Consider the following 54,640-nt stretch of genomic DNA (forward strand, 5'->3'; position numbering starts at 1 on the left):
CGACTGTAAACATATCAAAGTGTTGGGCAATTGACATCAAGGCGCGTGTTAGAACCTGATTATCGGCTTCCTTGCTGATGCCACGGACGAACTGCCCGTCGATTTTGATGACATCGAAATAGAAATCTTTGAGGTAGCGAAATGCAGTATACCCTGCGCCAAAATCATCAAGCGCAAATGCGATCCCCTTTTTTTGAAGGTCCGCCATAAAGCTTGTTACAAGTTCGGGCATCAACATCGCGGAAGATTCGGTGATCTCGAGAATCAGCCGTTCGCCAATTGTTGGTTCGAGCGCGAGACCATGGTTCAGGGTCTGCATCCACCGTTGATACCCTATGGAGCGCGCTGACATGTTGATCGACAATCGCAAGCCAGCGTCATTTGCAAGGGTATTTAAACCCAGCTCAAGCGCCAGGCAGTCTATAATCCGACCCATTTCATTGTTTTCAATAACGTCGATAAAATCGCGCGCTGGTATGATGCGCCCATTCCCATCCATTATTCTGATAAGCCCTTCATAGAAGGCGATCTGATTGGGATTTCGGGCCTGAACGATAGGCTGAAAGGCCAGCATCACCTGTTTTCTGTTCAAAGCATCGCGCACCATTTTAAGGGTGTCACGATCGCGGCTTTCAATGGCGACAGACAGTGGGCTGGAAATGCTGTCGGCAATTTCGACGCCGAGCGTCGAGAGGTCAGATAGCATTGGTTTTCTCCATCATTGGGCGAAAATACTTTGCTTTCTCCAACCCTAACAACAGATGAACAATCGTATTTTATTCGAAATTGAGCTAACCATGATTCAATTTGTTAAACTGCTGTGGTGACTGCAAAAAATGAATGAAGCTTGTAGCTGGGTCGGTGACTCTGAAATTTATAGGACCTACCACGACACAGAATGGGGTGTGCCAGAGTATGACAGCCGCGCCCTTTGGGAAAAACTGATTCTTGATGGTTTCCAGGCAGGATTGAGCTGGATCACCATTCTGAAAAAGCGTGAAAATTTTAGGGCAGCTTTTAAAGGTTTCGACCCCAATGTGATCGCAAAATGGGGAGAGGATGATGTGCTCCGCTTGTTAGCGGATTCTGGGATTGTGCGTCACCGTGGAAAAATAGAAGCGACTATCGGCAATGCGCGTGCCTGGCAGGTTATTGAGGCGCGGGAAGGGTTTGATCAGTTTCTTTGGCGCTATGTCGGCGGTGCACCATTGCAAAACCAATTTAAAACCCAAGCGGAAGTGCCAACCGAAACAGCGCTTTCCAGGCAAGTTTCCAAAGATCTGAAGGCAGCGGGTTTTCGGTTTTGTGGACCCACAATTGTCTATGCCTTCATGGAGGCTGTCGGCATGGTGAATGATCACCTTATTGGATGCCCTTGCCACGAAAAGATTGCAGATTTCCACCGCCAGACTGTCGAATGGCGTACCAGTGCGCGTTACTTTGTGCCGTAGAGGGCCCGAGCATCGGCGTAAGACAAGAGCTTGCGGTTGTTTTCATCCCACAACTGAAGTTTTACGCAAGCAAGGCTTTGAACCAATGTCATGCGCTGTGTTTCTGCCAGAATGGGATAGTCACGCAGAACCTCGGTCAGCCGATAAAAGGGGATGCGGCTGTACAGGTGATGCACATGGTGGACACCAATATTCGCGGTCAGCCAGCGCAGTACAACGGGAAGATCATAGTGTGAACTTCCATGAAGCGCGGCATCGTGTAGCTGCCAGTCTTCGTCGTCATCCCATTGGGTCTCTTCAAACTGGTGCTGCACATAAAACAGCCAGACCCCCATCGTTGCGGCGATGACAACTGTTGGTAAGTAGACCAGAAGCAAAGGCATGAAACCGCCAAAATAAATTGCCAGCCCCAACATAACTGCAATTGCAGCGTTGGTGCACATGGCGCTCGTCCAGTATTTTTGTCCCGCTTTCATCAGGCCAAAAGGCAAGCGATTCTGAAGGAAAAACAGATAAATCGGCCCAAGTCCGAACAGCACGATCGGATGACGATAAATGCGGTAGTGCAACTGACCCAGTTTTGACATGCTCTGGAATTCACGCACTGTCATCGTATGCACATCGCCGATGCCACGCTTATCAAGATTGCCAGAACTTGAATGATGAACCGAATGGGTGCGTCGCCACACATCATAAGGGGTTAAGGTAAGCACCCCAAGAACGCGGCCAACCCAGTCATTTGCATACCGGTTTTTGAAGAATGCGCTATGCCCGCAGTCATGCTGGATCGCAAAAAGCCGCACCAAAAACGCGCCATTCAATGCCGCGATTCCAAGGGCGAGCCAGTAACTGACCGAGAGAGCCCACCAAGCAACTGCCCAGAGTAGCACAAATGGTACAACGCTGACGGCAAGCTCAAAGATGCTGCGCACTTTACTTGGGTTGCGGTATTTCGCGAGAATTTGAATCCAGTCGCGTGCATTTTCCACGGTGCTGGGGGTTTGGTCGTCAATTGAAACGTTGTTCATACTGCTTTGGATCTCACTGGCCTTTTGTAATGTCGGATAAACTACCGGGGCGAATTAGCAAGTAAATTAGACCGATTTCGCTAAATTGGCGTGTTTCTAGGCGCAGAAGCCTGGCGAATGGTTGCTTTCAAAGTGTCAGCATGGCGAATGTATGCGTGCATTAAACGGCCATTATTCTTCCACAAGAAGAGCAGCGAATATCGCTTTGGCACTGTCACTGTCCCATTCAGCGTCACCAATCAAACGGGCAATCTCCTGACCTTCGGGGTTTAGAATCATTGTCACAGGCAGGCTGAGCACTGCCAGATCAGCGGCCAGTTCACGGCTTGGGTCTAGCAAGATTGGCAGTTCTGCGATGTTTTCTTGCTCAAAGAAACGCTTAATTGCCGGCATTGGGTTGCGGGAGGTTGCGACCGGCACAACCTCAAACTTGTCACTGCCCATTTCGGCCTGAAGCCGGTCTAGCGATGGCATTTCTTTGCGGCAGGGGGTGCACCATGTCGCCCAGAAGTTAAGCACGACGTATTTGCCCTGATAGTCGGCAAGCGTATGTTTGCCTCCGTCCGGGTCGAAAAATGCTACATTTGATCCGTCACGCGGCACTTCGTGAAAGTTCAGTTTCTGCATCAACCCTTCGCGCAACGCTTCCAGTTCTGCTATGTCAGTGGCCGCTGCAGTCGTTGCAGTAAGCGCAAGCCCGGCGTATAGGACCATTGAACGTAAATACCGCATTTTCCCTCCAGGGGTTCTGACATGACCAACACAAGTTCTAACGCGATGTGGGGCGGCCGTTTTGCTGCCGGACCCGACGCGATCATGGAAGCGATAAACGCCTCTATCGGGTTTGACAAACGAATGGCTGCCCAGGATATCGCAGGCTCGTGCGCCCACGCTGCCATGTTGGCTGCACAGGGTATCATTACAGATAGTGATGAACAGGCGATACGGGAAGGCCTGCTCACAGTCTTGTCAGAAATTGAGCGTGGCGATTTTACGTTTTCGACGGCGCTTGAAGATATCCACATGAATGTGGAATCCCGTCTGAAAGACCTGATCGGAGAGCCGGCTGGGCGATTGCACACCGGGCGCAGCCGGAATGATCAGGTCGCCGTCGATTTCAGGCTTTGGGTGCGTGATCAGGTTGATGCAGTGATCGAGGGCTTAACCGCGCTTTGCAAGGCGCTGCTTGATCAGGCTGAAGCAGGGGCGGATTGGGTGATGCCCGGCTTTACCCATCTGCAAGTTGCGCAGCCGGTGACCTGGGGCCACCATATGATGGCTTACGTCGAAATGTTTGGCCGCGATATGTCGCGGTTCCGGGATGCGCGGGTTCGTATGAATGAAAGCCCATTGGGTGCGGCCGCGCTGGCCGGCACATCCTTTCCGATTGACCGGCACATGACGGCAGAGGCGCTGGGCTTTGACCGCCCGGCTGCGAACTCGCTTGATGCAGTGGCTGATCGGGATTTTGCGCTCGAATTCCTTTCATCATCAACAATCTGCGCTATGCACCTGAGCCGCTTTGCAGAGGAACTTGTTATCTGGTCGTCTTCCCAGTTCAGATTTGTTGCGCTGAGCGACCGGTTCTCGACCGGCTCATCAATCATGCCGCAGAAAAAGAACCCCGACGCGGCAGAGCTGATCCGCGCCAAGATTGGCCGGATCATGGGGGCTATGGTTGGTCTGTTCACTGTTATGAAGGGGCTGCCGCTGACCTATTCAAAGGACATGCAAGAAGACAAAGAACAAGTATTCGATGCGGCTGACAATCTGATGCTGGCCCTTGCGGCAATGACGGGAATGGTCAGCGATATGACCGCCAACCGCGAGGCGCTGGAAATTGCCGCTGCCAGCGGGTTCTCGACTGCGACGGATCTTGCTGATTGGTTGGTGCGCGCACTGAACATGCCGTTCCGAGATGCGCATCATGTAACTGGAACGCTCGTCGCTTTGGCAGAAAGCAGAGGATGTGACCTGCCGAACCTGACACTTGACGATATGCGATCCGTTCATGACGCGATTACAAAGGACGTGTTCGAAGTGCTTGGTGTGCAGAATTCCGTGGCGAGCCGAGTTAGCTATGGGGGTACGGCACCTGATCAGGTTCGTGTGCAGGTCAAACGCTGGAAGGAGATTTTGGGATGATCCGGGGTATTCTTGTTGCTGCGCTATTGGCCCTTGCTGCCTGCGGCGTTGATGGCCCACCTGTGCCACCAACACAAAATGCGGTTGCCTACTGATGTGTAGACAACGGCCGATCAATCTGACCCGCACTGTCAATGGCGCAATTGTTCCGATGTGTTTCTTTGTCATCTGCCGCTTGCCGTTTTACCTGTTTTTACGCACAAGGCCGATCGTCTGATGGATCACTTTCTTTACCGTGACGGCGTACTTTACGCAGAAGATGTTCGTGTAGCTGACATAGCTACGCAGGTTGGAACCCCTTTTTATTGCTATTCGACGGCGACACTGGCTCGTCACTACAAGCTGTTTGATGACGCGCTTGAGGGGACGGATCATCTTGTTTGCTTCGCGATGAAATCGAACTCCAATCAGGCGGTGATAAAGGTGCTTGGAGATCTCGGCGCCGGGATGGATGTAGTGTCGGGGGGTGAATATCTGCGCGCACGCGCTGCGGGAATCCCTGGCTCGCGGATCGTGTTTTCCGGTGTTGGAAAAACGCGTGAAGAAATGAAAATGGCGCTGGAAGGCGGCATTCGACAATTTAATGTCGAGAGCGAACCAGAAATGTTCGCGCTGAACGAGGTTGCCCTCTCTTTGGGTGTCATTGCGCCTATTGCGGTTCGGGTGAATCCGGACGTCGATGCAAAAACACATGCAAAAATTGCGACTGGTAAATCGGAGAACAAGTTCGGCATTCCAATTTCGCGCGCTGTGCAGGTCTATGCAATGGCCGCCGGAATGCAGGGACTCGATGCCATTGGCATCGACGTTCATATCGGCAGTCAGTTGACCGAGCTTGAGCCTTTTGAGACAGCATATCAAAAGGTTGCGGAACTGACCAAAACCTTGCGCGCCGAAGGCCATGATATCCGGCGTCTTGATCTGGGTGGCGGGCTTGGGATTCCCTACGAGCGTTCCAATTCGGCCCCCCCGTTGCCGGTTGAGTATGGTGCCTTGATCAAACGGACACTGGGTGATTTGGGATGTGAGATCGAAATTGAACCCGGCAGGTTGATTTCCGGTAATGCGGGTATTTTGGTCAGCAAAGTGATTTATCTGAAAGAGGGTGAAGACCGGAAGTTTCTAATACTTGACGCCGCAATGAATGATTTGATCCGCCCGTCCATGTATGATGCATACCACGATATCATCCCGGTGGCTGAACCGGTTCCGGGTTTGGAAACAACACGTTATGACATTGTTGGCCCGGTTTGTGAATCTGGGGATACCTTTGCAAAAGGGCGTCACCTTCCTCCGATAACAGAGGGTGACCTTGTCGCATTCCGGTCTGCTGGCGCATATGGCGCTGTCATGTCTTCTGAGTACAACAGCCGTCCCTTGATTCCTGAGGTTCTGGTGAAAGGTGATCAATTCGCGGTTATACGCGCACGTCCGAGCTTTGAAGAAATGATAAATCGCGATAACATCCCCGCATGGCTTTGACGCGCATATCGCGCATCTGCCGCTGAAAGGGATGATGAGCCAGTTTAAAATCTCGCCGACGAAGGCAACACTGAACAAATTGCGCTGGCCATTGCGGCTCACGCGTTTGGGTATGGTCGCGGAGCGTGTTACGCGCGCTTTCTGGCCTGTCTGGACGGTGTGTCTGGCTGTCTTGGCCGCCTTGATGCTTGGCCTGCACGACAGATTGTCGAGCGAAGTTTTCTGGGGCATAGCTGTGGTTTCCGGTCTTGCTATGATTTGGTTTGTTTGGAGCGGCATACGCCAGTTTTACTGGCCTTCGGCAATCGAAGCATCAGCAAGGTTAGATGCGACATTACCCGGGCAACCTTTGGCGGCTTTGGCAGACCATCAGGCAATCGGCGCAAACGATGAAGCGTCGCGTGCAGTATGGAAGGCCCATCTGTCGCGAATGCGCGAGGCAACACGGGCGGCGCACGCCGTTCAGCCAGACCTGCGCGTTTCCCGCAATGACCCGTTCGGCCTGCGATACATGGCGGTTCTCGCTTTTATCGTTGCCGTCAGCTTCGGGTCTATCTGGCGTATTGCGAGCGTTACAGAACTCGCGGTCGGGGGTCAGGCATTGGCAACTGGCCCAAGTTGGGAAGGCTGGGTCGAGCCACCGACATATACCGGCAAACCAAGCCTCTATTTGAATGACATCGCAGAGGGGCCGCTTTTGCTGCCAAAGGGCAGCTTGATAACTGTGCACCTTTATGGCGAAGTGGGGTCGCTCGCCGTGTCGGAAACGGTTTCCGGTCGTAACGAAGTACAATCCGACAACACTGAACTGGCAGAGGTTTTCACAGTTGAAACTGGTGGTACGTTATCAGTTGAAGGGTCGGGCGGGCGCAGTTGGCAAGTAAGCGTGATCGCGGATAAGCCACCTTCCATTGAGTTTGATGGTGACATGGATGTCGCCGCCAGTGGCGAAATGCGGCAGCCCTTTGCTGTAACTGACGACTATGGTGTTGTTGGGGGGCAGGCAGAAATAACGCTCGATCTCGGGGCTGTTGATCGTCGCTATGGTTTGGCTATTGATCCGGACCCGCGCGAGGCGATCGTTCTTGATCTGCCGATGACCATATCAGGTGATCGTGGTGAATTTAGTGAAACACTGGTCGAAAACCTGTCTTTGCATCCGTGGTCAGGTCTACCGGTCAGGATTGTGCTGCGCGCAGAAGATGCACTGGGACAAAACGGAAAGTCCGAGCCACTGGAAATTGCCCTTCCGGGGCGGCGGTTTTTTGACCCGCTCGCGCGTTCGGTGATTGAAGGACGGCGCGATCTTCTTTGGGCAACTGAAAACGCCCCGCGTGTTGCGCAGGTTTTGCGCGCGGTGACCCACCGACCAGAAGATTTCGTCCGCTCCACGTCAGCCTATCTGATGCTTCGGGTTGCGATCAGACGTCTTGAGGCTGGGGTTGATGCAGGCTTGTCAGATGAATCGAAAGAGGAAATCGCGACTGCGCTTTGGGATATTGCTGTTCTTCTGGAAGATGGAAATCTTTCAGACGCATTGGAAAGAATGCATCGCGCGCAGGACCGGCTAAGCCAGGCAATGCGTGAAGGTGCAAGCGACGCGGAGATTGCCGGACTCATGCAGGAACTGCGCGAGGCGACACAGGATTACCTGCGCCAGTTGGCGCAAAACCCACGTGAAGGTGGTGATCAGCAACAGGCCGACAGCCGGAACATGCAGCAACTGACCGAGCAGGACCTTCAGGATATGATGGACCGCATTCAGGAATTGATGGAACAGGGCCGCATGGAGGAGGCGCAGGAACTGCTCGATCAACTGGCCGAAATGATGGAGAACATGCAAGTGACCGAAGGTGCGCCAAACGGCGAACCTGGCGGTGAAGGCGAGCAGGCCATGCAAGGGCTGGAAGAAACTCTGCGCGGTCAGCAGGGCCTTTCGGATGATGCTTTCCGTGATCTTCAGGAACAGTTTAATCCCGGCGCACAGGCAGGGCAAAGCGACGAGAACGAAGGTCGCAATGGCGGAGAAGGCCGTGGCCAAAGCCATGAGGGTCAAGGGGGGCAGGGCTCTGGTGACGGCGAGTTGCAGGGAGATGGCCAAAGCGGTGGGCAAGAACGAAGCCTTGCGGAACGCCAGCGCGAATTGCGCGAGTCGCTGCGCCAGCAACAAAACGGGCTGCCCGGTGCTGGTACGCCTGAAGGAGACGCCGCAAGAGGTGCACTTGATCAAGCAGGACGCGCGATGGATGGAGCAGAAGAAGCACTGCGTAACAATGATCTTGCCGAAGCACTCGACAATCAGGCCGAAGCGATGGAAGCCCTGCGTGAAGGCATGCGACAGCTAGGCGAGGCTTTGGCACAGCAGAACAGTGAAAATCAGGGTCAGCAGGGGCAAGTCTCTGGTGAAGGTCAAGCGCGCGATCCACTGGGGCGTAATGCTGGCGCGCGCGGCAATCCCGGAACGAACGAAGGTATGTTGCAAGGCGCGGATGTTTATAGGCGCGCAAGAGAATTGTTGAACGAGTTGCGCGACCGGGCGGCAGATCAGACGCGCCCGAAACCAGAGATAGAATATCTCAAACGTTTGCTGGACAGATTTTGAGTTTCTATTGAATGCGCCCGGAGATTCAGGCGGGACACATTTCTTGAACCGGTATCAAACTTACCAACAAAACGATGTTTTTATTCTGTCGCGCCGGAAATGAGCGTTACAGCGCGGCCAAGCGCATTGTCCATCCAAAGACGCAGACCGTTCACCCAGTCAACATAGGCGATCAAAGCAGGTTTTGCCTGAGGAACAGCTTCTGCAATTTGCGGCGCGACGGCATAAAGACCAATTCCAAGAGCAAACAAAGCCAGGATGAGTCCGAAACCAAGCCTGAAACCTTTGCTGCGCTGGTGAACTTCTATTTCTTCTTCAGTTTCACCGTCTTCATCACGTTCAGATGCCGATCGCAGAGTCGAATTTATTTCTTCGATATCTGGAAGTAAATCGCTACGGTTGCCCGGTTCCTCTGGTTCGGGTTCTTCACCCCGCAGGCGCGCAGTGCGTTCTTTTATCGCTGCGGCTTGCAACTCAGTCGTGTCATTGCTTTCTTGCAGCCCCAGATCGGGCTGAGTTTCTATCGTTGCGCTACCTTCGGCCCGCCGATTGCGTGTTTCCAGGTCGGCTTCTTCGCGCAGAACATCCAAAACCGCTTCGTCTAAAGTCCGCCGGTGAATCTCCTCGGGTGTTTCTTCGCCTTCCGCTGTCTCGTCGTCGTCACTGGTTTTATCCGGGGTTTCTTCGGTTTCCAGCGACTCTTCCAGTTTGTCATCTTCCGCTGCGTGAACATCCTCACTCTCAACGTCAGAGTGTGCCTCTTCCGTCTCCGACGTTTCCACGTGATCCTGATCTGTCAGTTCATCGTCTGCGTCTAGATCGACATTTGAGTTGTTCTGAAACCACGTTTGGCCGCAGTTGGAACATTGTACGTCACGCCCTTCTTCGGGGATAACGCTATCGTCCACCTCGTATTGCGCATCGCAATTCGGACAAATTAGCCGCATATTTCTCGGTCCCTACTACGGTTTTATCGCTTCAATTTGTCTAATGATAAACGTATTAACAGGGCGACGGCAAAGATCAAAGCGTTTGAGCCACCATGATATTGCATCATTTCGTAAACTTGGCAAAAACTGTGTCAAAGATATAACGGATTGGGCCGAGGAGCACAGAGTGATTGAGCTACACAATGTCGCCTACAGCTATGGCGGGGGCGAACTTTTTAACGATATCTCGCTCAAATTGGCACCCGGATCGTTTCATTTTCTTACGGGGCCATCCGGTGTCGGCAAGTCTACGTTCCTGAAACTTTGCTATATGGAGCTTGCGGCGACATCCGGTCAGGTCCGGGTTTTCGGGGCAGACGCAAGCCAAATGACCCGTGATGATATTGCGCGGAACCGGCGCCGTATCGGTGTCGTCCATCAGGATTGTAAGTTTCTTGACCACTTACCGCTTGCTGCCAACGTCGCACTGCCCCTGACGGTTGCAGGGCGTGACGCGTCGGCGGAAGCAGCGAACCTGACAGAATTGTTGAACTGGGTTGGGCTTAGCCAACACACAGATGCACTGCCACCGCAGCTATCGGGTGGAGAACGCCAGCGCGCCGCACTGGCACGCGCCGTGATCATGTCGCCAGATGTTATTCTGGCGGACGAACCAACCGGTAATGTTGACTGGGAAATGTCGCAACGCTTGCTTTCGCTTCTCGTGGAACTGAATCGCATGGGCAAAACGATCATGGTTGCAACGCATGACCTCGCGCTTATCCGCGCTGCCAAGGCGCAGGTTGGCGCCCGCGTACTGCGCATCCAGAACCAGAGCGTTCAGTTGGCGGGGGCAGATCTGTGAACCAAGCAATTGTTGCCCTAAGAGCGTTGTTTGTTGGTGATGTACACGCTGATCGCGTGGTGCCGCCGACCGGGTACACTGCCTGGCTGACCTTGTTTGTTTCAGGTGCGATGGCCTTCCTCGCCGTGTTTTCGCTTGCGCTTTCGCTTGCAACAGGACGATTGGCGGATCGGTGGTCATCAGAACTGGCTCGCAGTTCAACCTTGCGAATTTCCGCACCTTCTGGGCAGATGGCAGCGCAGACGCAAGCCGCGCTTGAAGTTCTGCGCACGACACCCGGTGTTGCCAGCGCCCGGGCTTTGGATGAAGCGGAGCAACGCGCGCTGCTGGAACCCTGGTTTGGGCCCGACTTGCCTGTCGATAGCCTGCCGATTCCGCAGTTGATTGAGGTAATTGAAGACAGTGATGGTTTTGATGCAGAGGGGCTACGTCAACGATTGGCAGGCGAAGCGCCGGGTGCAGTATTGGACGACCACACGCGTTGGCGCACGCCTCTTGTCAAAGCGGCAGACAGGTTGCGGCTTCTTGGTGTGATTTCGATCATTCTAATTGCTGCAACCACAGCTGCTATGATTACACTTGCCGCGAATGCAGCGCTTGCGGCGAATCTTCAGGTTATTCGTGTGCTTCGTCTGGTCGGGGCAAGAGATGTCTATATTGCGCGTGCTTTTGTTCGCCGCTTTACCCTCAGGGCGCTTGTTGGCGCGGGTGTTGGCACTGTTTTGGCGATGATTGCCGTGGCGATCTTACCTGATGCACAAGCTGCTGGCGGTTTTTTAACCGGGCTTGGCTTTCAGGGCGTGCATTGGCTATTGCCGCTCTTGATCCCGCCACTTGCTGCAATTGTCTCGTTCTGGGCGACAAGAACGGCTGCACTTAGAACGTTGGGGGGAATGACCTGATGCGTCACGCTATTCAATGGGTTCGTTCACTTATTTTCATTATTCAGATGTACATCGCGCTTGGGATTGTTGGCTTTGGTTTCATGCCACTTGCTGCGGTGAACCGGAAATGGGCGTTTCGTGCAATTCATATCTATTGCAACTACGTGCGCTGGAGCGCGTCCTGGATTGTCGGTCTCAAATCTGAAATCCGCGGTGAGGTGCCAACAGACGGCGTCATTGTCGCATCCAAGCACCAGTCCTTTTTCGACATTCTGCTGATCTCCAGTGTGGTGCCGCGGTTGCGTTTTATCATGAAAAAAGAACTGCGCTGGGCACCGGTGATTGGCCAATACGCATATTGGACCGATACGATTCCGGTTGACAGGGGCAAACGCGGAAAGGCCATCAAGCAGATGGTTGCTGACGTGAACAAGGGCACAAAAGAACCAAGCCAGTTGGTGATTTTCCCACAAGGAACCCGTGTCGCGGCTGGGGTCAAGAAGCCGTACAAGGTTGGAACGGCGGTTCTTTATGATCAAACGGGTCAAGAGGTCGTGCCAGCGGCTACAAATGTAGGGATGTTCTGGAAGCGACACGGTATTATGCGTTACCCGGGCGTCGCAGTGCTTGAATTCTTACCGCGCATTCCGCCGGGCAAACCTGAAAGAGAGTTTCTTGCCGAACTGGAAGTAGCGATTGAAACGGCAACCGAGGCATTGGAGGCCGAAGCCGGTTTCGTGAAAAAGGACTAGCCGATGGAAATGATAGACAGTATCGCCGCACTTGAAGCGATCTATGGAACCCCCGGCGAAGCGTCCATTCTTAAAGTCGCGCGTCAAATGACCCCGACATATCGAAAATGGATCATGGCCAGCCGGTTCTGTGTATTTTCAACCGTCGGGCCAGACGGTACCGACGGTTCACCACGCGGTGATGCTGGTCCAGTCGTTCAGGAACTTGATGTTCATACGCTTGCCATGCCGGACTGGCGCGGAAACAACCGGATGGATTCCCTGCGCAATATTGTAAGGGACGGACGTGTTTCACTGATGTTTATGGTTGCGGGGTCTGAAAATGTCGTGCGTGTGAATGGCACAGCGCAACTTACAGCCGATCCCGACATGCTCGGTCGGTTTGAAAAGGTTGGTAAGCAGCCACGATCGGTCATTTTGATTGATATTGCAGAGATTTACTCGCAATGCGCCCGGGCGGTAATACGTGCGGGGATCTGGCGTGATGGCGACCAGTCCGAAGGTTTGCCAACAGTGGGTGATATGCTTCGCGAAATGACCTCGGATGAATTTGACGGCGCGCGCTATGATGCCGATTGGGCAGGGCGCGCCGTCAAAACTATGTGGTAACGGTTACGGTAACACACTTTGTATAGTATTCCGAACTGGCAACAGTGTATTTGCGGCCAGTCATCTCTGATATCAGTTTAACCTTCTAAGCGGCCACTTTCCGCGCGACGCTTGGCAATGCGCCCATCAGATCCTCCAGAATGTCATCGACATTTTCAAGACCGACAGACAAGCGGATCAGCCCCTCTCCAATATCATGCTCGGCGCGTTCCTCCGGTGTATAGGTTGAATGGGTCATGCTGGCAGGATGCTGAATTAATGTTTCCGCGTCGCCAAGACTAACAGCGCGCTGGATCATCTGAAGCCGGTTCATTGTTTCAATGCCGGTACGCATTCCACCATGAACTTCAAAGGCGATCATTCCACCAAAATCTGCCATTTGCTTTTTCGCCAGGCCGTGTTGTTCAAAGCTTTCAAGTCCAGGGAAATAGACCTTTTCAACTGCACTATGCGCTTCCAGCTCCCGCGCAACGATCATTGCGCTTTCGCAATGGCGCGCCATCCGCAGTTCCAGCGTTTTCAGGCCCCGGGTAATGAGCATAGCGTTGAAAGGTGACATGATAGAGCCCGTCATATCCTTCATGCCTTCCATGCGAACACGCGTTACGTCTTCTGCATTGCCGACAACCATGCCAGCGATCAGGTCACCATGTCCGCCCAGATACTTTGTTGCCGAATGCACAACCAGATCAGTGCCCAGTTCAATCGGACGGGTCAACAAAGGCGTGGCATAGGTGTTGTCGACGACTACCTTTGCGCCACCCGCTTTAGCAATTTCCGAGATCGCGGCAATATCAACGAGCCGCATATTCGGGTTAGCGGGTGTTTCAAAGTAGACAATCTTGGTTTTCGCATTCATTGCGCGGGTCAGGTTTTCAGGAATTGTCATATCGACATGCGTGATCGTAATGCCGAATTTCCGAAGGCCGTGGTTCATAAATGAGAAAGTGCAGCCATAAAGCGTTTTATCAACAATCACCTCGTCGCCCGGCTCTAGAAAAGTCCAGAGAACTGAAGTGATTGATCCCATACCGGATGAGTTCGCGAGCGCCGCTTCACCGCCTTCAAGATTCGCGATGCGTTGCTCTAACAAGTCAAGTGTTGGGTTTGAGATGCGAGAGTAGATATGGCCGGGCCGCTCTCCGGCGAACATTTCGCCCCCTTGTTCAGCCGTGGCAAACGAAAAAGTAGATGTCAGGTGCAGAGGCGGGGTCAATGCACCGTGTTCATCCTGAGGATCATACCCGTGATGGATTGCACGGGTAGCAAAGCCAGTGCTGGACGATTTTGAAGCTTGGGTCATTTCTGCGTCTCCGGTACTTTGAGTTACCTCTATGATATGCTAAGTAAGAGCGCATTTAGTTGCTAATATTGCCAAGTAATGAAATATAAATGGCAGTTATTGCTAAGAAGGTCGAAGATATGGATGCTAAAGACCAACAAATTATTCGCGAGCTTCAACTTGATGGGCGGCTTACAAATAATGAACTTGCTGAACGGGTGAATCTATCGCCATCACCGTGTTTGCGCCGCTTGCGAAACCTTGAGAAATCCGGAGTTATCCAGGGATATACGGCGTTGGTTGATCAGGCGGCCTATGGTTTGCCTATTACTGTCTTCATTCGTATTCGGCTGGAGCACCACAATAAAGAGGCCGTTCAGGTGTTTGAGCAGCACATAAACCGGATCGACGAAGTCCTTGATTGCTATCTGATGACTGGAGACAGCGACTATCTGCTGCGCGTGATCGTTGAAAGCCTAGCGTCTTACGAAGACTTTATTCGTGAGAAAATTCACCGAATCCCTTCGATTGCGTCGATCGATACGAGCTTTGCGTACGGGACCGTAAAACAGAACCGCGCCTTTGCTTCTGTCATTTGAGAACAACAGATCAGTAGCTAAACAAAGGCTGCATGGTGAGGTATGGGTCAGACTAAGTTTTTTTGAACATTAAAATTTTTCTATTGAGCAAGGAAAAGTATGGGTTTCCTTGTGTTTGCACGAAAAACCGCTGCATCTGAACGTCGTTTGCTCTAGAGTTTCTAAAGATAGGGTCGGATGTTTTTCCACTTTCGCACTCCCCTAGAGCGGGTGTTTAGAAACAATACAACATAATATGGCCTTAAAATTTCCATAAAAAATACAATCCCCATCAACTAGTCTGATCTCTCAAGTCAGTAAGACAGCTGCGGAGAAATTTGATGAAAATACTTGCCGTTGATGATGATGTATTCATCCTCGAACTACTTCCAGTTGTTTTGGCAAACTCTGGGTATCACGACGTGTCAGTTCGCGCGTCCCCTATCCGCGCTCTTTCGCTTTTAGAGCGGGAAGAACCCAAGTTCGACTGTCTTTTCCTTGATATCGCAATGCCGGGTATGGACGGTATCGAGCTATGCCGCAGAATTCGCGCTTTGCCGGGTTATAAAGAAACACCAATCATTATGTTGACCGTGATGTCTGACATCTCGCATATCGACCGGGCGTTCGAGGCAGGTGCAACTGACTATGTTACAAAACCGTTCGACGTGACAGAGATTGGTGCCCGGGTGCATATCGCGGAAAAACTGATCGCTTCTCAGTATGGCGTCAAAGAGCGTCAGGCGGCCAAAACCTCCCCTGTGAGCAAAAGCGAACCCGTTGTCGCAACAGCATTCCTTGATCCGCAGCGCATCGAAGATGTTGAAGGTGCGGTCGAATATGAAGCGCTTTCAAACTATCTGGGTCAGCTTTCAAGAGCTGGGTTGGACAGTTCAAATATCTTCGCGATCAAGATTGATCAGGCGGAAGAGATCCACTCAAAGACAAGCCCGCTGGAGTATTCTTTTGCCTTGTCAGAGGTCGCTGACGTGATCGCTGAAATCCTTCGGGAAAAAGGGTTTTTCCTGATGACTTACGCGGGAAGCGGACATTTTCTATGCGTTTCTCATAGCAACTACTTTGACTCCGATCCGGATGCGGTATTGACGCTTCAATACGCGATTGATGAGCGTGAGTTAGCTTACGACAATGGTTCACCTATGGACATCAACGTTTCGGTTGGGAAATCGCTGAAGCCTCGTGTGAGCGCCTCCAAGGGAACGCACCGGATTTTCCGCGTGGCAATTGCGCGGTCGGAAGACACCTACAATGCAAAACAAGGGCTACTCAGCCGACCGAACATTCGGCGTGTCCCATAATAAACTGCCAAAGGGATGGTTGGTGTCAGCAGCCAACCATCCCAACCTAACAAACGAAAACCGCGGCCCCGTTCAGGAATGGCTGCGGTTTTTTTTATGAGCTCGCTTGAATTTCAGAATAACACGTCGCAATCCGACCCTGGATCAGACGGTCTGTCAGCGGCTCACAGCGCGTTGCTTAGCGCTGGCGCGAGGTTTGCAGAGGCGATAAGCGCAGCAAGGTGTGAATCGCGATTTTTTAGGAATTCAAGCAGTTGATTATTGTAATCCGACGATACAGCTTCGACAATTGAAGGTCTTTTTGTCAGCATTGCACGCCAGTGGGCCACTTTGGGTTTGCCCTCAAAAATTGAGTGGTCAAGGATTTGGTCAAAGACATCGAAGTACCGAAAGACTGGGCCGAAAACTGCGTCAACGAGACTAAAATCAGCACCGTTAAAGTAGGGCCCCTCGCCAATCTCCGTCTCTAAGCGGGTGAATTTTTCAGAGAGCGCAATCGATTTCTTGCTGAGGTTCTCAGAGTTATCCGCGTTATAGAACCCCGCAATATCGTTCAGAACAGCAGATCCAAACTCAACCCAAGCCCGGTCACGCGCACGTGTCAGAGGATTATTGGGATGAAGTGGGTTTGGTTGCGTATCTTCAAGATATTCCAGAATAACTGCGGATTCGAAGATTGGAGTATTCTCTGCCACCAATACAGGTGTTTTTCCAAGCGGCGAAATTTTTAGGAACCAGTCAGGTTTGTTCGAGAGGTCGATATACGTACGGTCAAACAAAACGCCTTTTTCTGCAAGTGAAATGGCTGCGCGTTGAACATAAGGGCACAGGTGGTGGCTGATCAGGTGAAGTGTCATTTGGTGATCCTTTAATATAGATGCAATCGCATCTATATGGGTGGATATATTTTAGAGTCAACCTTGATGCATTTGCATCTATATGTCATGAACCCGATATGGCTAAACAAATCAAAGATGAAACTATCGATCTGTGGAAAAGCCTTATGCGCGCAAGCGAACGTGCGCTCGCGTTTATCGAGGCCGAGTTGGCAACGCAGAGTTTGCCACCACTAAACTGGTATGACGCCCTGCTCGAAATCGAAAAGGCAGGAAAAGAAGGCATACGGCCATACGCGCTGAAGGATCAGTTATTGTTGCCGCAATACGGGACCTCGCGTTTATTGAACAAAATTGAAAACGCGGGGTTAATTTCCAGGATTGCCTGTGACTCAGACGGCAGGGGGCACGCTGTAAGAATTACGAAAGACGGAAGGGAAACCCGCCGAAAGATGTGGCCCGTTTATGAAGAGTGTTTGAAAAAACTGCTGGAAGACAGGTTTAGCGCGTCGGAAATAGAAAGTGTTGCTTCACGCCTTGATCAGATCAGCCCACCCGACAGGAAATGAAACCTTTTTCCAGGTTATGCAGCGAGCCCCTTTGATCCGAGATCCAGATATTTCTTTCGTCTGTCCTTGACCAGCGCATCAGGCTTTTTCTTTAAAAGTTCTGCCAGCGTTGTTTCCAGTGCACGACCTACTGCTTCTATTGCAGCGGTACGGTCGCGTTGTGCGCCACCAACAGGTTCTTTGATGACTGTATCTGCTACGCCCAGTTTAAGCAGATCTTGCGCAGTCAGACGCAATGCTTCGGCCGCTTCGCGCATTTTCTCCGCGTCCTTCCAAAGGATAGAGGCACATCCTTCAGGGCTGATCACCGAATAGATTGAATGTTCGAGCATCAAAATTTTGTTGCCCGTCGCGAATGCTACTGCACCGCCAGACCCGCCCTCGCCGATGATAACCGAAATTAACGGCACTTTGACCTGCAAACATTTTTCGGTTGAGCGTGCGATCGCCTCTGACTGGCCGCGCTCTTCTGCGCCTTTGCCGGGGTATGCACCCGGGGTGTCTACAAGTGTGATGATCGGAAGGCCAAATTTATCGGCCATTTCCATAAGCCGGATCGCTTTACGATACCCCTCTGGCCGTGCCATCCCGAAATTGCGCTCGATACGAGTTTTCGTATCGTTGCCCTTTTCGTGGCCAATGACCATCACCGCGGTATCGCCAAGCCGTGCAAGCCCACCCATGACTGCGTGGTCATCCGCAAAATTACGGTCTCCGGCGAGTGGCGTGTATTCTTTAAACAGCGCATTTATGTAATCTTTGCAATGCGGACGGTCAGGGTGGCGCGCGACCTGACATTTGCGCCATGGTGAAAGGTTTTTGTAGAGGTCGACCAGCATGGTCGCCGCCTTTTTATCCAACCCGGCGGCTTCTTGTTCGACGTCCATCTCTTCATTCGCACGCGCAAGGGCGCGCAGTTCTTCGGCTTTGCCTTCAATTTCGGCAAGCGGCTTTTCGAATTCGAGATAGTGGGTCATAATCTACTCCGGAAACCTGATCTGTCCGTATATGGCAATACCCGCTGCGCAATGCAACTCAGCAAGATTATGACGCGCAGATAAGCCTATGGCGAGTGGGATTTTCCTGCGTTTCCAAGTTCGATCAATCAAAAAAATTAATTAATGCGAATTGCGTATCAGTTTTAAGCAAAGGCTTGAAGGGCAATTTCAGGCGAAGTCAGAACCGGCATCTTTAGCTGGCTCAATAAAGAAGACGCGCCAGCCATCGATGCTTGCGCAAGCACGACGGTGTTTGTGTCAGGATGGTCAACAACATATGCGTTCACGGCCCCGGCAATGCAGGCCAGAAACGCCTCGTTTTCACCAGCTTCAAACAAGGGCCAAAACTGCTCAAGGAACATTGGTATGATCGTTGCGTCTGAATCAGTCGCTTCAATTTCCTGTTCCAAAAGCTCAGTGCTGGGGGTCCGCGTGCTTTCCAGACAAAATACCATCAGAATTTTTCCACCACGCCGCGCCGCTGCACTCATCATGGGCCGGTCTATTCGGATAGCACCAAGCTCTTCTGCGACCGGGCCCAAAGTTGTGCAGGTGCAAACAACAGGGCCGTCTGCAGTTTGCACCAACTCAGAAATCTCTGCATGCAAAGCAGAATCCATGCCATTTTCACGCGCGCGCGTCAGCCAGTCTTCGTGGATGTGCTGTACAAGTTCCAAATTTGGCGCAATTTGCTCTGCCAGTTTTGAAAAGGTTGCGTGATGCACCGTTGCTGTGTGCAAAAGCGTCAGTGGTTTTTCCATCGCGCCTATCCCGAATTCCTATGTGTCTTAATCGTTAATCATTTCTGACTGCCGGACAATCACTTCGGCCTGTTTAATGCTCGCGATATCAACCAAACGACCTTTGTAGACAGTTGCGCCTTCGCCGTTCGCCTTTGCGGTTTCCATTGCAGCAAGGATTTCACGTGCCTCGGTAACCTGTTCCTCTGAGGGTGTGAAGACCTCGTTCGCGATTGCAATCTGCTTTGGGTGGATCGCCCATTTGCCAACCATACCCAAAGTGGCCGAGCGTCGGGCTTGTGCGCGAAAGCCTTCATCATCGCTGAAATCGCCAAAGGGGCCGTCGACAGGCAAAACTCCTTGTGTGCGACATGCCGCAACAATTGCAGCCTGCGCCCAGTGCCACGGGTCGGACCAGTGTTTTTCGCCTTCACGGTACATGTAATAGTTTTCTTGCGTGCCGCCGATTCCGGTTGTCTGCATGCCCATCGACGCAGCAAAATCCGCAGCACCCAATGACATCGCCTGAAGTCGCGGGCTTGATGCAGCGATTTCTTCCACATGCGCGATACCAGCAGCACTTTCGATAATCACTTCAAAACTGATCGGCTTTGCGCGCCCCTTTGCGGCCTCGATGGCGCTGACCAGGGCATCAACCGCATAGATATCTGCTGTACACCCCACCTTCGGAATCATGATTTGATCCAACCGGTCGCCCGCCTGTTCCATCAGATCAACGACATCTTTGTACCAGTAGGGTGTATCGAGACCATTGATCCGGACGCTCAGGGTTTTGGTTCCCCAATCAACACCACTGATAGCTTCGATAACATTCTCACGCGCACTATCTTTGTCGGAAGGGGCGACAGAGTCTTCCAGATCAAGGTTGATAACATCTGCGGCGCTAGCGGCCATCTTTTCAAAGATCGCGGGGCGCGAGCCCGGGCCAAACAATTGGCAACGGTTCGGACGGGCTGGAGCAGCGGGTTGAATGCGAAAGCTCATAGAATTGGCCTCTCGGTAATGATGTTACGTTATGGGTTGCTGGAGGGATAGAATATTGCGTCATGCTGCGCAAGCAGCATTGCTTGCAACTGCAGCAATTCAAGCTAAGCGACTATAAAGAGCTACTCGCGATAGTTTGTTTAGAATCAAATTTGGTGAGAGGAGAAAAATGAAGTATTGTGAATAAAAGAGTATATATTATTCTAAGAAATTCTAATTCTCACGAATAAACGTGCATCAATAAGTAATATTGCCACGTATCTTGCGAAATATTCCCTGCCAAAATTGTGAATAATAGAGACTGATTTTTCTGGGGGCTGACATGATCGAAACACCATACCTTCTTTTTCTCGGCGATGCGCCGGACCAACTCGCAGCAAAAGTTGCGCAGGGTATCAAGGATTGGCGCCCTGAAAACGCCGTTGGTCAGTTTCGGTTACCCGGATGTGGCGCCGACGTTGGGCTTAAGGATCTCAGCCTTGCAGAAGCGCAAGCCGCTGGCGCCAAAACACTGGTCATTGGTGTCGCCAACCGCGGCGGCTATATCTCAGCAGCATGGAAAGCTGTGCTGATTGAGGCGCTCGAGATGGGGTTTGACCTTGCTTCTGGTTTGCACAACCTGTTGCGCGACGAAGGTGATCTTGTCGCCGCTGCGCAAACTCACGGCGGCACCGTGCACGACGTGCGGGTTCCGACGGTCTGGTACCCAATCGCGAATGGTGAAAAGCGTACGGGAAAGCGCTGCCTGGCGGTTGGGACGGACTGTTCCGTTGGCAAAATGTACACTGCTCTGGCGATGGATGCCGAGATGCAGAAACGGGGAATGAATACCTCGTTTCGCGCGACGGGTCAGACTGGTATCCTGATCACAGGCCAAGGTGTGCCACTTGATGCAGTGATCGCCGATTTTATGGCGGGTGCTGTTGAATATCTTACGCCCAACAATGACGACGATCATTGGGATCACATTGAAGGGCAGGGGTCACTTTTTCACGTTTCCTATTCTGGTGTCACGATGGCGTTGCTCCACGGTGGGCAGCCAGACGCGTTGATCCTTGCGCATGAGCCGACACGCAACCACATGCGTGGTCTGCCGGGATATGATTTGCCCTCGCTGGAAGAGCTGCGTGATACTGCTTTGCCTTTGGCACGGGTTTCAAACCCGGCCTGTCAGGTTGTCGGTGTTTCTGTGAACACGCAACACCTGAGCGATGATGAAGCACTTAGCTATCTGGCAGAGGTTGAGGCACGCATGGGCATTCCTGCGGTTGACCCGTTCCGTCAGGGGGCGGCGCGTCTGGTGGATGCACTCGCCACGCTCTGAAACCTCTCTACGTTTCCTTGCAAAAACATTCCACTCGGGTGAAGAGTGCCTACAAGGAAACGCCAGATGCCGGGAGGCAACATATGGAACTCTTAATCACCCCGGATGTGTTCAAGCTGGCGCAGGTTTTCACGATTTCGCGGGGGTCACGGACCGAAGCGAAAGTGCTGACCGTACGCGCGACAGAAGGCGAAAAAACTGGCTGGGGGGAATGTGTTCCTTATGCGCGGTACGGCGAAATGCTCGAGTCTGTGGCGGATCAGATCGCAAGTTTGCCATCAGATTTGGATCGGGTGTCGCTTGCTGGTCTTCTTCCCGCAGGTGCCGCGCGCAATGCTGTTGACTGCGCACTTTGGGATCTGGAGGCAAAACATGCAGGCAAGCGTGTATGGCAGTTGGCGGGTCTTGCGAAACCTGGGCCGGAGATTACGGCCTATACCTTGTCGCTCGACACCCCGGAAAAAATGCGTGCGCAGGCAGCCAAGAATGCACACCGTCCATTGCTGAAAATCAAACTCGGCACGCCCGACGACATGGGGCGGCTTGAAGCCGTGCGAGCAGGCGCACAGAAATCCCGCATCATTGTTGATGCGAACGAAGGCTGGACAGCTGAGGTTTATGCGGACCTCGCGCCCCACCTGCTGCGGCTTGGTGTTGAGCTTGTGGAGCAGCCGCTTCCTGCGGGTGCGGACGACATGCTTTCAGAAATCGAGCGGCCTTTGCCCGTCTGTGCAGACGAAAGCTGCCACGACCGGGCGAGCCTGCCTGATTTGAAGGGTAAGTATGACGTAGTGAACATCAAGCTCGACAAAACTGGCGGGTTGACCGAGGCGCTTGCCTTGCGCGACGAGGCGTTGAAGCAAGGCTACGACGTTATGGTTGGTTGTATGGTTGGATCTTCACTTGCAATGGCCCCTGCGACGCTTGTTGCGCAGGGTGCATTGGTAACAGACCTTGACGGGCCGCTTCTGTTAGCCGAAGACCGCGATAACGCATTGCAGTTTGACGACGCCGGGGTACACCCACCTGTGGCCGAACTTTGGGGTTGAGGAGAGATAAGATGAGCCGGACAGTTTATGTAAACGGATCTTTCGTGCCGGAAGAGGACGCCAAGGTTTCAGTCTTTGACCGCGGATTTCTGTTTGCTGATGGTGTATACGAAGTAACCAGCGTTCTGGGCGGTAAACTGATTGATTTTGCAGGTCACGCCAAACGGCTGGAGCGGTCTCTGAACGAGCTTGATATGGCAGCACCCTGCACCATGGATGAATTGCTTAAAATTCACCGTGAACTGGTGCGTCTGAACGAAGTTGACGAAGGCCTCGTCTATTTGCAGGTGACGCGCGGAGCCGCAGACCGGGATTTTGTTTTCCCCGAAGGTGTTGCCCCAACGCTTGTGCTGTTCACCCAGTCAAAAACGTTGATCGACAGTCCGGCCGCGAAAAAAGGTGCCAAGATCATTTCGATTGAAGATATCCGCTGGGGGCGCCGCGACATCAAAACCGTGCAGTTGCTGTACCCGTCTATGGGTAAGATGATGGCAAAGGCTGCAGGTGCGGATGACGCCTGGCTGGTCGAAGATGGTTTCGTGACCGAAGGCACAAGCAACAACGCCTATATCGTCAAGAATGGCCGGATTATCACCCGTCAGCTTTCAACTGACATTCTGCACGGGATCACCCGCGCTGCCGTTCTGCGTTTCGCGCGCGAGGCCCAGATGGAAGTCGAAGAACGCCCTTTCACCATTGAAGAGGCGATGGACGCGGATGAAGCCTTTACAACATCTGCTTCTGCTTTTGTTATGCCGGTGGTTTCCGTTGATGGGGCAGAGCTTGGCGATGGAACGCCGGGTCCAGTTGCAAAACGCCTGCGCGAAATTTATCTCGATGAAAGTCAGAAGGTCGCGGTCTGATATATTTCTGGCTTATCGGAGATATGAAGCCGTTAGGCACCCTGTAGACGGTTCAAATTCCCAGTTATGCCAACTGGTTTGCGTTGCTGCGCCTGGCCTTTCGAGCTCCGCACACACTCTGAAAGCTGTTGGTGAGATAGGTTCATATCGATAGGGCACATCAGTAAAAGGATCTGAAAGGCGGACATCTCTGCTACAGCTTTCGATTTGTCCGAGTTTTTCGGGAAGCGTATTCTGATTTGAATCGGCAACGCATTCAACGAATGAGGCTAACTCTCTGAGGTCGGTTATCCGTGCTTCGTCACGTTTTTCCATGCGCCCCGCGGTCGGGCCCCCAACGACAACCAGTCCCACGATGACGGCTACAACTACAATCAGCGCGATCAGGATCTGGGGGAGGTACTCAGAGCGCATCTTTTTTCTCGTTGGTTTCCTTGCTGAAATAGAAAAATATGATACCTGCAACGACAGCAACAACAATTGACTTCGCAATGAAGCGCAAGGTTAGATCACCGCTCAACAAGGCAAAGATCGCGTACATCAGATCACCCAGCAAAGAGATTGATGCGATAAACAGCGTGATGTATCCAAACCATTTCCTGACGCCAGACCGGCTTTTACCAGGGTCAACGCGGGTTTCGCGCGTTGCACGAGTATTCAGGATAAGAAAAAGCGGCGCAAAGACGATAAGCGAGGCGATCGACCAACGCATTTGTCCAAGCGCGTAGCTGGCGGGCCGGATATCTGAGGGATCGGGAAGCCAGCGGTCAATCAGGTTGAAGGATAAAGTGGTTAAATGCCACGCGGTCATACCCAAAGCAGCAAACATCAGGCCGTAGAAAAATGCTTCTTGCGCCGAAACGTACGCGCGAGGTCGCGGCACTGGCGGCGAAAAATCACTGTCCACCCAGGCATTTAAAGAGTCAGATATCTCGTTCGGGGCCCACCCCGCTTTTGCCAGTGCCTCAGAAATTTCATCACGCGATCTGCCAGCGGCAAGGGCGTCATGTACAAAAACGGCTATTTGATCAGCTGGGCGCATGTTGGTCAGCCTTAAAGCAAGTGATGGTTTTTCTAAATGTAAGATAGCCAAAAGAGGCATGATCGCGCAATGACAGGTAATTAGTTAGCTTGGTACTTACTACAGTTTCACTTTCTCGCTGAAATAACATGCCCCGAAGTCGGAAAAACCGCTTCGCCAGATTGGACCACATATTTCGAAAGCGTCCGGTCTGAGTGTTCAAGAACTTCTTTAATCCTGGCTTCTCCAAGATGAATATCGAATAGAGGTAGCCAACCGCGAAGTTCGGCTTCGACCATGCTCTGCGAACTTGGGAAACGGGCGGACTCGACCTTCGTTTCGACAATGATATCGCTGAAACCCGCACGTTCAAGCAAAGTCATAACGTCGCCATGGTTTCCCAATGTGAATGGCAGACGCACAGCGTCTGCCGCAGCTACGCCAACATGTTCTCGCAGGACGGAAATGATCTCTTCATACGTGGGGTTCTCCTCGATCGTGTTCCACACCGAAATCGCGAGTTTGCCGCCGGGCTTGAGGATCCGAAACATCTCGTGAACTGCCGCTTCCCGGTCCTCAAAAAACATCATCCCGAACTGTGACATGGTGCAGTCGAAAGATGCGTCTTCCAGCGCTAGCGCTTCGGCATGACCGAGCACCCAATCGATGTTGGCTTCCAATTCCTTAGCCGCTGCAATCATACCCGGTGCCGCGTCAACACCGACGACACTGCCAGCGACGCCAACGCGAGACAGGGCATCCCGTGCGAGCACGCCGGTACCACAGGCAATATCAAGAACGTGGTCACCTTCGTGCACCCCTACCGCTTCAAGGAGATGTTTGGTCCAAGGTGCAAACAGAGCGGGCACGAAAAGTCTTTCATAGCCTCGCCCCGCCTCGAGCAGTTCAGTGGGAACAGGATCACTCATCGGTCAGGCACTTCTATTTCTCATTTCCTTTGATGATCCTGCCACTGGCGACAGATTCTGGCAACGCCGTTCGCATATAACGGCAACTAAAGGCCCAACGCTGACCGGGCACAAAGGTTTTCATTTTTGGAACAGTTGCAGGCTCTGGTCTCAGCACCATCAGTTTTTTTGTGTCCATCCAACGAGCAGATATTTGAAGCCTTACCGCTCTCCCACATTTTCTCGGAAGGCGACTTCGAACTCGGCCTGTTTTTCAGGGCTGGCTTCGGCTTGGTATTTTTCTTTCCACTCGGCAGAGGGCATTCCGAGAAACGCCTCGCGGCCTTCTTCCTTGCTCATCTCAATGCCGCGTTCGTTGGCAGCTTCCTGATACCATCTTGAAAGGCAATTCCGGCAGAACCCTGAAAGGTTCATCATATCGATGTTCTGGACGTCTGTCCGTTCTCTTAGATGATCCCGCAGACGACGAAACGCGGCAGCTTCCAGTTCGGTTCGTGTGGCTTTGTCCATCATAGATTCCTTGCTCTGTTTACAGGACGCGTTTCGCGTAGGTTTCGCGGTCAATGTCTTTGATGTCGACTGTCAGACTTCCGACATCAGGCAATGTGGCGTCGAGCGCTTTTAAAATCAAGTTTGTTAGGCGCGCCTTTGATTCCGTGTCACGCCCTGACAGAAGGCGAACGGTGGCATGGGCAAAGCTTTGCGGCTCCTGGCCAATATACACATAGGGGCAAGGCAGTGCCCGCACCTTGACTGCGCCAGTGTCCGGGAAAATTCCATTGTCACACGCCACTTTGAAAAGTTTTTCACATAGCGCCTGCATGTCATGCGATTGATCGAGTGTAGCGGAATATTCAACAACAATATGCGGCATCGTTTCTTTCTATAGGCCGGTCTCGGCAAGAACTTCCTGAAGGATTGGTGCCAGCCTTTCCGCCCAAGCCACCTGTTGTTCGTCGGTCCGGATTAGGTCGTTACGGATTTCGATCAAAACGTTCGGGTGGCCATTGTCGATTGCGTGCCGATCAATCGCATCACCGGGCAGGTGCCCGCCATAGGGCTCATTTGCACCAATGCAAAGATCAGTTTCTTTGCTCAGACGGTCCAGCAATGGCAGCGCAAGACGTGTGTCATCAGCATAGAGAAGCCCGACGTGCCATGGACGTGGCGAGCGCCCGCTCAGCTGAGGTGTAAAGCTGTGGATTGAAAGGATCACCGGTGTCTCACGGGACGCAATCAATTTGGTCAACGCGTCGTGATACGGGCGGTAATAGGCGTTGAGACGACGCTCGATTTCCTCTCCGTCTGCATGGCGGTTGGCTGGAACAATTGTCCCGTCGTAAAGCTTCATCAAAAGCGTCGGGTCGTCTTCGCCCCGATTCGGGTCAATCACGAGGCGCGAAAAGTTGCTTAGAATTGCAGGCGCATTCAGCAGCTCTGCCAGGGCCCATGTAACACCAGCGGCCCCAACATCATACGCAATGTGGCGCGCCATATCTTCGGAGGGCAGGCCAAGATCACCTCCGCCGACTTCTGCTGGTACGGTGTTGGTTGCATGGTCACAAGTGACGACCCAGCGCGCGGGGCGGTCTGCGCCGATGATGTGAAACGGGTGGTAGTTGGCTGGTTGGTGATACGTCATGATTCTGTTAAAAATTTCGGCTCATTCTCTTTACGCAATGCGTTTGAAAAGCGCCAGTTGTCACGTTGCTGATTTTGCGCCATATAAGGTGCCGGCTCACCAGACATGACACACTAATACAAGGAACGGGGCAATATGAGGCGCCTTCGAAATGTTAAGATCGTGGCTACACTGGGCCCGGCATCGAATGACTACGAGACAATAAGGGCACTGTTTGAGGCAGGTGCCGATGTATTCCGCCTGAATATGAGCCACGGGGACCACGAAGAAATTCGGGCACGTCACGCCATAATTCGGCAAATTGAAAAAGACTTGGGTAGACCCATTGCAATTCTGGCTGACCTTCAGGGGCCAAAACTACGCTGCGGTGTTTTCGCAAACGAGGAAGAAGAGCTTGAGGTGGGGCAGACGTTCCGTCTTGATCTTGACGACAAACCAGGCGATGCGAACCGCGTTCAGCTTCCGCACAAGGAAATCTTTGACGCGCTTGAACCAGGTGCAAGCCTTTTGGTCAACGACGGTAAGATTCGCTTGAAGGTAGATACCTGCGGTGCAGATTTCGCAAACTGCAGCGTAGTCGTTGGCGGGACAATTTCAAACAGAAAGGGCGTGAATGTCCCTGATGTGGTGTTGCCGCTGGCTGCGTTGTCGAAAAAGGACCGCGCAGATCTGGAGTTTGTCTGCGATTTGGGCGTCGATTGGCTGGCGTTGTCTTTTGTGCAACGTCCTGAAGATGTCGAGGAAGCGCGAGAACTGGCTAAAGGCAGGGCTGCGATCTTGTCGAAGATTGAAAAACCTTCCGCGGTCACTGCATTTACAGAAATTTTAGCAGCCTCTGACGGGATTATGGTTGCGCGGGGCGATCTGGGCGTAGAATTGCCGGTCCAAAATGTACCGCCTATTCAGAAACGTCTGGTTCGGGCGTGCCGAGCAGCGGCAAAACCCGTTATCGTGGCAACACAAATGTTGGAAAGCATGATCGAAAGTCCGGTGCCTACACGGGCAGAGGTTTCTGACGTTGCAACCGCAATCTATGAAGGCACAGATGCGATTATGCTGTCAGCTGAATCGGCGGCGGGGAGTTACCCGGTCGAGGCGGTGATGACGATGAATAACGTCGCCATAGAGGTAGAGTGTGATCCGACGTATCGCGAAGTGATTGAGGCAAGTCGCAAGGCAGACCGTAAAACAATTGCGGATGGCATTGTTGCTGCGGCGCGTGAAATTGCAGAAACGACCGATATCAAGGCGATCTGCTGTTTCACGCAATCGGGTACAACTGCGTTGCTTGTCGCGCGTGAACGGCCTCGCGTGCCGATCATTGCTTTAACGCCGTTGGAACGTACAGCCCGGCGTCTGTGTTTGAGCTGGGGAACCAACTGCGTTCGAACCGGAGAAGTTGACAGATTTAAATCTGCAGTTGTAAGTGCTGCTCGCGCTGCACGCAAAGGTGGCTATGCGACTGAAAAAGACCAGATTGTTGTCACTGCAGGGGTGCCATTCAACATACCGGGAACAACAAATATCCTGCGTGTCGCACCTTGCGAGGAAAGGTTGATTTTTCGTACCGATCCGGAATAGTGTTTCCATGATTGAGCCTTAGGGGGCGCGACGTGGACTCTGATCTGTTTCTTGTATTTGGCCTTGTTCTGGCCGGGCTTGCTTTTCCATCGCTTATTAATGCGTTTTCTGAAAGTCGCGCACCAAAAGCAGCGTTTTTCTTGTTCGCGGTCAGCGGCGTGATGATTGCTATTGCGATTTTTCAGAAACCCAGCGGCTACAGCTTCCAGGATATCCCGGCAGCTTTTGTTCGGGTCTTTTCGATGATGGTGAACTAGCGATTTTTCACTTGTAACTAAGGCTATTGGCGCATATACGGCGCTCTCTGACTGCGCGACCGGCCAAGTTGGCATGCCGAGTCGCGTCTGAACCGCTTAAAGAGGAGACGGAAATGCCGAAGATGAAGACAAAGTCGAGCGCTAAGAAGCGCTTTAAAGTGACAGCTTCCGGAATGGTCAAAGCTGGTCAGGCAGGCAAACGCCACGGCATGATCAAACGGACAAACAAGTTTCTCCGTAATTCACGCGGGACAACCACCCTGTCCGCACCTGACGCGAAAATCGTCAAGTCCTACATGCCATACGATCGCTAAGGAGAAGCCGATATGTCACGCGTTAAAGGTGGTACCGTAACCCACGCCCGTCACAAGAAAATCATCAAAGCCGCTAAAGGTTATTATGGTGCCCGTAGCACAAACTACCGCACCGCAACCCAGGCTGTTGATAAAGCAAATCAATATGCAACCCGCGACCGCAAGAACCGCAAGCGCAATTTCCGTGCTTTGTGGATCCAGCGGATCAACGCAGCCGTGCGCAGCCATGATGAAGCACTGACTTATTCTCGCTTCATCAACGGTCTTTCGCTGGCCGGGATCGAAGTCGACCGTAAGGTTCTGGCTGATCTCGCCGTGCACGAGCCTGAAGCGTTTACAGCCATCGTCGATAAGGCGAAGGCCGCGCTCGCGTAAGAACCCCGTTCTTTCGGGACATGATTTAGCCGCGAGCCCGTGATCGGGACTCGCGGCTTTTCTTTTTAAACACCTTCGCTTGCCTGCAGCCAGTCTTCCTCTCAAATCTCACAGAGAAACAGCAACGGCTTGAACTCCGGCAATCTTGTGGTAGCACGTGCGAAACAAACTGGAGGATCGGATGGACGATCTGAGGCAAAAGTATCTGGATGCAATCGCCGGGGCGGCAGATGAGGCGTCGCTGGAAGATTTGCGCGTGCAAGCCGTGGGTAAAAAGGGCGAAGTTGCGCTGAAAATGCGCGAGCTTGGCAAGATGACTCCGGAAGAACGGCTTGTCGTCGGACCAAAGCTGAACGCACTGAAGGACGAGATCAACTCAGCACTAGCAGCGAAAAAAGCAGGGCTTGCCGATAAGGCGCTTGATGAACGGCTTCGCACAGAATGGCTTGATGTTACACTGCCTGGTCGCGGCAGACGTGAAGGCACCATTCATCCGGTGTCCCAAGTCACCGAAGAAGTTGCTGCGATTTTCGCCGATATGGGATTTACCGTTGCCGAAGGCCCGCAGATTGAAAATGACTGGTACAATTTTGATGCGCTGAACATCCCGCCGCATCACCCAGCGCGGCAGGAATTTGATACGTTTTACATGCACCGCGCTGCCGATGATGACCGTCCGCCACATGTGTTGCGGACCCACACAAGCCCGGTTCAGATCCGTGAGATGGAAAAGACGGGTGCGCCCATCCGGGTGATCGCACCGGGGCGGGTGTACCGTTCGGATTATGACCAGACCCATACACCGATGTTCCATCAGATCGAGGGTATGGCAATTGGCAAAGACATCTCTATGGCAAACCTCAAATGGGTACTGGAGGAATTCTTTGCAGCGTTCTTTGAAATTGACGGTATCAAAACCCGCTTTCGCGCGTCGCATTTTCCGTTCACGGAACCTTCGGCCGAAGTGGACATTCAGTGTTCCTGGGTTGATGGGCAGTTGCGTATCGGTGAAGGCGACGACTGGATGGAAGTGCTTGGTTCCGGCATGATGCACCCCAAGGTGCTGCAAGCTGGTGGCGTTGACCCGGACAAATGGCAAGGCTTTGCCTTTGGAATGGGGATCGACCGGATCGCGATGCTGAAATACGGCATTCCGGACCTTCGCGCGTTCTTTGACAGTGATCTGCGCTGGTTGCGCCACTACGGGTTCAGCGCGCTTGATATGCCAACGCTGCACGGTGGCCTTAGCCGCTAAGAATGCTTGACTCATAACTCTGAACCGCTGACGCTCTGTCCGAAACATCGACAGGGGGTCAAGCATGGATCAGCGCGTTGCAGCATCAGAATTTCAATTGCGGAGCCGGCGTGAAGGCGGCGGCACATCCAAGCTGAACGCCTGGGGTGCGGATTCTGACTATGGGGTTTTGCGCTCGGTCCTTCTCGGCCCAATCGAAAACTATAAATGGCTGGAAACAAGCTCTGTCTCCAAAAAATCGTTGCGGCGCGGGGTGGAATTCAACCTGGACACTGCCAAGGCACAGTTTGCGGAAATGGTGTCTGCTTATCAGTCCGCCGGGGTAGAGGTGCATTCCCACGCAGGTGATCCGCATCTGCCCTATCAGGTCTACGCGCGCGACAGTTCTATCATGACGCCCTACGGCGCGATCATCACCAACATGGCGCAGTGGTGGCGGCGCGGCGAAAACTTTCGCGCGATCGAAACCTATCAGCGCCTTGGCATCCCGATTTACGACTACATAACCGCAGGCACCTTCGAGGGTGGCGATTTCAACGTGATTGAACCCGGTTGCGTGCTGATCGGCTGGGAAGGGAATGAAGGCCGCAGTCAGGAACAGGCTGCACTGCAATTGCAAGGCTGGTTCGAGGCGGAAGGCTGGGAAGTGAAACTGGCCGACATCGACCCCTTTTATGTGCACATCGACATTATGGTGGTGATGCTGGCGCCTAAACTGGCTGCCGTATGTCTGGACTGCACCGACCCCGAGATCGTGAAATGGCTGCGCGCAAAGAATATAGAGATCATCCCGGTACCGTTTCAGGAAACCATGGAGCTTGGCTGTAACGTCGTCGCACTGGGTGACGACAGGGTTCTTTTACCCGAGGGTTCCAAAACGCTGAAGGCCGCGCTGAAGGCGCATGGTTTTGCGGTTTATGACCCTGATCTGTCGATGATCACCCAAGGCGGCGGCGGTGTTCATTGCATGTGCCAAAGCCTGATCCGTGATCCGGGCTAAGCGGGCCTTTTCGTTCCCGGTAATATCCGTTAAACGCACGGGGAACTTTGGACAGGTTGAACGCCTGCCATGATAAATATTGCTCGAAGAGCATGCGGAGACCGATTTATGAAATTCACACTCTCCTGGCTGAAAACACACCTCGATACCGAGGTGCGCCTTGATGACATCGTTTATGCCCTCACTGATCTTGGTCTTGAGGTGGAAGAGGTAATGAACCCTGCGAATACGCTGGGCGCGTTTACCCTTGGCTATGTGAAATCGGCAGAGAAACACCCCGATGCTGACCGGCTGCGCGTGTGTCAGGTGGAAACCGATGAAGGTGTGAAACAGATCATCTGTGGTGCACCAAACGCGCGCGAAGGTATTACCGTTGTTGTCGCCAAACCCGGCACCTACGTGCCCGGCATCGACACCACCATTCAGATCGGCAAAATCCGCGGCATCGAAAGCCACGGCATGATGGCGTCAGAGCGTGAAATGGAACTGTCTGACGAGCACGATGGGATTATCGAGCTGTCAGGCGGCACCGTTGGTCAGAAATTTGTCGACTACCTTGCAGAAACTGATCCGGCCAAAGTGGACCCCGTGATTGATATTGCGATTACACCAAACCGTCAGGATGCGCTGGGTGTGCGTGGTATTGCGCGTGATCTGGCAGCGCGTGGTCTTGGTACATTGAAGCCCGCACCAACAGCCAATGTGGCAGGCACATTCGACAGCCCGATCACTGTCAGCATTGACGATGATACCCGCACAGACGGTTGCGAGGTTTTCATGGGTCGCCTGATTAAAGGCGTGAAAAATGGCCCAAGCCCCGAATGGCTGCAAAAATGGCTGCGGGCGATTGGGCTGCGGCCAATCTCGGCGCTTGTTGATATTACAAACTTTTTCACCGTGGATCAGAACCGCCCTCTGCACGTTTTTGATGCGGACAAAGTGCAGGGCAACCTTCGGGTGCATCGCGCGAAAGGCGGCGAAACCCTGACAGCATTGGATGAGAAGGACTATACCTTGTCTGAAGGTATGGTCGTGATTTCGGATGACAATGGTATCGAAAGCATTGCCGGTATCATGGGTGGATTGCACACCGGTTGCACCACTGAAACCCAAAATGTGTTTCTTGAAGCTGCTGTCTGGGACACGATCCAGATCGCAAAAACTGGACGGGTGCTCAAAATCAATTCCGATGCGCGGTATCGGAACGAACGCGGGATCGACCCCGCGTTTAACGCTCTGGCGATTGAGCTTGCGACGCAGATGATACTCGATTTTTGCGGTGGCGAAGCCTCAAACGTTGTGGTTGCAGGTGAGGTGCCCGATACCTCGCGGGCTTACAAGCTTGATACGGATCGCGTGCAATCGCTTGTTGGTATGGAGATTGCTGCCGATACGCAGCGCGAGACACTCACAGCACTTGGCTTCAGGCTTGATGGTGACATGGCGCATGTGCCGAGTTGGCGGCCTGATGTACAGGGCTCCGCCGATCTGGTGGAAGAGGTGGCGCGCGTCGCCTCGCTGACCAAACTGGAAGGACGGCCAATGGCGCGGGCTTCGGTTGGGGTGCCCAAAGCCATTCTGACCCCGATGCAAAACCGCGAAAGCATGGCGCGGCGAACGTCTGCGGCGCTCGGCTACAATGAATGCGTGACCTATAGCTTCATCGATCAGGAAAGTGCCGCATTGTTTGGCGGTGGTGACACTGCAACGATGCTGGACAACCCGATTTCCAGCGAGATGAGCCATATGCGTCCCGCACTTTTACCCGGATTGCTGCAAGCGGCTGCACGTAATCAGGCACGTGGGTTCATGGACCTTGCGTTGTTTGAAGTAGGGCCAGCGTTTCATGGTGGTGAGCCCGGGGAGCAGCATCTTTTAGCAACAGGTATTTTGGTTGGCCACACAAACGCGAAAGACGTGCACGGCAGCCGCCGCCCCGTCGATATTTATGATGCGAAAGCGGACGCCGAAGCGGTGCTTTCAGCGATCGGCGCACCCGCAAAAGTACAGATATTGCGCGGTGTGCAGGATTTCTGGCATCCGGAGCGTAGTGGCAAGATTTGTCTGGGACCTAAAAAGGTGCTGGCGGTCTTTGGTGAAATTCACCCTAAAGTACTGGCTGCGATGGATGTAAAAGGCCCTGCTGTCGGCTTCACCGTGTTCCTCGAAGAACCACCCTTCCCTAAAAACAAATCTGCGACCCGTTCAGCATTGGCCATCAGCGACCTTCAGGCAGTAGAGCGTGACTTTGCCTTTGTCGTTGACAAGGATGTTGAAGCGCTGGCGCTGGTGAATGCCGCCGCTGGCACCGATAAGGTGTTGATTGAAAGCGTTCGGTTGTTTGACGAATTCACAGGCGAAAAGGCCGAGGCGCAGCTGGGAGAAGGCAAGAAATCGCTCGCGATAACGGTGCGGTTGCAACCCAAAGACAAAACCCTTGCCGAGAAAGATATCGAGGCGGTTGGACTGAGGATCGTTGAGAAAGTCGCCAAGGCAACGGGCGGTGTTTTGCGCGGATAGGCTTTGTGCCTCCGGCGGGGATATTTTTAGGAAAAAGAAAGGGGTAACCCCCTTTTAGGGAGAACGCGAGATGCTGAAGGTTTATCTGTCAGGTGAAATTCATACCGATTGGCGCGAGCAGATCATTGAGGGGGCGGCAAAGCTGGATGTTAGTTTTGACAGCCCGGTGACCGATCATGAATCATCTGATGATTGTGGTGTTGCGATTCTGGGGGCCGAGCCAAACAAGTTCTGGTATGATAACAAAGGCGCAAAAGTGAATGCGATCCGTACCCGCAAAGGAATTACGGATGCAGACGTGGTAGTTGTGCGGTTTGGTGAAAAATACAAACAGTGGAACGCAGCCTTTGACGCAGGATACGCCGCCGCACTGGGCAAATCGCTGATTGTTCTGCATGGGCCGGATCACAGCCATGCGCTTAAAGAGGTTGACGCGGCTGCCCTGGCTGTTGCCGAGGAGCCGCGTCAGGTTGTTGAAATACTGCGTTACGTTTTGACCGGCAGCTTGCCGGGCTGAACCTTATCTACGCAGCAGTCGTTATGATTTCTTCACGCGGGGGCTGAACAAACCCGGCCTGAACGGCAGGCCGTTCCAAAAAGCGATCAAGGTATGCAGGTATGTTTTTGAGAGTGTCCCAACCTACCGCTTCACCAGCTTCGTAAAAATCACGCACGGTACGCAGCCAGGGTGCAATGGCAATATCGGCAATGGAGTAGGTGCCGGAAATCCAGCGTCTACCTTCGAGTTGCCGGTCAATCACGCCAATAATGCGTTTGGATTCGTCAATGTAACGTTTTGCCGGGCGAGGATCATCGATTTCCGACCCTGCGAATTTGGTAAAATATCCCATTTGGCCAAACATTGGCCCAACGCCGCCCATTTGAAACATTAGCCATTGCAGAACCTGATAGCGCCCAGCTGTGTCAGCCGGAAGAAGCTTGCCCGATTTCTCTGCAAGGTAAATCAGGATCGCGCCACTTTCGAACAAGCCAATTGGTGCGCCGTCTGGGCCATTCGGATCTACAATAGCCGGGATCTTGTTGTTTGGGTTGAGTGACAGGAATTCAGGGCTTTTCACATCGGCATCTGAAAGCGTGATCCGGTGAGCCTCGTATGGCAGGCCTATCTCTTCGAGCATGATTGATGCTTTTACCCCGTTCGGGGTGGGGAACGAATAAAGCTGCAATATTTCGGGATTTTCGGCGGGCCAACGCTTTGTAATTGGGAAGTTGCCAAGCGCGTTCATGTTAAATCTCCTTAATTCACTTAGGGGGAGATGTAGGTATGAATTCCCCGAGACCTACTCGAATTTACTAGCGATATGTGCATAGTTGCCGTGCGCAGGCGAACAGAACCAGAAGACCGGCGCACCGAACAGGACAAGGGATGCAAATATGTTAAATGAGTTCAAAGATTTTATCGCCAAGGGCAACGTCATGGACATGGCCGTTGGAATCATTATCGGTGCGGCGTTCACCGCAATTGTCGGGTCGCTGGTGGCTGACCTGATTAACCCGATCATCAGTTTGTTTACAGGTGGTATCGACTTTTCCAGTATGGGTGTAAAACTGGGCGAAGGCGAAGATGGCGCTGTATTTGCTTATGGCAATTTCATTATGGCCATCATCAATTTTCTGATTATCGCATTTGTTGTCTTCATGCTCGTCAAAGCAGTAAACAGCGCAAAGAAGAAAGAAGAAGAGGCACCAGTGGCTGATCCGGGCCCCAGCGAGCTGGATGTCCTTATGGAAATCCGCGACTCGCTCAAAAAGTAAGCCTCCGATGAAAAACGGCCAGCAGAATAAGCTGGCCGTTTTTCATTATTTATCTGTTTTAAAGAACAGAACTGGCGTCCACTGTCTCAAGGCCAAGTGCCTCTCCGACGGCTGCATAGGTGAGTTTGCCAGCATGCACGTTCAGACCGTTCAGCAGGTGCTTGTCGTCTGCACAGGCTTTCTTCCAGCCTTTGGTCGCAAGAGCCAGCATGAATGGCAACGTGGCGTTCCCAAGGGCAATGGTTGACGTACGGGCCACTGCGCCAGGCATATTTGCAACGCAATAGTGCATGATGCCATCAACATCATAAATCGGATCCTGATGCGTTGTTGCGTGCGATGTCTCAAAGCAACCACCCTGATCAATTGCCACGTCGACAATTGCAGCACCCGGCTTCATTTCAGACAACTGCGCACGTGAAATCAGTTTTGGTGCAGCCGCACCATGAACGAGCACGGCCCCAATAACCAAGTCAGCCTGACGAACAAGTTCGATCGTGCTTCCTGCGGAGGAATACTGGTTCTTGAACAAGCCGCCAAAGACATCATCAAGATAGCGCAAGCGAGGCAGAGACCGATCAAGCACAGTCACATCCGCGCCCATACCGGCAGCGACCTTTGCTGCATGTGTGCCAACGACACCACCACCAATAACGACAACGCGTGCCGGACCAACACCAGGTACGCCACCCATCAAAACACCACGCCCACCATTGGCCTTTTGCAGCGTCCACGCCCCAACTTGTGGCGCGAGCCGCCCGGCAACTTCGGACATCGGGGCAAGCAGCGGCAGACCACCCCGGTCATCCGTCACTGTTTCATATGCGATACAAGTCGCGCCGCTTTCGAGAAGGTCTTTGGTTTGCGCGGGGTCAGGGGCGAGGTGCAGATATGTGAAGAGCAACTGCCCTTCGCGTAGCATTTTACGCTCTACAGGCTGAGGTTCCTTGACCTTTACGATCATGTCTGCGGTGGCAAACACTTCCTCTGCGGTGCCAAGAATACTGGCGCCAACAGCGACATAATCTTCGTCGCTAAAACCTGAACCGACACCGGCACTTGTTTCAATGACAACGCTGTGGCCGCGGCCTACGGCCTCTTGTGCTGCATTTGGTGTGATGCCAACACGGAATTCCTGTGGTTTGATCTCTTTTGGGCAACCGATTTTCATGGGGTTCTCCTCCCTGTCTAACTGCTTGCCATATTGTCGAGGTTTCAGCGCAATTGTTTGGGAAAAACAATGATGCAAATCATTATTTTTCGATGTATCATCTAAAATATTATACTTTTTTGAAAGAAAAATGCGCGTTATGAGCTTGGACAGCATAGATCGTCGTATCCTGATTCAGTTACAAAAGACCGGACGTATGTCAAATTCTGAACTGGCGGAGCGGGTCAATCTTTCGGCTTCTGCGTGCCACCGCCGTGTGCAGCGGTTAGAGACGGATGGCTACATAAAAGACTATGTTGCACTTCTTGACCCGCGCAAACTGGGTCGGCCGACCACCGTTTTTGTGGAAATTACGCTTTCGGGGCAGGCAGATGAAGTTCTTGACGCATTTGAACGTCAGGTTGCCAAAATACCCGATGTTCTGGAATGTCACCTTATGGCAGGCACCGCTGATTATTTGTTGAAAGTAGTCGCGCTCGACACTGAAGATTTTGCTCAGATTCACCGCCGCTATCTCGCGCGCCTTCCCGGGGTTGCGCAGATGCAGTCTAGCTTTGCGTTGCGCACGGTTTGCAAGACAACGGCTTTGCCAGTCTGACCAAACCTTTTTCCTTAAATATCCCCGCCGGAGGCTCCGGCGCTTGCAACACGTGTTGCCTTAGGGATACAAAAAACCCCCGGGGCGAGGCCGCGGGGGTCATTAAGTGGCAACCGAAGCTACCCAGGTTCACAAAAAAGCGGACGCTTAGAGCATTCCCTCGCGCTGTGCTTTTTTCCGAGCCAGCTTGCGAGCACGCCGAATTGCTTCGGCTTTCTCACGTGCTTTTTTCTCGGACGGTTTTTCGTAAGCTGTACGGAGTTTCATCTCGCGAAAGACACCCTCGCGTTGCAGCTTTTTCTTCAGGGCACGAAGCGCCTGATCGACATTGTTGTCGCGAACACTGACCTGCATGTGGTTTTCACCACCTTTCTAAGTTTGAGTTTGCAAAAATTGCAGGAAGCCGCCGTATAGCAAAGCGGTGCAGACTTGTCTACTACTGGAACAGACCCAAGATTGAGACTGAAAATGCAAAACAAAAATCCAATAATTGACGACTTGCTCGCCGCTGCTTTGCCCCATGTTGCCTTTGATGGGTGGAGCGATGCAACCTTCAAGGCCGCAGCGGATGATGTGGGTGTGGATATCTCGCTTGCGCGTTCACTGTGTCCAAGGGGGGCTGTCGATCTTGCGATCGCCTTTCACAAAGCGGGTGACGCGGCAATGGTGGAGCGTCTGGGTACAGAAGATCTTACTGACCTGCGATTTCGGGATAAAATCGCCGCTGCGGTGCGTTTCAGACTGGAAGCTATCGATGACAAAGACCTTGTAAGGCGCGGTTCCGCATTGTTTTCACTACCGCAGTATGCGGCGGATGGTGCGAAACTGATTTGGGGGACTGCAGATGCGATATGGATGAAGCTCGGTGACAGTTCAGACGATGTGAACTGGTATACGAAACGCGCAACGCTTTCCGCGGTATACGGCTCGACCGTTCTGTTCTGGCTTGGGGATGAAACACAAGGTCACACTGCGACTTGGGCGTTTTTGGATCGTCGGATCGAAGATGTAATGCAGTTTGAAAAATTTAAAGCCACTATGCAGAAAAACCCGTTGATCAGCCGGATGTTTGAAGCGACTTTAGGTCGGGTTCGCGCACCTGCTGCGCGCCCGATGCAAGATGTACCCGGCCAATGGGCTGATGATGTGAAAGAGACTCCATGACGCTTCCTGACACAATGCGCGCCGTAGAAATAACTACGCCCGGCGGCCCCGACGTTCTGAAACTGACAAACCGTCCCACTCCTGTGCCGAAATATGGTGAGATATTGATTCGCCTTAATTATGCTGGCGTGAACCGCCCGGATGCGTTGCAGCGGGCCGGAAGTTATGCGCCGCCGCCGACAGCAAGCGATCTGCCGGGTTTGGAAGGTGCAGGCCATGTTGCAGCGATTGGTGAAGGTGTCAGCGAATGGGCCGTGGGCGACGAAGTTTGCGCCCTGTTGCCCGGTGGCGGGTACGCCGAGTATGTGAAAACACCAGCAACCCATGCGCTTCCCGTGCCAGAGGGTATGGGTATGAAAGAGGCGGCCTGCCTGCCGGAAACATTTTTCACCGTCTGGTCCAACGTTTTTATGCGCGGCGGATTGTGTGCTGGGGAACGCTTTCTCGTCCATGGCGGGTCTTCCGGTATCGGCACGACAGCGATTCAGCTCGCGAGTGCCTTCGGTGCTCGGGTTTTTACAACAGCCGGGTCAGAAGAAAAATGTGAAGCCTGCCGCACTCTCGGCGCGGAGCAGGCCGTAAATTATAAAGAAAACGATTTTGTCGAAGTTCTGCGTGCAGAAGGCGGGGCGAACCTTATCCTTGATATGGTGGGCGGGGACTACATCCCACGCAATGTAAAGGCGCTGGCGGACGAAGGACGTTTGGTTCAGATCGCGTTCCTGACGGGACCGAAGGTTGCCCTTAATTTCGCGCAGATTATGATGCGGCGTCTTGTTTTGACTGGCTCGACCCTCAGACCTCAGTCCGACCTTGCGAAAACACGGATCGCAGAAGAACTGCGAAATCAGGTTTGGCCATTGCTTGCATCGGGCCGTGTAGCGCCTGTCATGGATTCCGAGTTTCCACTCGCAGAGGCCGCCAAGGCACATGCGCGGATAGAAAGTTCTGGCCATATCGGAAAGCTCGTTCTGAAAATCTCCTGATCGGAATTGTCGGAAAACGGGCCTGCATGTCGGGTTTTCACCTGACTTTGGCTTGTGGATCGGGTTTTAACGCTGTGCGGACATGAAAAGGAAACGCATATGGCGTTGATGATGGGGATAGACACCGGCGGCACCTACACAGACGCGGTTCTGCTCCGTGACGAGCGTGACGTGTTGGCCAAGGCCAAGTCGCTGACCACACGTCATGATCTGGCGGAAGGCGTCGGCGCGGCAATCGAACGCGTGATGGATGAAAGCGGTGCAAAGCCCGGTGACATCGCTATGGTTTCGCTTTCCACGACGCTTGCGACCAATGCGCTTGTTGAAGGGCAGGGTGGCCGTGTGGCGCTGGTTTTTATTGGATTCGACGAAAAAGATCTGGAGCGTCAGGGCCTTTCCGAGTCGCTGAAGGGTGATCCCGTCGTGCGCCTTGCCGGGGGCCATAATCATGCAGGTGGCGAAGTCTGCCTACTGGAAATTGAAACGCTGCGAGATTGGCTGAAACAGCACGGCACTCAGATTTCCGGGTTTGCTGTGGCAAGCGCCTTTGCAACCCGAAACCCGGCGCATGAACTAGCGGCGCAGGCTTTGATCAAGGATGTGACTGGCAAGCCAGTCTCCTGCTCGCATCATCTTTCTTCAAAACTAAATGGCCCAAAGCGGGCAATGACGGCCGTGCTGAATGCCCGGTTGATTGGCATGATCGACCATTTGATTTCTGCGACGGAAAATTTACTCGCCACACGGAGGGTCGATGCCCCGCTTATGGTTGTTCGTGGCGACGGTGCATTGATTTCTGCTGACATGGCGCGCGAGCGGCCAATTGAAACTATTTTGTCAGGCCCAGCCGCATCGATTGTTGGTGCAAGTTGGTTGACAGGAGAGCCGAATGCGCTGGTGTCTGATATTGGCGGTACCACGACAGACGTAGCGCTGTTGCGTGATGGCAAACCCATGATTGACCCCGCAGGGGCGCGTGTTGGGGCCTTCCGCACGATGGTTGAGGCGGTGGCCATGCGCACAAGTGGTCTTGGCGGTGATTCAGAATTGCATCTCCACAATAAGGGTTTGAAAGGTCGCCTCTTTCTTGGGCCGCAAAGGGTTGTTCCTGTTTCCCTTACGGCGCAAAACTGGCCAGACCTTGTCCACGACACCTTGGATCGACAATTGTCTTCTGAGGTGAATATGGAAACCGACGGACGCTTTGTGGTGCCTATCTTGCGCGCTGATCGTTCACTGGCCGGGTTATCTGAACGTGAAGCGGCGCTTTTGGCGAGGATCGGGGAAGAAGCGCGCGCACTTTCAGGTTTAATGCAAAATCGTATGGAGAATGCAGCCCTGAAGCGTTTGGTGGAACGTGGTCTAGTGATGATCTCGGCAGCCACGCCTTCTGACGCGAGCCACGTTTTGGGGCGTATGGATATCTGGGACAAAAGCGCAGCTGAAAAAGCGTTGCATCTGTTTGGTCGCAAGCGGACCAACACGGGAGACAGGCTTGCATCTGTTTCAACAGAACTTGCACAGGCGATTGTGGATCAGTTGACCGAGCAGACGTCAGTCTTGCTGCTTGAGACCGCATTTGCAGAAGATCCCGCTTTCAAGGGCGACCCGGCTGATTTGGCAGTGCATGAATTGCTAAAGCAAGGCCTGATTCTGCACAGTGGACTTGTCGCGACCGATGTGCGGTTAAACATTCCGGTCATAGGTTTGGGGGCGTCTGCCCATGCTTACTATCCCGCAGTTGGTGACAGGCTTCGCGCCCCAATGATTTTGCCTGAGCATGCGGAAATCGCGAACGCGCTGGGTGCGGTCGTAAGCCAGATCAGCATTCGCGAAACCGCGACAATAACATCCCCTTCAAAGGGTCAGTTCAGGGTGCATCAGACTGACGGTATAAAGGATTTCTCAAGCGAAACTGAAGCAATGCACTACGCGGAAGATCATTTAACCAAGCTTGCTAAACAAGGGGCAAAGACTGCTGGTGCAGAAGATTTGCATATTAGCATAGACCGCGACATTCGGCGCACTGGTGAAAGTGGTGCTGATGATTTTCTGGATGCAGACGTGACAGTTACTGTATCCGGACGGCCGAGAATCGCCGAAGGGTAGCTGATTTGGGATGGAAGGCTAGCCCATTGAAACAAGTGTCAAAATTCCTAAATTTGACTCTTTAAACCTGTGTTAGACAGAGGCGTTGTAAATTCGAGAGCATACACATTTAAAAAACTTGCAGACCAGTTGGTTGCCGGGGTCAGATCGCGAGCGACAGTTGCCAAATAAAGCCATCACTTCGATTGTCGATATTTTCTTATTGGAAATTTTTCTGCCTGTTTCGACCATAAACATTGATATTTATCAATGAGTGGGCCGCTTCCATCCATAGACTTGAACTGAGGGGGGTTGCTATAGCCCGAGAATCTGGCGCTTACCCCCTAGGGCCTGCTTGTCGCATGGCCGGTTTCGTAGGGAGAATTGTAATGAACGTTAGACCAATCGCCACCGCATTCCTGATAGCATCCGGAATGGCTCTGGCTGGTTCCGCAGGGGCCGATGAAGGTGGAATGAATGAATATATGCAGTCTTGCTCTGGCTGCCACGGACCAAACGCTTTAGGCGACGGAGAAATGGCAGAATTCATGACAATTAAAGTTCCGGATCTTACAATGTTGAAGCAGGGAAATGACGGCGTTTTCCCGATGCTGAGGGTAATCCATTCCATTGACGGTCGTACAGGTGTGCGCGGTCATGGTACTGAGATGCCGATCTGGGGCCTTCAGTACAAAGATGCGGTCATGGAAGATGCTGGGGTTTACGGTGCTGAAACGATTATTCGTGGTCGGGTGTTATCGATTGCTTATTATCTGGAATCTATCCAGCAATAGAGGTGAACGTTAAACTACATGCCGCCGTTTCGATCTTGCGAAGGCGCTGGAACCGGCGGCACCAACTTGGATTGCTCTGAGTCTACGTTTGCTTATCCAGTTCCCACAAAGTTTACTGCAAACCATAACAATTAGATTGTGGGGGCTATGCGTTTCGGAGTTTTAATTTTTTTAGCTGCCTGGCTTCCTGTCAGTGCTTCATTGGCAGATGGGCGTGAACGACAGCTTGCGAGTTGGCATCGCAATGCCAGCGAGAAATGTTTGATAACAGTTGATTCAAGCGCTGTCTCGCCAGACCAAACCAGATTAAGAACCGTGCTGGATATCATCGACAGCATTTATCCCGAGGGAAATCCTTTTCTAGATCTTGCAAGGGACCAGAAAACAGCAATCTGCATCGAAGATCGCTCGGCCCCGGAGCTCGGATTTTTCGATGCTGCACTGAATTTGATTGCTTTGCATTTTTCTCTAAACCTTGATGAAACGGTCGTGATTTTAACCCACGAGCTTCGTCACTTGGACCAGTATTCAAGGGGTTTTTGCCAATCGGCACGTTTTGATGTGAAGGAAGAGGTGCGCTTTACCTATGTTATTGAAGCCGATGCGATGGCCGTCACAGCACATGAAATCTGGAGAATGAAAGAATTGGGGTATTCAGGCCCTTGGTATGCCCTGGAACATCTTGGCCACTATAACGATGTCGCTCAATCTTATGCGGAGATTGCCGGCAACGATGGGACAGCAGATGCCGCTTTAACGGCAGCGTTTGATCAATGGTTTACGTCCGAGTGGCGGCGGGACACCTATGAATTGGCGACATGTATGTTCTACTACGACGAATTGGATCGCACGAATACAATACAGAGTTACGGATTGCGGTCTGACAGTCTTTTGCAGAACGTGTGCGTCTTACCGGATGGCAGCCGATACAAATGTGATTTGCCTGCGCGCTAGAATATAGTTTCTTGCTAACGCACAATTTCCATTATCGCACGCTCCATTGCGCAATCGCGTCTGGTATCGGGTCCGCATTTGCGGAATTCCATTTCGAGCGTCATGCAAATGCGCGCTTCCTGTATGTAGCCGGACTCGCAGGTAATTGTAATCATCTCAGCGGTCAGATCAGGGTTGGATTGCAGAAACGCTTCCTCAACCACAGATGCAGGCAGGCGGATTGCATTAGGAAGACGCCGGAAAACAGGCGGGCGTGTGACAGATCGATATGCGCGGCGCGCGGCGGCGTAATAATCTTCAGAGGATAAACCCGAACAGCGGCCATGTTTCTGCCATTGGTGCCATGCAAGTCCGCCCGACCCCATGATGTCTGTCATTGCACGGGTTTGTCTGCGGGATGGGTTGCGAAAACGACTGTTGCAGAAGCTCGGCCAGCCATTTTCGTATTGCGGCCAGAGACCGTGCATAATCCATCCATAGTCGTGTCTTGCATCACATTGGTCAGCGTTTCGCGCATCACCCGCAAGCGCACACCAGTTTGGGGACCATGAAAGGGAAAGGATGTAATAGTCGAAAGTACCCGCTTGCTCACCCTCGGCCTTTGCAACGGTCGCAGTTAAGAGCAGCACAAACAACCAACGCATTTTCTCTTTCCTCTTTTGCTGTTCGGCACTATATAGCTCTCAAGTTCCCCTACAATGAGAACCCGTCCCGATCCGGGGCTGCCCCTTCAAGGGCGTGGGGAAGATGTGTTTAAGGAGAGAGTAAATGGCCAAACCGATCATGGCAAAAGCAACCGCCGTCTGGCTGGTGGACAACACGACCCTGACATTCAAGCAGGTCGCAGACTTTTGCGAGCTTCACGAACTTGAAGTACAAGGTATTGCCGATGGCGACGTGGCCGCGGGTGTCAAAGGTTTTGACCCGATTGCGAACAACCAACTTACTGCAGAAGAAATCGAAAAAGCCGAGAAAGACCCGAACCACAAGCTGGTCCTGAAATTTAATGCTGCAGCAGTCGGTGAAGAAAAACGCCGAGGGCCACGTTACACGCCGCTCAGCAAACGGCAGGATCGTCCTGCGTCTATTCTGTGGCTGGTCAAGTTCCACCCCGAACTGACGGATGGTCAGATTTCAAAGCTGGTTGGGACGACCAAGCCAACCATTCAGGCGCTGCGTGATCGCACCCATTGGAACATCTCCAACATCCAGCCGATCGACCCGGTCGCTTTGGGGCTGTGCAAACAGTCTGAACTTGATGCCGCTGTGCAAAAAGCAAATGCCAAGAAAGCACGCGAAGGCGAAGTGATGTCTGATGACGAACGTCGCAAGCTCGTAAGCACCGAACAGTCGCTGGGTACGGAAGCCGAGCCGCGCATGCCGTCTTCTATAGTCGGTCTTGAAACATTCTCGTTGACGGATGACCGCGAAGAAAAAGAAGAAGAGGCTGTTCCAGACGCTGACACCTTCTTCAACTTGCCCAATAATGATACGGATGAAGACGAAGACTGATCTTACCGGTTACTGAAAAATCGAGCTCCGGCGCTCTGGCTCCGGGGCTTTTTTTAGGCTGATTGACGACTGTCCAAACCCAGCAATTGAATATAAATCTGTATGTTGAAAATAGTTCTTGCAACGACTCAACCACAGCTCTAAACGCGCGCTGAATAGACGCCAACGCACGCGCCTCTGGCCGGTGGTCCGTACTCCACCCGTGTTTACGTAGCGACGGTAACGTCTCCCTTGGAAGTGAGCGGTCATATATGGCCGGGTCTATTGGAGATGACCATGAACGCTATCGTAACCGACATTGTCGGCGGCGCTGTTGCCGACCATACCCGCAACATCAACGCCTTTATCCGCGCTACACATTTTGACCATCCGACATTGGTTCTGGATCGCTCAATAGTTGCCGAGCAGTATGATGCCCTGAAACTTGGCTTGGGACGTGCCAACATTCACTATGCGGTAAAAGCAAACCCTGCGCGCGAAATTCTTGAAGTTCTGATTGCAAAGGGATCTCACTTCGATGCGGCGTCGCGTGGCGAGATTGAGCTTTGTCTCTCTTTGGGTGCGGCCCCATCTGACATTTCTTTCGGAAATACAGTAAAACGCGCAAGCGATATCGCCTTTGCGCATCAGGCCGGTTTGACCATTTTCGCGGCTGATGCCGAAGAAGAGCTTGAAAAAATTGCTGAAAACGCACCAGATGCAGAGGTTTACATTCGTCTGATTGTGGATGCTTCTGAGGCAGACTGGCCGCTTACCCGCAAATTTGGCTGTGCACGGGATAAGGCGCTTGGCTTGTTGGCATACGCGACAAACCTTGGTCTTCGTCCTGTCGGTTTCTCGTTTCATGTGGGTTCCCAAACCCGCCGCGCTGAAATGTGGCGTACAACACTGGATCAGGTCGCAGACGTCTGGCGCACCGCACAGAATGCTGGGTATGTGCTTGATCTGTTGAATATCGGCGGCGGATTTCCGGCGTTTTACGGCGAAGCGATTCAACACCCAACGGCTTATGCTGCTGAGGTGATGGCTCAAGTCACCGCGCGCTTTGGCGATGTTGCACGCATCATGGCGGAACCTGGCCGTGGAATGGTTGCTGAAGCAGGGATGATTGCGGCAGAGGTTCTGCTGGTTTCCCGCAAGTCTGACAATGACATGCACCGCTGGGTGTATCTAGACATAGGTAAATTTTCAGGCTTGGCCGAAACAATGGACGAAGCGATCCGCTATCAGTTTGTAACGGACCGTGACCACGAAGATATGGGCCCCTGCATTCTAGCCGGTCCAAGCTGTGATAGTGCTGACGTCCTTTACGAAAAGAAGCTTATCGGTCTGCCGCTGGGGCTGCGTTCTGGCGATAAGGTGATCATTCGCAACTGCGGGGCGTACACATCCAGCTATTCTTCGGTCGGCTTTAACGGTTTCCCCCCGCTGGACGTTGTTGTGATTTAGTGCAGGTAGAGTGGGTGCTCACGCACCCACTCATTCATCTGCGGCGAATAGTTTACTCTGCCGGGTGAAGATCACCTAGTCCAACGACAGCTTTGACGAACCCCTCAAATTGTTTTTCCACCGGAAAAGGTTCGGGGATGGAAAACCCTCTCCGAACGGAGGGGCGTTCTGAAACCCGGTCCCACCACTGTTTGAGATGCTGGTTTTGGTTTAGGGGAAAGCCCCCGCAGGCGGGATGAATTTCACAAAGACGTATCCAGGGCGCGACGGCGATATCGGCAATGGTGAATTCGTTTCCGGCCAAATAGTCCCGTGTCGCCAGACGAGCGTTCAGCACTCCCATAATCCTGGAAACCTCGCTAAAGTAACGAGCGGTTACTTTAGGAAACTCGTTACCCCATGCCGCTGCGAACACGAGGTACTGTCCAAGCATCGGGCCAAGAGACGCTACCTGAAACATAAGCGCTTCGATTGTCGCCGTGCGCGCGACTGGTTCGGCTGGCAGAAGCTTCCCGAATTTTTCAGCGAGGTGGATCAGAATTGCACCGGATTCTGTCACGACCAGGCCGTCGTCTATCAGGACAGGAATCTTTTGGTTGGGGTTCATTTCTGTAAAGTCGGGTGCCAATTGTTCGCCTCCTAAGAAAACCTGATGTACCTTGTAGGGAAGGCCCAGTTCTTCGAGTGCAATTGAGATTTTCAACCCATTTGGCGTTGCATCTGTATATAGATCAATCATAGCTTTTTCCTTTTCCGGTGCAAAAATGTGGATACCTATTTGCAAACTTGAAATTATTACTTCTCAGTAGGCTTAACAATTCTTGAAAACTCCAGAGCGGTGGTGCAAAAATCAACCAATGGAAAATTGGGATAATGTCAGAGTATTTTTAGCTGTCGCGCGCCATGGCTCGGTCAGGGCAGCGTCAAATGCTTTGCAACTGAACCATTCGACTGTTCTTCGGCGGGTGTCGCAGATGGAAGCTCAGTTAGGGGCGAGGCTGTTTGAAAAACTCCCAACCGGGTACGAATTGACACCTGCCGGGGCTGAGATTCAGTCACTCGCTGAGGAGATGGAGCAGTCGTCCTCACTTTTGCAATCTCGTGTGTTTGCAAGGGATCAACGGCTGACAGGCAAGCTGAGGGTCGCGATGCCACCATCGTTGGTTGCCGACCTATTGATGCCCGATTTGGCTGATTTTTCGCGTGAACACCCAGAAATAGAGCTTCAGATCATATCATCATATGAACCGGTCAACCTGACGCGCAGACAGGCGGATGTCGCCATTCGGCTTGTCTATGATCAGTTCTCTCTGCCGCAGCACCTTGTAGGGCAACGACTACACGACGTGTATCGCGGAGTGTACATTTCTCAGGCATTGTTAAACGAGTCAGCTTACTCTGAGAGAGATTGTAACAAGTGGATTTTGAAAGAGGAAGACAACGGTCTTCCCGACTGGGCCTTGGTTGGGAGCGATCCAACCAGCGTTCCGCCTATGAAAGTGAATGACGTTTTTTCCCAACTCGCAGCCGTTCGCGCAGATATAGGAAAGGCCATTTTACCATGCTTCGTTGCGGATGCGGACATGGCTCTTGTTCGGGTTCCCAAGAGCGAGATTGCGTTCTACGGAACCTTGTGGATGTTGACCTATGGGGACACCCGGAAGACAAATCGCGTACGGTTATTTGGGAAGTTCATCAAGGAACGAGTGGACGCACACGCGGAGTTGCTGAAAGGGAAATCCCCAGTTGATGCATCAATGAAATAGGGACACTCTCCTATAGAACACGAACTCTGAAGTACGCGTTTTGTTGTTCAGAAATTAGCTTGTGATAGAGTTGGTAAGAGAGACTGACCGCATAAAAAGGACGGCTGGCCATGTTGCAAAAGAATGTCTTTCCCATCGAAAAAATTCGTGTGCCCGTGAAGCGCATGAAAACTTTGGATCCTGCCAAGGTCGAAGAAATTGCAGAGAGCATACTGGAAGAAGGCCAGATTACTCCGATACGGCTGCGCGAAGATGGTGACAGGTTTGTGTTGATTGAAGGGCTGCATCGACTGGAAGCGCTCAAGGCGCTGGGCGAAGAGAGTGTTGATGGCTATTTGGTGCATGCACGGTTGCACTAACGATGTAAGCGGCGCGACAGAGCAACCAAAAAAATAGATTGGTGACAGCGGACCCGATTAAACGCTTTTGCGTGCTTTTAATGCTGCGGAAATGGTTCCGTCATCCAGGTAGTCAAGCTCACCACCAATCGGGACCCCTTGCGCAAGCGACGTAACCTGAACGTCGCTTCCTTCAAATTGTTCGGCGAGGTAATGGGCGGTCGTTTGTCCGTCGATCGTTGCATTCAGCGCAAGGATAACTTCTTTGACCTCTTCGCTGATCACCCGGTCAACAAGTTTTGGAATGCGCAAATCTTCGGGTCCAACCGCATCAAGGGCTGACAGGGTTCCGCCAAGCACGTGATAACGTCCCTTGAAGACCTGTGAGCGTTCCATGGCCCAGAGGTCAGCAACGTCTTCAACAACGCAAATTTCGCCGTTTGCGCGTTTTTCAGACTGGCATATTTCGCACAGGTCAGATGTGCCGATGTTCCCACAATTCAAACATTCGCGCGCTGAAACCGCGACCGCATGCATGGCATCCGCAAGCGGGTTCAATAGTAAACCGCGCTTTTTGATCAGGTGTAACACCGCACGGCGCGCCGAACGCGGGCCAAGGCCCGGCAGCTTAGCCATCAGTTCGATCAGATGATCAATGTCGCGGGGGGCATCGGACACTCGGCGCGCCTCAGAACGGCAGATTCATGTCGGCAGGCAGACCCATGCTTTCGGTCAGGCGCTTCATTTCGTCCTGCGCGCGCTCCGATGCTTTAACCTGGGCGTCTTTAACGGCTGCAAGGATGAGATCTTCGACAACTTCTTTGTCATCCGCGTTGAAGATAGAGGGATCTATATCCAATGCTGTAAGTTCACCTTTTGCTGTTGCAGTTGCTTTAACCAGCCCCGCACCGCTTTCACCCGTGACGGCGATATTGTTCAGGTTCTCTTGCATCTCAGCCATCTTGCCCTGCAATTCTTGTGCCTGCTTCATCATCTTTGCCATGTCACCGAGTTGGCCTAGTCCTTTAAGCATACTTTTTCTCCTACATCTTAGCGGCGTGTATTCCGCGAAATCTTAAATTCGTTTTCAGGCAGCATATCGCAGTACAGTGCATAATGGGCAAGTGTGACAGAGCAATGCAAACATGCAATTTTAACTTTGAATCGGACGCGCACTTGAAACTGTTACCCACGTCAGGATGCGCGTTCGGTTTTGTCATTCTTCTTCAAACGGGTCCCATTCATCTTCGACCTCGGGCAAGGCAACTGCGGCGGCATCGGTTTCAATATCTTTTGCAGTTCTGATTTCCGTAATGCGGGCGGCCGGAAAGGTCGACAGAACCGCCTGTACCAAAGGATGCGCGCGCGCCTCTGATTTCAGGGCCTCCCCATCAGCATCACGCGTTTCGGCGATTGTTGCGGCGCCGCCGTTATCAACAACGCTGATCGCCCAGCGTGCACCTGTCCACCCTTGCAAACGCTGGCCGAGCCTTTGGGCCAAGTCGCGGGGCGCGTCCGCTGTCGGTTCAAACTCGACCCGCCCAGGCGCGTAGCTGACTAGCCGCAGGCCGTTTTCGACATCAACCAACAATTTAACGTCCCGGTTGGCGCGGATCAGCTCAACGACCTGCTCAAACCGGGTATACAGCGCAAGTGCATTCTCAGGCGCTTGGGCCAGCGCAACGACGGAACCATTGCCCATTGCAGAGCCGGATCTGAAAGACGCATCAACCCCGGATGTTTGCGAAGCACCTTCGTTCCCACCTTTGTGGGAACTGGCCTGTGATCTTTCGGACCCGCCGGAAGTGCGTGCGCCGCCACCGCCACCGCCAGATGGGGGAGGCGTTTCGTCCTGAAGCTTGCGCACGAGGTCTTCGGGTGAAGGCAAATCAGCGACATGTGTAAGCCGGATAATCGCCATTTCCGCAGCCATCATCGCGTTTGGTGCCATTGCCACTTCTTCCAACGCCTTTAGCAGCATCTGCCACATCCGGGTCATGACGCGCATCGGCAGCACTGCTGCCATTGCCTGACCGCGTGTTCGCTCGTCCGGAGAAACTGTTGGGTCTTCCGCTGCTTCAGGGGTTATTTTTATCACCGAAACCCAATGCGTAATTTCGGCAAGATCACGCAGCACGGCCATTGGGTCAGCGCCGTCTGCATATTGGGCTGACAACTCGCTCATCGCGCTGGCGGCGTCACCTTTCATAATCATGTCAAACAAGTCGAGCACGCGGCCACGATCCGCGAGACCAAGCATCGCACGCACCTGGTCGGCGGTTGTTTCGCCCGCGCCGTGGCTGATCGCCTGATCAAGCAGCGATGTTGCGTCGCGCGCCGAACCCTCAGCAGCCCGTGTGATCAATGCGAGCGCGTCTTCGGTAATCCCGGCTTTCTCTGAAGCCGCAATCTTCTTCAACAAGGCAATCGTCACTTCCGGCTCGATCCGTCGCAGATCAAACCGCTGGCAGCGCGACAGCACAGTGACGGGCACTTTGCGGATCTCGGTTGTCGCAAAGATGAATTTCACATGTTCGGGTGGTTCTTCCAGCGTCTTCAGCAATGCGTTAAACGCATTGGTCGACAGCATGTGAACCTCATCAATGATGTAAATTTTGTAGCGAGCACTGGCTGCACGATAATGAACTGACTCAATAATCTCGCGGATGTCGCCGACCCCGGTGCGGCTGGCCGCGTCCATTTCCATCACATCAACATGGCGTCCTTCCATGATCGCAACGCAATGTTCGCATTTCCCGCAAGGTTCTGTTGTTGGGCCACCGGTGCCATCTTCACCAATGCAGTTTATTCCCTTGGCAATAATGCGCGCGGTTGTGGTTTTTCCGGTTCCGCGAATTCCGGTCATGATAAAAGCTTGCGCGATCCGGTCTGCCTCGAACGCGTTCTTTAGAGTGCGCACCATAGCGGTTTGTCCGACAAGATCGGCAAATGTTTCCGGCCGGTACTTACGCGCTAAAACCTGATAGCCGGAATCGGGATTATCTGACATCTTGCCTCTCGGGTGGTGGACCATGAACAGACTAAGCGCAGTCGTTGCCAAGGTCCAGCGTTGCGCGTGCAATTACGCTCTTCGGTATTAGGATTTGTCATTCCTAGGGTGGCGAAGTGCTTTATAGCCAATGGAAGATTGATCTGTCTCAAAAATTTCACGGCAGGGCGACTAAGAAAGGACAAAACACAATGGAACTCCTGATGTTCAGATTGGCAGAATTGCGCGCAGGTGCTGGTTGGCTGGGGCTGTCGTCTTTGCCGGGACGCAACGGAAACTACCAAACAGATTTGGCTCAGATGTTGGCATGGCGACCCCAGCTTGTGCTTTCAATGACCGAAATGAAAGAAATGGAACTTTTTGGCGCCAAATCGTTGGGTAGTGATCTGTCTAAAGCAAATGTAGAATGGCGGCATCTGCCAATTGCCGATTTTGGAGCGCCAGAACCCGCAACAGCAGCAAATTGGCCCGAAGCATCAAAAAAGGCGCACGCTATCCTCGCATCAGGCGGTCGGGTTCTTGTGCACTGCAAAGGCGGGTGCGGGCGCTCTGGAATGGCAGTGCTTCGTTTGCTTGTTGAGCGGGGTGAAAGCCCTGAAGAGGCGCTGGCCAGCTTGCGACGCGAAAATCCGGATGCTGTTGAAACCAAGGAACAATACCTGTGGGCGGCCCACCCCTAAAAGCGGGCCGTTGCCACGCTAACGCCCCTTTCGGGTTTTGCTTTCAGTGATAATGCGTTTGGTCATGCGCTTGAAATCACGTTGTCTTTTGCGAGATTCTGCTATTGTCTCTTCGTTGCGGGCATCTTCTTCTTCCAGCTTTTGCCAACGTTGAAGCCGCGCTGCGTCAAGAACCCCTTCTGCAATCGCCTTCTGTATCGCGCACCCAGGTTCTTTGCCGTGTGAGCAATCGCGAAACCGGCAGTTCTGCGCCAGTTCTTCGAGATCGGCAAACACCGAACTGATCCCTTCCGAAACCGAGTGCAGCCTAAGCGCCCGCATTCCCGGCGTATCAATCAGCCAGCTTCCATTTGACACTGGATAAAGAGACCTTGCTGTAGTTGTGTGGCGTCCTTTTGAATCATCGTCCCGTATACCTGCTGTCGATATATCAGCCCCTGCGAGCATGTTTGTCAGCGTCGATTTTCCGACCCCGGATGAGCCAAGCAACGCCGCTGTCTGTCCTTTGCGCCACCAGTCAAAAAGCTGGTTGACATCTTCTGGGTCTTTCGCATTAAGCGCGATGACAGGCATATCGGCAGACAGGCTTTGCGCGCGCCGTATGTAGCTATCTGGGTCACTCGCAAGGTCGGCTTTGGTAAGCACCATAACGGGCTGAATACCCGCATCATGTGCGAGAACCAGATACCGCTCCAACCGTGCTTCGTTGAAATCATCGTTGCACGATGTTGTTATGAATAGCGTATCAACATTGGCGGCAATCAACTGGTTCTGAACATCGGTCCCAGCGGCGCGGCGCTCGAGAACTGTCCTTCGCTCCAGACAACGTACAATCCGGTTGTTTGAATCCGCAAGAACCCAATCACCAACAGCCAGATCCGCTGTTGTCATATCAGGGGGTGTTGTAAGGGTTGTCGCACCTTTTTCCGACAACGCGGTCACAGTGGCGCGTTGCACCTCTGAAATTCGCATCGGGGTGAAAGATTCGAGGTCTTCGACGTCAAGTTGCATCGAAAAAAAGGCTGACCAGCCTAGGTCAGATAAAGTATAGATCATTGTTCTGCCTGAGTTTTTAACAAGAAAATACCCTTCCGCAGCAAATGTGCGCGAAGAGCGTTGTGAAACAGGCAGGACAGCCGGGGCAAATGCCGGATCAGCAATTCCCTGCCTGAGGCATCACGATTGCAATCATAAAATCCCTCCTTGGTCAGGGTTGCGTAAGTGAGAGGCTGGACAGCGACCCAAGCGGGTCTCGTTGCGGCTGCTTCCTTCCGGATCTGACCGGGTTGGCGAGGCGCTCGCCCGCGCCAACCTCTCAACCGCTATTTAGGACAGGTTGCACGGATTCGCAAGCTTAGCCGTAAAGAAGGCTCGGGATGCGGCGCAGGACATCTGATGATCTTTTTGCACGCGCCATGGTCCAACCACCCTGTATTGCAAGCAATAGCGTTTCTGCCGCCTTACCTGCGTCGTCGGTTTCAAGTCCAAGGCGACTAGCCTGTCTGATTATGCTTTCGGTCCAGTCAGTATAAATCTGGTCAGCAAAGTCCCGAAACTCTTCGTTCCCGGGCCCGTCAAACAAGGCCGAGGATACCGGGCAACTTTGCCATTCCTGTGCGGTGTCAAAGAACTTTGCCAGTTTGTAACAAAGCGTGGTCGCGCCATCCTGAAAATCCGAAGCACCTTCAAAGGCCGCATCAATGATTTCCAGCATTCCCTCCGACGCCCAGCTTGCAGCAGCTTTCGCAAGATCGGCTTTTCCAGCCGGAAAATGATGATACAGCGATCCTTTCGGTGTCTCGCTTTTCAACAGAATTTCAGCGATCCCGGTGCCGTGAAAGCCCTTTTCCCGAAAGAGCCTTGCAGCTGTTTTGATCAGGCGCGTGCGTGTATCTGTCTCCAACATATTCATACAACGTCTCATAAACGGTCTAGACCGATTGGTCTAGAGATGTTATTAGACCGATCAGTCTAGTCGCAGGAATCAACGATGAGCACGCAGCAAACCACGGCAGAACCGGTAGTTGAAGACGTGTCCTTTCGCGCAGATCGTGCAAAGCTTTCTGGTCGGTTGTACCAACCATCCGGGTCCCCCAAAGCGGCGATCGTCATTCATGGCGCGACCGGAGTACCCCAGAGTTTTTACCGGC

At 52.8% G+C, this 54,640-nt stretch carries 60 protein-coding genes and 1 other RNA gene (2 of these 61 running past the window's edge); 36 read left to right on the top strand and 25 right to left on the bottom strand.

All coding sequences use genetic code 11. The annotated features are described in order from the left end of the window. Positions 1–706: the 5' portion of an EAL domain-containing protein gene (locus MWU63_RS07710; RefSeq protein WP_213889364.1), read on the bottom strand. 128 nt of this gene lie to the left of the window's left edge; only the first 706 of its 834 coding nucleotides appear in the window; the start codon lies at positions 704–706; its stop codon lies beyond the left edge, outside the window. A gap of 130 nt (positions 707–836) precedes the next feature. Between MWU63_RS07710 and MWU63_RS07715 the strand changes: the two genes are divergently transcribed. Beyond that, a complete protein-coding gene (locus MWU63_RS07715; protein WP_213889359.1) occupies positions 837–1,451 on the top strand; it encodes a DNA-3-methyladenine glycosylase I in 615 nt (204 codons plus the stop codon). Here the strand turns inward: MWU63_RS07715 and MWU63_RS07720 are convergent. Both MWU63_RS07720 and MWU63_RS07725 read right to left on the bottom strand, forming a co-directional pair. Beyond that, positions 1,436–2,479: a fatty acid desaturase gene (locus tag MWU63_RS07720; protein ID WP_213889357.1), complete on the bottom strand. Its 1,044-nt coding sequence runs from the start codon at positions 2,477–2,479 to the stop codon at positions 1,436–1,438. The two genes, MWU63_RS07715 and MWU63_RS07720, sit on opposite strands and share 16 nt — an antisense overlap. 171 nt (positions 2,480–2,650) lie before the next feature. After that, entirely contained in the window at positions 2,651–3,211 is a 561-nt protein-coding gene (locus tag MWU63_RS07725) for a TlpA disulfide reductase family protein (RefSeq protein WP_213889355.1), read from the bottom strand. A 21-nt stretch (positions 3,212–3,232) separates the two neighbouring features. Here MWU63_RS07725 and argH point away from each other — a divergent pair, with 21 nt between their 5' ends. The 4 genes from argH (at position 3,233) to MWU63_RS07740 (ending at position 8,708) form a co-directional block, all read left to right on the top strand. Beyond that, positions 3,233–4,624 (top strand): argininosuccinate lyase, encoded by a 1,392-nt coding sequence (gene argH / locus MWU63_RS07730; protein ID WP_213889353.1) that lies wholly within the window; start codon positions 3,233–3,235, stop codon positions 4,622–4,624. Beyond that, on the top strand, positions 4,621–4,719 hold the full coding sequence (locus tag MWU63_RS20470) for a lipoprotein (RefSeq protein ID WP_343229458.1): 99 nt from the start codon (positions 4,621–4,623) through the stop codon (positions 4,717–4,719). Before argH ends, MWU63_RS20470 begins: the two co-directional genes overlap by 4 nt. Positions 4,720–4,840: 121 nt before the next feature. Then, positions 4,841–6,106: a diaminopimelate decarboxylase gene (gene lysA / locus MWU63_RS07735; protein WP_213889352.1), complete on the top strand. Its 1,266-nt coding sequence runs from the start codon at positions 4,841–4,843 to the stop codon at positions 6,104–6,106. Between the two features lie 34 nt (positions 6,107–6,140). Continuing rightward, positions 6,141–8,708 (top strand): TIGR02302 family protein, encoded by a 2,568-nt coding sequence (locus tag MWU63_RS07740; RefSeq protein ID WP_213889351.1) that lies wholly within the window; start codon positions 6,141–6,143, stop codon positions 8,706–8,708. An 80-nt stretch (positions 8,709–8,788) separates the two neighbouring features. On the opposite strand, the gene MWU63_RS07745 is transcribed toward MWU63_RS07740, so the two are convergent. Further along, positions 8,789–9,655, bottom strand: coding sequence for a zinc-ribbon domain-containing protein (locus tag MWU63_RS07745; protein ID WP_247077467.1), 867 nt, complete (start codon positions 9,653–9,655; stop codon positions 8,789–8,791). A gap of 169 nt (positions 9,656–9,824) precedes the next feature. On the opposite strand from MWU63_RS07745, the gene MWU63_RS07750 reads away from it, so the two are divergent. The 4 genes from MWU63_RS07750 to MWU63_RS07765 are packed head-to-tail and all read left to right on the top strand — an operon-like array spanning position 9,825 to position 12,747. Continuing rightward, a complete protein-coding gene (locus MWU63_RS07750) occupies positions 9,825–10,502 on the top strand; it encodes an ATP-binding cassette domain-containing protein (RefSeq protein WP_213889349.1) in 678 nt (225 codons plus the stop codon). Further along, positions 10,499–11,404, top strand: a complete 906-nt coding sequence (locus MWU63_RS07755) for a cell division protein FtsX (RefSeq protein ID WP_247077468.1) — start codon at positions 10,499–10,501, stop codon at positions 11,402–11,404. The genes MWU63_RS07750 and MWU63_RS07755 overlap by 4 nt, the downstream gene beginning before the upstream one ends. Next, the gene (locus tag MWU63_RS07760) at positions 11,404–12,138 is read left to right on the top strand and encodes a 1-acyl-sn-glycerol-3-phosphate acyltransferase (RefSeq protein WP_247077471.1); all 735 of its coding nucleotides are present in this window, start codon (positions 11,404–11,406) and stop codon (positions 12,136–12,138) included. The genes MWU63_RS07755 and MWU63_RS07760 overlap by 1 nt, the downstream gene beginning before the upstream one ends. Before the next feature lie 3 nt (positions 12,139–12,141). Continuing rightward, the gene (locus MWU63_RS07765) at positions 12,142–12,747 is read left to right on the top strand and encodes a pyridoxamine 5'-phosphate oxidase family protein (RefSeq protein WP_213889347.1); all 606 of its coding nucleotides are present in this window, start codon (positions 12,142–12,144) and stop codon (positions 12,745–12,747) included. Positions 12,748–12,832: 85 nt separating this feature from the next. Here the strand turns inward: MWU63_RS07765 and MWU63_RS07770 are convergent, their stop codons facing one another. Further along, positions 12,833–14,050 (bottom strand): methionine gamma-lyase, encoded by a 1,218-nt coding sequence (locus MWU63_RS07770; RefSeq protein WP_247077472.1) that lies wholly within the window; start codon positions 14,048–14,050, stop codon positions 12,833–12,835. Between the two features lie 119 nt (positions 14,051–14,169). Between MWU63_RS07770 and MWU63_RS07775 the strand changes: the two genes are divergently transcribed. Beyond that, entirely contained in the window at positions 14,170–14,628 is a 459-nt protein-coding gene (locus MWU63_RS07775; protein WP_213889450.1) for an Lrp/AsnC family transcriptional regulator, read from the top strand. A gap of 320 nt (positions 14,629–14,948) precedes the next feature. Further along, entirely contained in the window at positions 14,949–15,926 is a 978-nt protein-coding gene (locus tag MWU63_RS07780; RefSeq protein WP_247077474.1) for a response regulator, read from the top strand. A gap of 164 nt (positions 15,927–16,090) precedes the next feature. Here the strand turns inward: MWU63_RS07780 and MWU63_RS07785 are convergent, their stop codons facing one another. After that, complete coding sequence (locus tag MWU63_RS07785) at positions 16,091–16,783, bottom strand: glutathione S-transferase family protein (RefSeq protein WP_247077476.1); 693 nt, start codon at positions 16,781–16,783, stop codon at positions 16,091–16,093. A 98-nt stretch (positions 16,784–16,881) separates the two neighbouring features. Between MWU63_RS07785 and MWU63_RS07790 the strand changes: the two genes are divergently transcribed. Beyond that, on the top strand, positions 16,882–17,331 hold the full coding sequence (locus MWU63_RS07790; protein WP_213889342.1) for a MarR family winged helix-turn-helix transcriptional regulator: 450 nt from the start codon (positions 16,882–16,884) through the stop codon (positions 17,329–17,331). Between the two features lie 14 nt (positions 17,332–17,345). On the opposite strand, the gene MWU63_RS07795 is transcribed toward MWU63_RS07790, so the two are convergent. The 3 genes from MWU63_RS07795 to MWU63_RS07805 form a co-directional block, all read right to left on the bottom strand. Next, positions 17,346–18,308, bottom strand: a complete 963-nt coding sequence (locus tag MWU63_RS07795; RefSeq protein ID WP_213889340.1) for an acetyl-CoA carboxylase carboxyltransferase subunit alpha — start codon at positions 18,306–18,308, stop codon at positions 17,346–17,348. A gap of 164 nt (positions 18,309–18,472) precedes the next feature. Continuing rightward, positions 18,473–19,090, bottom strand: coding sequence for a hypothetical protein (locus MWU63_RS07800; RefSeq protein WP_247077477.1), 618 nt, complete (start codon positions 19,088–19,090; stop codon positions 18,473–18,475). A gap of 27 nt (positions 19,091–19,117) precedes the next feature. Beyond that, a complete protein-coding gene (locus tag MWU63_RS07805; protein ID WP_247077480.1) occupies positions 19,118–20,074 on the bottom strand; it encodes an L-malyl-CoA/beta-methylmalyl-CoA lyase in 957 nt (318 codons plus the stop codon). 322 nt (positions 20,075–20,396) lie between these two features. On the opposite strand from MWU63_RS07805, the gene dgcN reads away from it, so the two are divergent. From dgcN to MWU63_RS07820, 3 genes are all read left to right on the top strand, one after another. Beyond that, positions 20,397–21,398, top strand: coding sequence for an N-acetyltransferase DgcN (gene dgcN, locus MWU63_RS07810; protein WP_213889335.1), 1,002 nt, complete (start codon positions 20,397–20,399; stop codon positions 21,396–21,398). 83 nt (positions 21,399–21,481) lie between these two features. Next, on the top strand, positions 21,482–22,447 hold the full coding sequence (gene dgcA, locus MWU63_RS07815) for an N-acetyl-D-Glu racemase DgcA (protein WP_213889334.1): 966 nt from the start codon (positions 21,482–21,484) through the stop codon (positions 22,445–22,447). A gap of 11 nt (positions 22,448–22,458) precedes the next feature. Continuing rightward, the gene (locus MWU63_RS07820; protein ID WP_247077483.1) at positions 22,459–23,310 is read left to right on the top strand and encodes a D-amino-acid transaminase; all 852 of its coding nucleotides are present in this window, start codon (positions 22,459–22,461) and stop codon (positions 23,308–23,310) included. 403 nt (positions 23,311–23,713) lie between these two features. On the opposite strand, the gene MWU63_RS07825 is transcribed toward MWU63_RS07820, so the two are convergent. The 5 genes from MWU63_RS07825 to MWU63_RS07845 all read right to left on the bottom strand — a co-directional run bounded on the left by MWU63_RS07825 (position 23,714) and on the right by MWU63_RS07845 (position 26,902). Next, on the bottom strand, positions 23,714–24,352 hold the full coding sequence (locus MWU63_RS07825; RefSeq protein ID WP_213889330.1) for a DUF5671 domain-containing protein: 639 nt from the start codon (positions 24,350–24,352) through the stop codon (positions 23,714–23,716). Between the two features lie 107 nt (positions 24,353–24,459). Then, a complete protein-coding gene (locus MWU63_RS07830; protein WP_247077484.1) occupies positions 24,460–25,260 on the bottom strand; it encodes a methyltransferase domain-containing protein in 801 nt (266 codons plus the stop codon). Positions 25,261–25,461: 201 nt separating this feature from the next. Next, positions 25,462–25,770: a DUF1244 domain-containing protein gene (locus MWU63_RS07835; protein WP_213889326.1), complete on the bottom strand. Its 309-nt coding sequence runs from the start codon at positions 25,768–25,770 to the stop codon at positions 25,462–25,464. A 19-nt stretch (positions 25,771–25,789) separates the two neighbouring features. Continuing rightward, on the bottom strand, positions 25,790–26,134 hold the full coding sequence (locus MWU63_RS07840; protein ID WP_247077487.1) for a 5-carboxymethyl-2-hydroxymuconate Delta-isomerase: 345 nt from the start codon (positions 26,132–26,134) through the stop codon (positions 25,790–25,792). A 9-nt stretch (positions 26,135–26,143) separates the two neighbouring features. Then, positions 26,144–26,902 (bottom strand): N-formylglutamate amidohydrolase, encoded by a 759-nt coding sequence (locus MWU63_RS07845; RefSeq protein ID WP_213889322.1) that lies wholly within the window; start codon positions 26,900–26,902, stop codon positions 26,144–26,146. A gap of 135 nt (positions 26,903–27,037) precedes the next feature. Between MWU63_RS07845 and pyk the strand changes: the two genes are divergently transcribed. The 8 genes from pyk (at position 27,038) to MWU63_RS07885 (ending at position 34,721) form a co-directional block, all read left to right on the top strand. Continuing rightward, the gene (pyk, locus tag MWU63_RS07850; protein WP_213889321.1) at positions 27,038–28,483 is read left to right on the top strand and encodes a pyruvate kinase; all 1,446 of its coding nucleotides are present in this window, start codon (positions 27,038–27,040) and stop codon (positions 28,481–28,483) included. A gap of 32 nt (positions 28,484–28,515) precedes the next feature. Next, positions 28,516–28,740 carry a hypothetical protein gene (locus tag MWU63_RS07855; RefSeq protein ID WP_213889319.1) on the top strand — a complete coding sequence of 75 codons (225 nt, stop codon included), beginning with the start codon at positions 28,516–28,518 and terminating at the stop codon, positions 28,738–28,740. Between the two features lie 113 nt (positions 28,741–28,853). Next, positions 28,854–29,054, top strand: a complete 201-nt coding sequence (gene rpmI, locus MWU63_RS07860) for a 50S ribosomal protein L35 (RefSeq protein ID WP_213889314.1) — start codon at positions 28,854–28,856, stop codon at positions 29,052–29,054. 12 nt (positions 29,055–29,066) lie between these two features. After that, a complete protein-coding gene (gene rplT, locus MWU63_RS07865; protein WP_213889312.1) occupies positions 29,067–29,429 on the top strand; it encodes a 50S ribosomal protein L20 in 363 nt (120 codons plus the stop codon). Between the two features lie 181 nt (positions 29,430–29,610). Beyond that, positions 29,611–30,684, top strand: a complete 1,074-nt coding sequence (gene pheS / locus MWU63_RS07870) for a phenylalanine--tRNA ligase subunit alpha (protein ID WP_213889310.1) — start codon at positions 29,611–29,613, stop codon at positions 30,682–30,684. Between the two features lie 64 nt (positions 30,685–30,748). Next, positions 30,749–31,684: an arginine deiminase family protein gene (locus tag MWU63_RS07875; RefSeq protein ID WP_247077494.1), complete on the top strand. Its 936-nt coding sequence runs from the start codon at positions 30,749–30,751 to the stop codon at positions 31,682–31,684. A 108-nt stretch (positions 31,685–31,792) separates the two neighbouring features. Further along, positions 31,793–34,204 carry a phenylalanine--tRNA ligase subunit beta gene (pheT, locus tag MWU63_RS07880; RefSeq protein ID WP_213889302.1) on the top strand — a complete coding sequence of 804 codons (2,412 nt, stop codon included), beginning with the start codon at positions 31,793–31,795 and terminating at the stop codon, positions 34,202–34,204. 70 nt (positions 34,205–34,274) lie between these two features. Continuing rightward, complete coding sequence (locus tag MWU63_RS07885; RefSeq protein ID WP_213889300.1) at positions 34,275–34,721, top strand: YtoQ family protein; 447 nt, start codon at positions 34,275–34,277, stop codon at positions 34,719–34,721. Between the two features lie 7 nt (positions 34,722–34,728). Here the strand turns inward: MWU63_RS07885 and MWU63_RS07890 are convergent, their stop codons facing one another. After that, positions 34,729–35,451 (bottom strand): glutathione S-transferase N-terminal domain-containing protein, encoded by a 723-nt coding sequence (locus MWU63_RS07890; protein WP_213889299.1) that lies wholly within the window; start codon positions 35,449–35,451, stop codon positions 34,729–34,731. A gap of 148 nt (positions 35,452–35,599) precedes the next feature. Here MWU63_RS07890 and mscL point away from each other — a divergent pair, with 148 nt between their 5' ends. Then, positions 35,600–35,980, top strand: a complete 381-nt coding sequence (gene mscL / locus MWU63_RS07895) for a large-conductance mechanosensitive channel protein MscL (protein WP_213889296.1) — start codon at positions 35,600–35,602, stop codon at positions 35,978–35,980. Positions 35,981–36,038: 58 nt separating this feature from the next. Here the strand turns inward: mscL and ald are convergent, their stop codons facing one another. Next, on the bottom strand, positions 36,039–37,151 hold the full coding sequence (gene ald, locus MWU63_RS07900; RefSeq protein ID WP_213889294.1) for an alanine dehydrogenase: 1,113 nt from the start codon (positions 37,149–37,151) through the stop codon (positions 36,039–36,041). Between the two features lie 139 nt (positions 37,152–37,290). Here ald and MWU63_RS07905 point away from each other — a divergent pair, with 139 nt between their 5' ends. Further along, entirely contained in the window at positions 37,291–37,749 is a 459-nt protein-coding gene (locus tag MWU63_RS07905; protein WP_213889292.1) for an Lrp/AsnC family transcriptional regulator, read from the top strand. A gap of 147 nt (positions 37,750–37,896) precedes the next feature. Here MWU63_RS07905 and rpsU read toward each other — a convergent pair whose 3' ends face one another. Beyond that, a complete protein-coding gene (gene rpsU / locus MWU63_RS07910) occupies positions 37,897–38,103 on the bottom strand; it encodes a 30S ribosomal protein S21 (RefSeq protein ID WP_213889290.1) in 207 nt (68 codons plus the stop codon). Positions 38,104–38,217: 114 nt separating this feature from the next. On the opposite strand from rpsU, the gene MWU63_RS07915 reads away from it, so the two are divergent. The 5 genes from MWU63_RS07915 (at position 38,218) to MWU63_RS07935 (ending at position 43,735) form a co-directional block, all read left to right on the top strand. Further along, complete coding sequence (locus tag MWU63_RS07915; protein WP_213889288.1) at positions 38,218–38,913, top strand: COQ9 family protein; 696 nt, start codon at positions 38,218–38,220, stop codon at positions 38,911–38,913. Then, positions 38,910–39,899 carry an NAD(P)H-quinone oxidoreductase gene (locus tag MWU63_RS07920; RefSeq protein ID WP_247077497.1) on the top strand — a complete coding sequence of 330 codons (990 nt, stop codon included), beginning with the start codon at positions 38,910–38,912 and terminating at the stop codon, positions 39,897–39,899. The genes MWU63_RS07915 and MWU63_RS07920 overlap by 4 nt, the downstream gene beginning before the upstream one ends. Positions 39,900–39,998: 99 nt before the next feature. Further along, a complete protein-coding gene (locus MWU63_RS07925) occupies positions 39,999–42,008 on the top strand; it encodes a hydantoinase/oxoprolinase family protein (protein WP_213889285.1) in 2,010 nt (669 codons plus the stop codon). A gap of 368 nt (positions 42,009–42,376) precedes the next feature. Next, positions 42,377–42,781 (top strand): cytochrome c, encoded by a 405-nt coding sequence (locus tag MWU63_RS07930; RefSeq protein WP_213889284.1) that lies wholly within the window; start codon positions 42,377–42,379, stop codon positions 42,779–42,781. A gap of 147 nt (positions 42,782–42,928) precedes the next feature. Continuing rightward, complete coding sequence (locus MWU63_RS07935; protein ID WP_213889283.1) at positions 42,929–43,735, top strand: DUF6782 family putative metallopeptidase; 807 nt, start codon at positions 42,929–42,931, stop codon at positions 43,733–43,735. Positions 43,736–43,749: 14 nt separating this feature from the next. Here MWU63_RS07935 and MWU63_RS07940 read toward each other — a convergent pair whose 3' ends face one another. Then, positions 43,750–44,379, bottom strand: coding sequence for a ribonuclease T2 (locus tag MWU63_RS07940; RefSeq protein WP_213889282.1), 630 nt, complete (start codon positions 44,377–44,379; stop codon positions 43,750–43,752). 124 nt (positions 44,380–44,503) lie between these two features. Here MWU63_RS07940 and MWU63_RS07945 point away from each other — a divergent pair, with 124 nt between their 5' ends. Both MWU63_RS07945 and MWU63_RS07950 read left to right on the top strand, forming a co-directional pair. Next, the gene (locus tag MWU63_RS07945) at positions 44,504–45,247 is read left to right on the top strand and encodes a cell cycle transcriptional regulator TrcR (RefSeq protein ID WP_213889279.1); all 744 of its coding nucleotides are present in this window, start codon (positions 44,504–44,506) and stop codon (positions 45,245–45,247) included. Between the two features lie 276 nt (positions 45,248–45,523). Beyond that, the gene (locus MWU63_RS07950; protein ID WP_247077501.1) at positions 45,524–46,696 is read left to right on the top strand and encodes a type III PLP-dependent enzyme; all 1,173 of its coding nucleotides are present in this window, start codon (positions 45,524–45,526) and stop codon (positions 46,694–46,696) included. 52 nt (positions 46,697–46,748) lie between these two features. On the opposite strand, the gene MWU63_RS07955 is transcribed toward MWU63_RS07950, so the two are convergent. Beyond that, positions 46,749–47,435: a glutathione S-transferase family protein gene (locus MWU63_RS07955; RefSeq protein WP_247077504.1), complete on the bottom strand. Its 687-nt coding sequence runs from the start codon at positions 47,433–47,435 to the stop codon at positions 46,749–46,751. Between the two features lie 118 nt (positions 47,436–47,553). On the opposite strand from MWU63_RS07955, the gene MWU63_RS07960 reads away from it, so the two are divergent. After that, the gene (locus MWU63_RS07960; RefSeq protein WP_213889274.1) at positions 47,554–48,462 is read left to right on the top strand and encodes a LysR family transcriptional regulator; all 909 of its coding nucleotides are present in this window, start codon (positions 47,554–47,556) and stop codon (positions 48,460–48,462) included. Between the two features lie 110 nt (positions 48,463–48,572). Then, complete coding sequence (locus MWU63_RS07965; protein ID WP_213889273.1) at positions 48,573–48,821, top strand: ParB N-terminal domain-containing protein; 249 nt, start codon at positions 48,573–48,575, stop codon at positions 48,819–48,821. A 57-nt stretch (positions 48,822–48,878) separates the two neighbouring features. Here the strand turns inward: MWU63_RS07965 and recR are convergent, their stop codons facing one another. The 3 genes from recR to MWU63_RS07980 form a co-directional block, all read right to left on the bottom strand. Next, positions 48,879–49,478: a recombination mediator RecR gene (gene recR, locus MWU63_RS07970; protein ID WP_213889271.1), complete on the bottom strand. Its 600-nt coding sequence runs from the start codon at positions 49,476–49,478 to the stop codon at positions 48,879–48,881. A gap of 10 nt (positions 49,479–49,488) precedes the next feature. Next, positions 49,489–49,833, bottom strand: a complete 345-nt coding sequence (locus tag MWU63_RS07975; protein WP_213889270.1) for a YbaB/EbfC family nucleoid-associated protein — start codon at positions 49,831–49,833, stop codon at positions 49,489–49,491. Between the two features lie 183 nt (positions 49,834–50,016). Then, positions 50,017–51,810, bottom strand: a complete 1,794-nt coding sequence (locus tag MWU63_RS07980; protein WP_247077506.1) for a DNA polymerase III subunit gamma/tau — start codon at positions 51,808–51,810, stop codon at positions 50,017–50,019. Positions 51,811–52,001: 191 nt separating this feature from the next. On the opposite strand from MWU63_RS07980, the gene MWU63_RS07985 reads away from it, so the two are divergent. Next, positions 52,002–52,490, top strand: a complete 489-nt coding sequence (locus MWU63_RS07985) for a protein-tyrosine phosphatase family protein (RefSeq protein ID WP_246531704.1) — start codon at positions 52,002–52,004, stop codon at positions 52,488–52,490. Between the two features lie 18 nt (positions 52,491–52,508). Here the strand turns inward: MWU63_RS07985 and rsgA are convergent, their stop codons facing one another. The 3 genes from rsgA to MWU63_RS08000 all read right to left on the bottom strand — a co-directional run bounded on the left by rsgA (position 52,509) and on the right by MWU63_RS08000 (position 54,402). Further along, a complete protein-coding gene (gene rsgA / locus MWU63_RS07990; protein WP_213889268.1) occupies positions 52,509–53,546 on the bottom strand; it encodes a ribosome small subunit-dependent GTPase A in 1,038 nt (345 codons plus the stop codon). Between the two features lie 163 nt (positions 53,547–53,709). Further along, positions 53,710–53,808: signal recognition particle sRNA small type (gene ffs / locus MWU63_RS07995), an RNA gene on the bottom strand. Between the two features lie 36 nt (positions 53,809–53,844). Beyond that, on the bottom strand, positions 53,845–54,402 hold the full coding sequence (locus tag MWU63_RS08000; RefSeq protein ID WP_213889267.1) for a TetR/AcrR family transcriptional regulator: 558 nt from the start codon (positions 54,400–54,402) through the stop codon (positions 53,845–53,847). 78 nt (positions 54,403–54,480) lie between these two features. Here MWU63_RS08000 and MWU63_RS08005 point away from each other — a divergent pair, with 78 nt between their 5' ends. Further along, positions 54,481–54,640 carry the 5' end (the start) of an alpha/beta fold hydrolase gene (locus tag MWU63_RS08005; RefSeq protein WP_213889265.1) on the top strand. It continues 710 nt past the right edge of the window, so the window shows 160 of its 870 coding nt (coding positions 1–160); the start codon lies at positions 54,481–54,483; its stop codon lies beyond the right edge, outside the window.

It is taken from the genome of Pseudohalocynthiibacter sp. F2068 (assembly GCF_023015645.1).
In the GTDB taxonomy this organism is placed as follows: domain Bacteria; phylum Pseudomonadota; class Alphaproteobacteria; order Rhodobacterales; family Rhodobacteraceae; genus Pseudohalocynthiibacter; species Pseudohalocynthiibacter aestuariivivens.

Excerpts from the sequence above, each read along its gene's own strand:
- MWU63_RS07715 (WP_213889359.1), top strand. The coding sequence starts at position 837 with ATGAATGAAGCTTGTAGCTGGGTCGGTGACTCTGAAATTTATAGGACC.
- MWU63_RS07720 (WP_213889357.1), bottom strand. The coding sequence starts at position 2,479 with ATGAACAACGTTTCAATTGACGACCAAACCCCCAGCACCGTGGAAAAT.
- MWU63_RS07725 (WP_213889355.1), bottom strand. The coding sequence starts at position 3,211 with ATGCGGTATTTACGTTCAATGGTCCTATACGCCGGGCTTGCGCTTACT.
- argH (WP_213889353.1), top strand. The coding sequence starts at position 3,233 with ATGACCAACACAAGTTCTAACGCGATGTGGGGCGGCCGTTTTGCTGCC.
- MWU63_RS20470 (WP_343229458.1), top strand. The coding sequence starts at position 4,621 with ATGATCCGGGGTATTCTTGTTGCTGCGCTATTGGCCCTTGCTGCCTGC.
- lysA (WP_213889352.1), top strand. The coding sequence starts at position 4,841 with ATGGATCACTTTCTTTACCGTGACGGCGTACTTTACGCAGAAGATGTT.
- MWU63_RS07740 (WP_213889351.1), top strand. The coding sequence starts at position 6,141 with ATGAGCCAGTTTAAAATCTCGCCGACGAAGGCAACACTGAACAAATTG.
- MWU63_RS07745 (WP_247077467.1), bottom strand. The coding sequence starts at position 9,655 with ATGCGGCTAATTTGTCCGAATTGCGATGCGCAATACGAGGTGGACGAT.
- MWU63_RS07760 (WP_247077471.1), top strand. The coding sequence starts at position 11,404 with ATGCGTCACGCTATTCAATGGGTTCGTTCACTTATTTTCATTATTCAG.
- MWU63_RS07765 (WP_213889347.1), top strand. The coding sequence starts at position 12,142 with ATGGAAATGATAGACAGTATCGCCGCACTTGAAGCGATCTATGGAACC.
- MWU63_RS07770 (WP_247077472.1), bottom strand. The coding sequence starts at position 14,050 with ATGACCCAAGCTTCAAAATCGTCCAGCACTGGCTTTGCTACCCGTGCA.
- MWU63_RS07775 (WP_213889450.1), top strand. The coding sequence starts at position 14,170 with ATGGATGCTAAAGACCAACAAATTATTCGCGAGCTTCAACTTGATGGG.
- MWU63_RS07780 (WP_247077474.1), top strand. The coding sequence starts at position 14,949 with ATGAAAATACTTGCCGTTGATGATGATGTATTCATCCTCGAACTACTT.
- MWU63_RS07785 (WP_247077476.1), bottom strand. The coding sequence starts at position 16,783 with ATGACACTTCACCTGATCAGCCACCACCTGTGCCCTTATGTTCAACGC.
- MWU63_RS07790 (WP_213889342.1), top strand. The coding sequence starts at position 16,882 with ATGGCTAAACAAATCAAAGATGAAACTATCGATCTGTGGAAAAGCCTT.
- MWU63_RS07795 (WP_213889340.1), bottom strand. The coding sequence starts at position 18,308 with ATGACCCACTATCTCGAATTCGAAAAGCCGCTTGCCGAAATTGAAGGC.
- MWU63_RS07800 (WP_247077477.1), bottom strand. The coding sequence starts at position 19,090 with ATGGAAAAACCACTGACGCTTTTGCACACAGCAACGGTGCATCACGCA.
- MWU63_RS07805 (WP_247077480.1), bottom strand. The coding sequence starts at position 20,074 with ATGAGCTTTCGCATTCAACCCGCTGCTCCAGCCCGTCCGAACCGTTGC.
- dgcN (WP_213889335.1), top strand. The coding sequence starts at position 20,397 with ATGATCGAAACACCATACCTTCTTTTTCTCGGCGATGCGCCGGACCAA.
- dgcA (WP_213889334.1), top strand. The coding sequence starts at position 21,482 with ATGGAACTCTTAATCACCCCGGATGTGTTCAAGCTGGCGCAGGTTTTC.
- MWU63_RS07820 (WP_247077483.1), top strand. The coding sequence starts at position 22,459 with ATGAGCCGGACAGTTTATGTAAACGGATCTTTCGTGCCGGAAGAGGAC.
- MWU63_RS07825 (WP_213889330.1), bottom strand. The coding sequence starts at position 24,352 with ATGCGCCCAGCTGATCAAATAGCCGTTTTTGTACATGACGCCCTTGCC.
- MWU63_RS07830 (WP_247077484.1), bottom strand. The coding sequence starts at position 25,260 with ATGAGTGATCCTGTTCCCACTGAACTGCTCGAGGCGGGGCGAGGCTAT.
- MWU63_RS07835 (WP_213889326.1), bottom strand. The coding sequence starts at position 25,770 with ATGGACAAAGCCACACGAACCGAACTGGAAGCTGCCGCGTTTCGTCGT.
- MWU63_RS07840 (WP_247077487.1), bottom strand. The coding sequence starts at position 26,134 with ATGCCGCATATTGTTGTTGAATATTCCGCTACACTCGATCAATCGCAT.
- MWU63_RS07845 (WP_213889322.1), bottom strand. The coding sequence starts at position 26,902 with ATGACGTATCACCAACCAGCCAACTACCACCCGTTTCACATCATCGGC.
- pyk (WP_213889321.1), top strand. The coding sequence starts at position 27,038 with ATGAGGCGCCTTCGAAATGTTAAGATCGTGGCTACACTGGGCCCGGCA.
- rpmI (WP_213889314.1), top strand. The coding sequence starts at position 28,854 with ATGCCGAAGATGAAGACAAAGTCGAGCGCTAAGAAGCGCTTTAAAGTG.
- rplT (WP_213889312.1), top strand. The coding sequence starts at position 29,067 with ATGTCACGCGTTAAAGGTGGTACCGTAACCCACGCCCGTCACAAGAAA.
- pheS (WP_213889310.1), top strand. The coding sequence starts at position 29,611 with ATGGACGATCTGAGGCAAAAGTATCTGGATGCAATCGCCGGGGCGGCA.
- MWU63_RS07875 (WP_247077494.1), top strand. The coding sequence starts at position 30,749 with ATGGATCAGCGCGTTGCAGCATCAGAATTTCAATTGCGGAGCCGGCGT.
- pheT (WP_213889302.1), top strand. The coding sequence starts at position 31,793 with ATGAAATTCACACTCTCCTGGCTGAAAACACACCTCGATACCGAGGTG.
- MWU63_RS07885 (WP_213889300.1), top strand. The coding sequence starts at position 34,275 with ATGCTGAAGGTTTATCTGTCAGGTGAAATTCATACCGATTGGCGCGAG.
- MWU63_RS07890 (WP_213889299.1), bottom strand. The coding sequence starts at position 35,451 with ATGAACGCGCTTGGCAACTTCCCAATTACAAAGCGTTGGCCCGCCGAA.
- mscL (WP_213889296.1), top strand. The coding sequence starts at position 35,600 with ATGTTAAATGAGTTCAAAGATTTTATCGCCAAGGGCAACGTCATGGAC.
- ald (WP_213889294.1), bottom strand. The coding sequence starts at position 37,151 with ATGAAAATCGGTTGCCCAAAAGAGATCAAACCACAGGAATTCCGTGTT.
- MWU63_RS07905 (WP_213889292.1), top strand. The coding sequence starts at position 37,291 with ATGAGCTTGGACAGCATAGATCGTCGTATCCTGATTCAGTTACAAAAG.
- rpsU (WP_213889290.1), bottom strand. The coding sequence starts at position 38,103 with ATGCAGGTCAGTGTTCGCGACAACAATGTCGATCAGGCGCTTCGTGCC.
- MWU63_RS07915 (WP_213889288.1), top strand. The coding sequence starts at position 38,218 with ATGCAAAACAAAAATCCAATAATTGACGACTTGCTCGCCGCTGCTTTG.
- MWU63_RS07920 (WP_247077497.1), top strand. The coding sequence starts at position 38,910 with ATGACGCTTCCTGACACAATGCGCGCCGTAGAAATAACTACGCCCGGC.
- MWU63_RS07925 (WP_213889285.1), top strand. The coding sequence starts at position 39,999 with ATGGCGTTGATGATGGGGATAGACACCGGCGGCACCTACACAGACGCG.
- MWU63_RS07930 (WP_213889284.1), top strand. The coding sequence starts at position 42,377 with ATGAACGTTAGACCAATCGCCACCGCATTCCTGATAGCATCCGGAATG.
- MWU63_RS07935 (WP_213889283.1), top strand. The coding sequence starts at position 42,929 with ATGCGTTTCGGAGTTTTAATTTTTTTAGCTGCCTGGCTTCCTGTCAGT.
- MWU63_RS07940 (WP_213889282.1), bottom strand. The coding sequence starts at position 44,379 with ATGCGTTGGTTGTTTGTGCTGCTCTTAACTGCGACCGTTGCAAAGGCC.
- MWU63_RS07945 (WP_213889279.1), top strand. The coding sequence starts at position 44,504 with ATGGCCAAACCGATCATGGCAAAAGCAACCGCCGTCTGGCTGGTGGAC.
- MWU63_RS07950 (WP_247077501.1), top strand. The coding sequence starts at position 45,524 with ATGAACGCTATCGTAACCGACATTGTCGGCGGCGCTGTTGCCGACCAT.
- MWU63_RS07955 (WP_247077504.1), bottom strand. The coding sequence starts at position 47,435 with ATGATTGATCTATATACAGATGCAACGCCAAATGGGTTGAAAATCTCA.
- MWU63_RS07960 (WP_213889274.1), top strand. The coding sequence starts at position 47,554 with ATGGAAAATTGGGATAATGTCAGAGTATTTTTAGCTGTCGCGCGCCAT.
- MWU63_RS07965 (WP_213889273.1), top strand. The coding sequence starts at position 48,573 with ATGTTGCAAAAGAATGTCTTTCCCATCGAAAAAATTCGTGTGCCCGTG.
- MWU63_RS07975 (WP_213889270.1), bottom strand. The coding sequence starts at position 49,833 with ATGCTTAAAGGACTAGGCCAACTCGGTGACATGGCAAAGATGATGAAG.
- MWU63_RS07980 (WP_247077506.1), bottom strand. The coding sequence starts at position 51,810 with ATGTCAGATAATCCCGATTCCGGCTATCAGGTTTTAGCGCGTAAGTAC.
- MWU63_RS07985 (WP_246531704.1), top strand. The coding sequence starts at position 52,002 with ATGGAACTCCTGATGTTCAGATTGGCAGAATTGCGCGCAGGTGCTGGT.
- rsgA (WP_213889268.1), bottom strand. The coding sequence starts at position 53,546 with ATGATCTATACTTTATCTGACCTAGGCTGGTCAGCCTTTTTTTCGATG.
- MWU63_RS08000 (WP_213889267.1), bottom strand. The coding sequence starts at position 54,402 with ATGAATATGTTGGAGACAGATACACGCACGCGCCTGATCAAAACAGCT.